The sequence below is a fragment of the Streptosporangium sp. NPDC004379 genome (assembly GCF_042873875.1).
GTDB lineage: Bacteria > Actinomycetota > Actinomycetes > Streptosporangiales > Streptosporangiaceae > Streptosporangium.
In genome coordinates this window covers 1-56,146 of the sequence record NZ_JBIAMC010000022.1, presented here as the reverse complement: position 1 = coordinate 56,146, position 56,146 = coordinate 1, and the positions used below count along the sequence as shown (strand labels likewise).

At 73.7% G+C, this 56,146-nt stretch carries 48 protein-coding genes, 4 tRNA genes and 1 riboswitch (1 of these 53 cut by a window edge); of the genes, 29 read left to right on the top strand and 23 right to left on the bottom strand.

The features are described 5' to 3' along the window. The 5 genes from ACFYSC_RS33145 to ACFYSC_RS33125 form a co-directional block, all read left to right on the top strand. Positions 1–334, top strand: the 3' portion of a protein-coding gene (locus ACFYSC_RS33145) for an ABC transporter permease (protein ID WP_389969471.1). It extends 386 nt beyond the left edge of the window; 334 of the gene's 720 nt are visible here — the last part of the coding sequence; its start codon lies beyond the left edge, outside the window; its stop codon occupies positions 332–334. 192 nt (positions 335–526) lie between these two features. Further along, entirely contained in the window at positions 527–1,663 is a 1,137-nt protein-coding gene (locus ACFYSC_RS33140) for a sensor histidine kinase (protein WP_389969469.1), read from the top strand. Continuing rightward, complete coding sequence (locus tag ACFYSC_RS33135) at positions 1,660–2,265, top strand: response regulator transcription factor (protein WP_389969467.1); 606 nt, start codon at positions 1,660–1,662, stop codon at positions 2,263–2,265. The genes ACFYSC_RS33140 and ACFYSC_RS33135 overlap by 4 nt, the downstream gene beginning before the upstream one ends. Before the next feature lie 235 nt (positions 2,266–2,500). Beyond that, a complete protein-coding gene (locus ACFYSC_RS33130; RefSeq protein ID WP_389969465.1) occupies positions 2,501–2,722 on the top strand; it encodes a hypothetical protein in 222 nt (73 codons plus the stop codon). Positions 2,723–2,771: 49 nt separating this feature from the next. Continuing rightward, positions 2,772–3,581, top strand: coding sequence for an Fpg/Nei family DNA glycosylase (locus ACFYSC_RS33125; RefSeq protein ID WP_389969463.1), 810 nt, complete (start codon positions 2,772–2,774; stop codon positions 3,579–3,581). Positions 3,582–3,615: 34 nt separating this feature from the next. On the opposite strand, the gene ACFYSC_RS33120 is transcribed toward ACFYSC_RS33125, so the two are convergent. Then, entirely contained in the window at positions 3,616–4,482 is an 867-nt protein-coding gene (locus ACFYSC_RS33120; RefSeq protein WP_362946426.1) for a 4-hydroxy-tetrahydrodipicolinate synthase, read from the bottom strand. 71 nt (positions 4,483–4,553) lie between these two features. Between ACFYSC_RS33120 and ACFYSC_RS33115 the strand changes: the two genes are divergently transcribed. Then, complete coding sequence (locus ACFYSC_RS33115) at positions 4,554–5,582, top strand: LysR family transcriptional regulator (RefSeq protein WP_389969461.1); 1,029 nt, start codon at positions 4,554–4,556, stop codon at positions 5,580–5,582. Between the two features lie 92 nt (positions 5,583–5,674). Here ACFYSC_RS33115 and ACFYSC_RS33110 read toward each other — a convergent pair whose 3' ends face one another. Beyond that, complete coding sequence (locus tag ACFYSC_RS33110; RefSeq protein WP_389969459.1) at positions 5,675–6,529, bottom strand: tryptophan 2,3-dioxygenase; 855 nt, start codon at positions 6,527–6,529, stop codon at positions 5,675–5,677. A 157-nt stretch (positions 6,530–6,686) separates the two neighbouring features. On the opposite strand from ACFYSC_RS33110, the gene ACFYSC_RS33105 reads away from it, so the two are divergent. After that, the gene (locus tag ACFYSC_RS33105; protein ID WP_362946458.1) at positions 6,687–7,109 is read left to right on the top strand and encodes an Lrp/AsnC family transcriptional regulator; all 423 of its coding nucleotides are present in this window, start codon (positions 6,687–6,689) and stop codon (positions 7,107–7,109) included. Between the two features lie 9 nt (positions 7,110–7,118). Here the strand turns inward: ACFYSC_RS33105 and ACFYSC_RS33100 are convergent, their stop codons facing one another. Beyond that, positions 7,119–8,246 carry an alpha/beta hydrolase gene (locus ACFYSC_RS33100; protein ID WP_389969457.1) on the bottom strand — a complete coding sequence of 376 codons (1,128 nt, stop codon included), beginning with the start codon at positions 8,244–8,246 and terminating at the stop codon, positions 7,119–7,121. Positions 8,247–8,480: 234 nt separating this feature from the next. Here ACFYSC_RS33100 and ACFYSC_RS33095 point away from each other — a divergent pair, with 234 nt between their 5' ends. Next, positions 8,481–9,038 carry a GNAT family N-acetyltransferase gene (locus ACFYSC_RS33095; protein WP_389969455.1) on the top strand — a complete coding sequence of 186 codons (558 nt, stop codon included), beginning with the start codon at positions 8,481–8,483 and terminating at the stop codon, positions 9,036–9,038. Between the two features lie 323 nt (positions 9,039–9,361). Beyond that, positions 9,362–10,180, top strand: a complete 819-nt coding sequence (locus tag ACFYSC_RS33090; RefSeq protein WP_389969453.1) for a sirohydrochlorin chelatase — start codon at positions 9,362–9,364, stop codon at positions 10,178–10,180. 234 nt (positions 10,181–10,414) lie between these two features. On the opposite strand, the gene ACFYSC_RS33085 is transcribed toward ACFYSC_RS33090, so the two are convergent. Further along, positions 10,415–10,879 carry a hypothetical protein gene (locus ACFYSC_RS33085; RefSeq protein WP_389969451.1) on the bottom strand — a complete coding sequence of 155 codons (465 nt, stop codon included), beginning with the start codon at positions 10,877–10,879 and terminating at the stop codon, positions 10,415–10,417. A 232-nt stretch (positions 10,880–11,111) separates the two neighbouring features. Between ACFYSC_RS33085 and ACFYSC_RS33080 the strand changes: the two genes are divergently transcribed. Continuing rightward, positions 11,112–12,761: an OmpA family protein gene (locus ACFYSC_RS33080; protein WP_389969449.1), complete on the top strand. Its 1,650-nt coding sequence runs from the start codon at positions 11,112–11,114 to the stop codon at positions 12,759–12,761. A gap of 124 nt (positions 12,762–12,885) precedes the next feature. Here ACFYSC_RS33080 and pgeF read toward each other — a convergent pair whose 3' ends face one another. Then, the gene (gene pgeF / locus ACFYSC_RS33075) at positions 12,886–13,575 is read right to left on the bottom strand and encodes a peptidoglycan editing factor PgeF (protein WP_389969582.1); all 690 of its coding nucleotides are present in this window, start codon (positions 13,573–13,575) and stop codon (positions 12,886–12,888) included. Positions 13,576–13,695: 120 nt separating this feature from the next. Between pgeF and ACFYSC_RS33070 the strand changes: the two genes are divergently transcribed. Then, positions 13,696–14,061, top strand: a complete 366-nt coding sequence (locus ACFYSC_RS33070) for a PH domain-containing protein (protein WP_179827625.1) — start codon at positions 13,696–13,698, stop codon at positions 14,059–14,061. Between the two features lie 133 nt (positions 14,062–14,194). Here ACFYSC_RS33070 and glgA read toward each other — a convergent pair whose 3' ends face one another. Next, a complete protein-coding gene (gene glgA / locus ACFYSC_RS33065) occupies positions 14,195–15,379 on the bottom strand; it encodes a glycogen synthase (protein ID WP_389969447.1) in 1,185 nt (394 codons plus the stop codon). 49 nt (positions 15,380–15,428) lie between these two features. On the opposite strand from glgA, the gene glgC reads away from it, so the two are divergent. Then, positions 15,429–16,655 (top strand): glucose-1-phosphate adenylyltransferase, encoded by a 1,227-nt coding sequence (gene glgC, locus ACFYSC_RS33060; RefSeq protein WP_389969445.1) that lies wholly within the window; start codon positions 15,429–15,431, stop codon positions 16,653–16,655. A 119-nt stretch (positions 16,656–16,774) separates the two neighbouring features. Here glgC and ACFYSC_RS33055 read toward each other — a convergent pair whose 3' ends face one another. Continuing rightward, positions 16,775–17,680 carry a hypothetical protein gene (locus tag ACFYSC_RS33055; RefSeq protein ID WP_389969443.1) on the bottom strand — a complete coding sequence of 302 codons (906 nt, stop codon included), beginning with the start codon at positions 17,678–17,680 and terminating at the stop codon, positions 16,775–16,777. 330 nt (positions 17,681–18,010) lie between these two features. On the opposite strand from ACFYSC_RS33055, the gene ACFYSC_RS33050 reads away from it, so the two are divergent. Both ACFYSC_RS33050 and ACFYSC_RS33045 read left to right on the top strand, forming a co-directional pair. Then, complete coding sequence (locus tag ACFYSC_RS33050; RefSeq protein ID WP_389969441.1) at positions 18,011–18,766, top strand: TetR/AcrR family transcriptional regulator; 756 nt, start codon at positions 18,011–18,013, stop codon at positions 18,764–18,766. Positions 18,767–18,809: 43 nt separating this feature from the next. Next, positions 18,810–19,184, top strand: coding sequence for a VOC family protein (locus ACFYSC_RS33045; RefSeq protein WP_389969439.1), 375 nt, complete (start codon positions 18,810–18,812; stop codon positions 19,182–19,184). Here the strand turns inward: ACFYSC_RS33045 and ACFYSC_RS33040 are convergent. From ACFYSC_RS33040 to ACFYSC_RS33010, 7 genes are all read right to left on the bottom strand, one after another. Then, positions 19,160–20,098 carry an enoyl-CoA hydratase/isomerase family protein gene (locus ACFYSC_RS33040; RefSeq protein WP_389969437.1) on the bottom strand — a complete coding sequence of 313 codons (939 nt, stop codon included), beginning with the start codon at positions 20,096–20,098 and terminating at the stop codon, positions 19,160–19,162. The genes ACFYSC_RS33045 and ACFYSC_RS33040 overlap by 25 nt on opposite strands. A 137-nt stretch (positions 20,099–20,235) precedes the next feature. Next, positions 20,236–21,261: a mechanosensitive ion channel family protein gene (locus ACFYSC_RS33035; RefSeq protein ID WP_389969435.1), complete on the bottom strand. Its 1,026-nt coding sequence runs from the start codon at positions 21,259–21,261 to the stop codon at positions 20,236–20,238. 60 nt (positions 21,262–21,321) lie between these two features. Then, on the bottom strand, positions 21,322–22,317 hold the full coding sequence (locus ACFYSC_RS33030) for a ribonucleotide-diphosphate reductase subunit beta (protein ID WP_362936334.1): 996 nt from the start codon (positions 22,315–22,317) through the stop codon (positions 21,322–21,324). A gap of 64 nt (positions 22,318–22,381) precedes the next feature. Next, positions 22,382–24,616, bottom strand: a complete 2,235-nt coding sequence (locus ACFYSC_RS33025) for a ribonucleoside-diphosphate reductase subunit alpha (protein WP_389969433.1) — start codon at positions 24,614–24,616, stop codon at positions 22,382–22,384. Positions 24,617–24,823: 207 nt separating this feature from the next. Next, positions 24,824–25,025: riboswitch (cobalamin riboswitch) on the bottom strand. Further along, positions 25,024–26,142: a Bug family tripartite tricarboxylate transporter substrate binding protein gene (locus ACFYSC_RS33020; protein ID WP_389969431.1), complete on the bottom strand. Its 1,119-nt coding sequence runs from the start codon at positions 26,140–26,142 to the stop codon at positions 25,024–25,026. (Overlaps the previous riboswitch by 2 nt.) 96 nt (positions 26,143–26,238) lie before the next feature. Then, positions 26,239–28,059: a glutamine--fructose-6-phosphate transaminase (isomerizing) gene (glmS, locus tag ACFYSC_RS33015; protein WP_389969429.1), complete on the bottom strand. Its 1,821-nt coding sequence runs from the start codon at positions 28,057–28,059 to the stop codon at positions 26,239–26,241. 12 nt (positions 28,060–28,071) lie between these two features. Next, the gene (locus ACFYSC_RS33010) at positions 28,072–28,347 is read right to left on the bottom strand and encodes a hypothetical protein (protein WP_389969427.1); all 276 of its coding nucleotides are present in this window, start codon (positions 28,345–28,347) and stop codon (positions 28,072–28,074) included. A 151-nt stretch (positions 28,348–28,498) separates the two neighbouring features. On the opposite strand from ACFYSC_RS33010, the gene ACFYSC_RS33005 reads away from it, so the two are divergent. The 9 genes from ACFYSC_RS33005 (at position 28,499) to pcp (ending at position 34,422) form a co-directional block, all read left to right on the top strand. Continuing rightward, positions 28,499–30,526 carry an N-acetylmuramoyl-L-alanine amidase gene (locus ACFYSC_RS33005; RefSeq protein WP_389969425.1) on the top strand — a complete coding sequence of 676 codons (2,028 nt, stop codon included), beginning with the start codon at positions 28,499–28,501 and terminating at the stop codon, positions 30,524–30,526. 217 nt (positions 30,527–30,743) lie between these two features. Continuing rightward, positions 30,744–30,815 (top strand) — tRNA-Gly (locus tag ACFYSC_RS33000). Positions 30,816–30,839: 24 nt separating this feature from the next. After that, a tRNA-Cys gene (locus ACFYSC_RS32995) sits at positions 30,840–30,910 on the top strand. 74 nt (positions 30,911–30,984) lie between these two features. Then, positions 30,985–31,056, top strand: a tRNA-Gly gene (locus tag ACFYSC_RS32990). A 12-nt stretch (positions 31,057–31,068) separates the two neighbouring features. Further along, positions 31,069–31,143: transfer RNA gene (locus ACFYSC_RS32985), tRNA-Val, on the top strand. Between the two features lie 375 nt (positions 31,144–31,518). Beyond that, the gene (locus ACFYSC_RS32980; protein WP_389969423.1) at positions 31,519–32,391 is read left to right on the top strand and encodes a hypothetical protein; all 873 of its coding nucleotides are present in this window, start codon (positions 31,519–31,521) and stop codon (positions 32,389–32,391) included. Between the two features lie 42 nt (positions 32,392–32,433). Further along, positions 32,434–33,363, top strand: a complete 930-nt coding sequence (locus ACFYSC_RS32975) for a hypothetical protein (RefSeq protein ID WP_389969421.1) — start codon at positions 32,434–32,436, stop codon at positions 33,361–33,363. 64 nt (positions 33,364–33,427) lie between these two features. Continuing rightward, positions 33,428–33,805 (top strand): thiol-disulfide oxidoreductase DCC family protein, encoded by a 378-nt coding sequence (locus ACFYSC_RS32970; protein WP_389969419.1) that lies wholly within the window; start codon positions 33,428–33,430, stop codon positions 33,803–33,805. Then, complete coding sequence (pcp, locus tag ACFYSC_RS32965; RefSeq protein ID WP_389969417.1) at positions 33,802–34,422, top strand: pyroglutamyl-peptidase I; 621 nt, start codon at positions 33,802–33,804, stop codon at positions 34,420–34,422. The genes ACFYSC_RS32970 and pcp overlap by 4 nt, the downstream gene beginning before the upstream one ends. A gap of 177 nt (positions 34,423–34,599) precedes the next feature. On the opposite strand, the gene ACFYSC_RS32960 is transcribed toward pcp, so the two are convergent. Both ACFYSC_RS32960 and ACFYSC_RS32955 read right to left on the bottom strand, forming a co-directional pair. Further along, positions 34,600–35,643: a hypothetical protein gene (locus ACFYSC_RS32960; RefSeq protein WP_389969415.1), complete on the bottom strand. Its 1,044-nt coding sequence runs from the start codon at positions 35,641–35,643 to the stop codon at positions 34,600–34,602. A gap of 164 nt (positions 35,644–35,807) precedes the next feature. Further along, positions 35,808–37,241, bottom strand: a complete 1,434-nt coding sequence (locus tag ACFYSC_RS32955; RefSeq protein ID WP_389969413.1) for a glutamate--cysteine ligase — start codon at positions 37,239–37,241, stop codon at positions 35,808–35,810. 347 nt (positions 37,242–37,588) lie between these two features. On the opposite strand from ACFYSC_RS32955, the gene ACFYSC_RS32950 reads away from it, so the two are divergent. Continuing rightward, positions 37,589–38,740 (top strand): zinc-dependent alcohol dehydrogenase family protein, encoded by a 1,152-nt coding sequence (locus tag ACFYSC_RS32950; RefSeq protein WP_389969411.1) that lies wholly within the window; start codon positions 37,589–37,591, stop codon positions 38,738–38,740. Positions 38,741–38,804: 64 nt separating this feature from the next. After that, the gene (locus tag ACFYSC_RS32945; protein ID WP_389969408.1) at positions 38,805–40,700 is read left to right on the top strand and encodes a S9 family peptidase; all 1,896 of its coding nucleotides are present in this window, start codon (positions 38,805–38,807) and stop codon (positions 40,698–40,700) included. A gap of 149 nt (positions 40,701–40,849) precedes the next feature. On the opposite strand, the gene ACFYSC_RS32940 is transcribed toward ACFYSC_RS32945, so the two are convergent. From ACFYSC_RS32940 to ACFYSC_RS32915, 6 genes are all read right to left on the bottom strand, one after another. Further along, positions 40,850–41,788, bottom strand: coding sequence for an MBL fold metallo-hydrolase (locus tag ACFYSC_RS32940; RefSeq protein WP_389969407.1), 939 nt, complete (start codon positions 41,786–41,788; stop codon positions 40,850–40,852). Then, on the bottom strand, positions 41,785–43,014 hold the full coding sequence (locus ACFYSC_RS32935; RefSeq protein WP_389969405.1) for a Cmx/CmrA family chloramphenicol efflux MFS transporter: 1,230 nt from the start codon (positions 43,012–43,014) through the stop codon (positions 41,785–41,787). The genes ACFYSC_RS32940 and ACFYSC_RS32935 overlap by 4 nt, the downstream gene beginning before the upstream one ends. Before the next feature lie 503 nt (positions 43,015–43,517). Continuing rightward, positions 43,518–44,267: a ZIP family metal transporter gene (locus tag ACFYSC_RS32930; RefSeq protein ID WP_389969403.1), complete on the bottom strand. Its 750-nt coding sequence runs from the start codon at positions 44,265–44,267 to the stop codon at positions 43,518–43,520. 126 nt (positions 44,268–44,393) lie between these two features. Further along, a complete protein-coding gene (locus ACFYSC_RS32925) occupies positions 44,394–45,407 on the bottom strand; it encodes an FAD:protein FMN transferase (protein ID WP_389969401.1) in 1,014 nt (337 codons plus the stop codon). Further along, on the bottom strand, positions 45,404–46,018 hold the full coding sequence (locus tag ACFYSC_RS32920) for an FMN-binding protein (RefSeq protein WP_389969399.1): 615 nt from the start codon (positions 46,016–46,018) through the stop codon (positions 45,404–45,406). The genes ACFYSC_RS32925 and ACFYSC_RS32920 overlap by 4 nt, the downstream gene beginning before the upstream one ends. A 139-nt stretch (positions 46,019–46,157) precedes the next feature. Further along, a complete protein-coding gene (locus ACFYSC_RS32915; RefSeq protein WP_389969397.1) occupies positions 46,158–47,537 on the bottom strand; it encodes a ferric reductase-like transmembrane domain-containing protein in 1,380 nt (459 codons plus the stop codon). A gap of 149 nt (positions 47,538–47,686) precedes the next feature. Between ACFYSC_RS32915 and ACFYSC_RS32910 the strand changes: the two genes are divergently transcribed. Together ACFYSC_RS32910 and ACFYSC_RS32905 are read left to right on the top strand one after the other, a co-directional pair. Then, positions 47,687–48,451, top strand: a complete 765-nt coding sequence (locus tag ACFYSC_RS32910; RefSeq protein WP_389969395.1) for a response regulator transcription factor — start codon at positions 47,687–47,689, stop codon at positions 48,449–48,451. A 38-nt stretch (positions 48,452–48,489) separates the two neighbouring features. Continuing rightward, on the top strand, positions 48,490–49,977 hold the full coding sequence (locus tag ACFYSC_RS32905) for a sensor histidine kinase (protein WP_389969394.1): 1,488 nt from the start codon (positions 48,490–48,492) through the stop codon (positions 49,975–49,977). Positions 49,978–50,063: 86 nt separating this feature from the next. Here the strand turns inward: ACFYSC_RS32905 and ACFYSC_RS32900 are convergent, their stop codons facing one another. After that, on the bottom strand, positions 50,064–53,234 hold the full coding sequence (locus ACFYSC_RS32900; protein WP_389969392.1) for a chondroitinase family polysaccharide lyase: 3,171 nt from the start codon (positions 53,232–53,234) through the stop codon (positions 50,064–50,066). Between the two features lie 353 nt (positions 53,235–53,587). Between ACFYSC_RS32900 and ACFYSC_RS32895 the strand changes: the two genes are divergently transcribed. Further along, entirely contained in the window at positions 53,588–54,682 is a 1,095-nt protein-coding gene (locus tag ACFYSC_RS32895; protein ID WP_389969390.1) for a substrate-binding domain-containing protein, read from the top strand. Continuing rightward, positions 54,675–55,889: a Gfo/Idh/MocA family protein gene (locus ACFYSC_RS32890; protein ID WP_389969388.1), complete on the top strand. Its 1,215-nt coding sequence runs from the start codon at positions 54,675–54,677 to the stop codon at positions 55,887–55,889. The genes ACFYSC_RS32895 and ACFYSC_RS32890 overlap by 8 nt, the downstream gene beginning before the upstream one ends. Positions 55,890–56,146 lie beyond the last annotated feature (257 nt).

Below are 56,146 nucleotides of genomic sequence, written 5' to 3'. Positions count from 1 at the left end.
GGTTCTCGGATGCTGGCTGGGAACCGTGCCGTTCGCCCTGCTCGGCCTGCTGGCCGGGCAGCTCGTCACCGCGCGGAACGCGCAGGTCGTCTACGGCGGGCTCGCACTGGTGCTCAGCTTCCTCGGTGGGCTGCTCATCCCGGCCTCCGTGTTCCCCACGGGGCTCGTGGCCGTCGCCCAGGTGCTGCCGAGCTACTGGCTGGCCGAGCTGGGGCACGCGGCGGCGACCGGCGACGCCCGGCTCGGCACGGCGGTCGCGGTGCTGGCGCTCTACACGGTGGTGCTGGGCGCGGCCGTCGTCGCCCGCTACCGGCGGGACAGTGCGCGCACCTGACCGGCGCGGCGGTCCCTTCGGGGACAAGGGCCGTCCCGGGATCGTCTCCGAGGTGACGGCGGCCCCGGGATGACCACGGTCCCGGGTGTGACGGCGGGTCCGTGGCGACGGCGGGCTCAGGGTGCGGCGGCCGGGTGGAGACAGGGCGTCGGGCGGAGGTCCGCCGCCCGACGGGGAACTAGGGTGATCACCATGCGAGATCAGGGCCTGTTCGCCGCCGCGGCGTGGCCGGTCCGGAGCGTCGGCAGCGGGGGCGGCCGGTGGACGGCGGCGCGGGGCGTCGCCGTACTGGTCCTGGCCGCGGCCTGGCCGGTCTGGCATGCCGTCGCGGAGGCCGTCCGGCCGGACGCGGGGCCGGCCAGCGCCGCGGCCGCGGTGCTGGCGGTCTGCTACGCGGCGGTCTGGGTCGCCGGGGTGGCGATGGGCACCGGGTGGCCGCCCCGGGCGCGGATCGCGCTGCTCTGCGGGCTGTTCGCGCTGGGCGGCGGCCTGGTCCTGCTCCAGGACGACCCGTTGGCCGGTCTGGACCGCCTCGTCTACGCGCTCGCCGCGGCCGTGTGGCTGCTGCCCGCCCGCTGGGGCGTCCTGCTGGGCCTGGTGGCCGCGGCGGGGCGGCTGGCCGTGGTCTGGGCGGTGACCGGTTCGGTGGACGCGGACGCCGGGATCGCGGTCATCCCGGGCACCGTCACGCCGGTGGCGATCATGATGCTGGTCCGGCTGATCGTCCAGCTGAGCCAGGCCCGCGACGAGATCGCGACGCTGGCGACCGCGGCGGAGCGGGCCCGGCTGGCCAGGGACCTGCACGACGTCCTCGGGCACACCCTCACGACGATCACCGCGAAGACCGGTCTGGCCCGCCGCCTGCTGGAGAGCGGGGCGGACCGGGAACGGACGGTGGCCGAACTGCGCGACGCCGAACGGCTCTCCCGGGAGGCGCACGCGGAGGTCCGCGCGACCGTCTCCGGCCGCCGCCGGCCGTCGCTGGCCGTCGAGCTGGCCGGGGCCCGCGCGGCGCTGCGGGCGGCGGGCATCCGGGCCACGCTGCCGCACGCCATGGACCACGTCTCCCCCGACCTGCGGGAACCGTTCGCGTACGTGCTGCGCGAGGGGGTCACGAACGTCGTACGGCACAGCGGCGCCGCCCGGTGCGAGGTACGGCTCGGCGAGTCGTCGCTGGAGATCCGCGACGACGGCCGGTCCCCCGCCCGCTCGCACGGGCCCGGGAACGGCCTGGTGGGCCTGGCGGAACGGCTGCGCGCGGCGGGCGGGCGGCTGGAGGCGGGCCCGTTGCCCGAGGGCGGTTTCCGGCTGCTGGCGGGCCGATCGTGATCAGGGTGCTGCTCGCCGACGACCAGGCGCTCGTCCGGGGCGCGCTGGCCGCGATGCTCGCGCTGGAGCCGGACATCGAGGTGGTCGCCCAGGTGGGGTGGGGCGACGAGGTGGTGGAGGCCGCCCGCCGCGCCCGCCCGGACGTGGCGCTGATCGACGTGCAGATGCCGGGGATGGACGGGCTGGCCGCCACCGCCGAACTGCGCGCGGCGCTTCCCTCGTGCCGCGTGGTGATCTGCACGACCTTCGGACGGCCCGGTTACTTCGCCAGGGCGATGGAGAACGGCGCCGCGGGGTTCGTGGTGAAGGACTCCTCCCCCGAGCACCTGGTCGACACGGTGCGGCGGGTGCACTCCGGGCTGCGGGTGGTCGATCCGGCCCTGGCCGCCGAGTCCCTGGCCAGCGGCGCCGGTCCGCTGACCGCCCGGGAACGCGACGTGCTGCGGCAGGCGCGCGGCGGCGGCACGGTGGCCGAGATCGCCAGAGCCCTGTCCCTGTCCAACGGCACGGTGCGCAACCACCTGTCCTCGGCCATCGGCAAGACGGGGGCGAGCACCCGCGCGGAGGCGGCGCTGATCGCCGAGGAGTACGGCTGGCTCTGAGGCGGCAATCCCCCTGCAACAGTCCGCTGCGTCCGCCTGCAACAGTCCGTTGAGCGGACCGGTCCACGATGGGACATGTCTCCGGAAAAGCCACCCGTCGAACGGCCGGGAGGCTTTCCGGAGAGACCGCGAGGCGGGGCGGAGAAGAGCCCGCGTTCACCTGGCGCGTCCCCGATCCGACCGGCAGGACGCGGGCGCCACGTGGCACCCGCGATCGATCCCGATGGAGGAAACAATGCGTTCACGGCGTCTCACCGCGGCGGTTCTCGGCGCGGCCGTCCTCGGAATGTCGATCGGCTTCGTCTCGGGCGCGTTCGCACCCGGCCCCGACCGCGCGGGCTCCCACCCGGCCGCGTGGCTCGGTCCCACCGTCGCCGGCCCCCACCCGCTCGCGTGGCTCGGTCCCACCGTCGCCGGCTCCGCGCGGCCCACCGGCATCGGCCCCGGGCCCGGCTGAACCGGCTCCGTACGGGTGGGCGCCGGACGCGCCGTATCCTGTGCGCATCATGCCTGAGGGACACACCATCCACCGTCTGGCCGCGCGGCACCGCGAGCTGTTCGGCGGCCGGGCGATCCGCGCCGAGAGCCCGCAGGGCCGGTTCGCCGCCGGGGCCGCCCGGATCGACGGGCGGGTGCTGCGCGAGACCGACGCGCACGGCAAGCACCTGCTGCTCGGCTTCGACGACGACACCTGGCTCCACGTGCACCTGGGCATCTACGGCAAGTACGCCTTCGGCCCGGTGCCCGCGCCCGCCCCGGTCGGCGCGGTGCGGCTGCGCCTGACCGGCCCCGACCACCACGCCGACCTGCGCGGACCCAATACCTGCGAGCTGCTCGACCCGGGTGAGAAGAAGGCTCTGCACGCCAGGCTCGGCCCGGACCCGCTGCGCGCGGACGCCGACCCCGAGCTCGCCTGGCGGCGGATCGGCCGCAGCCGCACCTCCATCGGCGTCCTGCTGATGGACCAGTCGGTGGTGGCGGGCGTGGGCAACATCTACCGCGCCGAGGCGCTGTTCCGCCAGGGGGTGGACCCGGCGCGGCCCGGCCGCGACCTCACCCGCGAGCTGTGGGCCGCCATCTGGGACGACCTGGTGTTCCTGATGGCCGAGGGGGTGCGCGTGGGCCGGATCGACACGGTCCGGCCCGAGCACACCCCGGAGGCGATGGGCCGCCCGCCCCGGGTGGACGGCCACGGCGGCGAGGTCTACGTCTACCGGCGCTTCGGCATGCCGTGCCTCCTGTGCGGGGCGGAGGTCCGCACCGGGGTCCTCTCCGGCCGCAACCTGTTCTGGTGCCCTGGCTGCCAGACCTCCTGACCTCCTGGCCTTCCTGACCGCCCCGGCCGCGTGGTCAGAGGAGCCGGAGGACGGCGTCGACCGACGCCTGGGAGGCCGGGATCAGCGGCAGCCGGACGGCCGCGGTCGGGATCCGGCCCTGGGCGTGCAGCACGCCCTTGAGGACCGTGGGGTTGGGTTCGGTGAACAGGCTCGCCGACATGACGGACAGCCGGTGCCCCAGGGTCCGGGCGTGCGCGACGTCGCCCGCGTGCCACGCCCGCGCCAGCTCGGCGAACCGGGCGGTGAGCAGGTGGGCGGAGGCGAGGATTCCGCCGGAGGCGCCGAGCGCGAGCAGCGCGGAGAAGAACGGGTCGTCGCCGGCGAGCACCGCGAACCCCTCGGGCGGGTCGGCCAGCAGGGTGACGGTGTCCTGGTCGACGCCGCCGACGGCGTGCTTGACCCCGGCCACCATGGGCAGCTCCCCCAGCCGCCGCAGGGTGGCGGCGCCGACGGACTGGCCGGTCCGGTAGGGGATGTTGTAGACGACGAGCGGCACCGGGGTCTCCTGCGCCAGCGCGGCGAAGTGGGCGAGCACCCCGGCCTCGGACGGCCGGACGAAGGACGGCACGGTGACCAGCGCGGCGTCGGCGCGGTCCTTGAGGGCGAGCAGGGCGGCGGCCGATCCGCGGGTGTCGCTCGACCCGGCCCCGACGACGAGCGTCGCGCCCCTCTCCCGGCACACCCGGCCGCAGACCTCGACGACCGCCTGCCGTTCGTCGGGGGCCAGGGTGGCGACCTCGGCGGTGGTGCCGAGGGCGACCAGCCCGGTCGCGCCCTCGTCGAGGGCGGCGTACGCCAGGTCTTCGAGCGCCGCGAGGGCGATCTCGCCGTCCTCGGCGAACGGGGTGACGAGCGGGACGAGGACACCGTTCAGGTTCATGCCTCCAGCTTCCCGGCCGCCGACCGTGCAGGTCCAGTTCGCTTTTCTTCCGAGAACGTTAAGCTGAACTGATGCTGGATGTGCGACGTCTCCGCCTGCTGCGCGAACTGGCCCACCGGGGCACGATCGCCGCGGTCGCCGAGGCCCTGGCCTTCACGCCCTCGGCCGTCTCCCAGCAGCTCGCCGTACTGGAACGGGAGGCCGGGACGGCGCTGCTGGAACGGACCGGCCGCCGGGTACGGCTGACCCCCGCCGGGATCGCGCTGGTCGGCCACGCCGAGGCCGTGCTGGAACGGCTGGAGCAGGCCGCGGCCGAGCTGGCCGCGGCGCGGACCGACCTGACCGGCACCGTCCGGATCGGCGCCTTCCCCACCGCCACCCGCGCCATCCTGCCCGCGGCCCTGGCCGCCCTGGGCCGCGACCATCCCGGGCTGGAGCCGATGGTGGACGAGATCGACCCCGCCGAGGTGGCGCCGCGCCTGCGGGCGGGCGACCTGGACGTGGCCCTCGTGCACGAGTACGACTTCGTCCCCGCCGCCCCCGACCTGGCCCTCGACTCCCGGCCGCTGCTGGAGGAGTCGATGTTCCTCGCCTCCCCAGGCCGTGCCGCCTCCCTGGACGGCGCCGGCTTCCCGGACGGCGCCGGCTTCCCGGCGGAGCGGGCGGACGCGTACGGCGACGCGGGCGGGCGCGACGGAACAGGTGGAGGTGCGGGCGGGAACGGAGGCGGCGGGACCGGAGACGGTACCGGCGGTGATCCACTGGCGAGGTGGCGCGACGCCCCCTGGATCACCTCGACCCCCGGCACCCTCTGCCACGCGATGACCGTGCGGGCCTGCCAGGCGGCCGGGTTCGCCCCGCGGATCCGGCACCACGTCGATGACTTCACCACCGTGCTGGCGATGGTCGCGATCGGCCAGGGCGTCGCGCTCGTGCCGGAACTGGGAGCCGCCGACCCGCCCGGCGGCGTCCGGCTCGCGGAGCTGCCGATGCGCCGCCGTACGCTGATCGCCTTCCGCCGCGGGTCAGGCGACCATCCGGCCATCGCCGCCTTCGTCGCCGCGCTGCGCTCCTCGACTCCGGCGGACCCCCGCGCCTGACGCGACGGCACCCGGGGTGGGCACGGCATGGTCCGCGTCCCCGCGCGAACCGCCGGAAAGCGCGAACCGTGCGGGGAGGCGGGCCGTACGGCTCACATGACGGTGCGGGCGGTCCAGAGTTCGGGGAAGATCTGGCGCTGCATGCTGCGCTCCAGCCAGGCCAGGCCGTTGGACCCGCCGGATCCGGGCTTGGCGCCCATCGAGCGGCGCACCGCCATCACGTGGCGGTAGCGCCAGTCGGAGAACTTCTCGGCCAGATCGGTCAGCGCCTCGCCGAGCGGGGCGAGCGGCCCGCCGTACACCTCGACCCAGACGGCCTCGACCTCGGGGCTGGGCTCGTAGTCGGCGGCGTAGTCGCGCTCGACCGCCTCCCGCGGGACCGCGTGGCCCCGCCGGGCGAGGAAGGCGAGCACCGAGTCGTACAGGCTCGGCTCGGAGAGGGCCTTGACCAGCTCCCGGTAGGTCTCGGGGCTGCGGCGGTGCGGGCGGGTCAGGGCCTCGGACTTGTTGCCGAGCAGGAACTCCACGTGCCGGTAGGCCGCCGACTGGAAGCCCGACGCCTCGCCGAGCGCGTCGCGGAACCGGTTGAACTGCGCCGGGGTGAGCCAGCTCAGCGACGCCCAGGCGGCGTTGAGCGCCTCGAAGTGCCGGACGGAACGCCTGATCGTCGCGGTCACGGCGTCGGCGTCGTCCTCGTCGAGCTGGCGCTGGGCGAGCTGCCACTCCGCGCGCAGCAGGCCGAAGTACAGCTCCATCACCTGCGTGGTCACCAGGAACGCCAGTTCCTCGGGGGCGTCGGTGACGGTGCGCTGGAGCCGGTGCAGGATCGCCGTCCCGACGTAGTCGTCGTACGGCGTGGCGCTGTCGAAGGCGAGCGTGGGCAGGCCCTCGTTGGCGATGGACCGCAGTTCGCGGTCATGCTCGCTGAGCTGCCTGGTGGCGGTCATCGTGTACTCCTCGCATGTTTCCGATCCACTTCCATGGTGCTCCGGAGTCGCGTGTTGCGAAATAATCAACCAAAGGCGATGGGCGACTTCCGCCTTCGGAACGGAAGGCGTCCGGCCGGTTCGGTTTGCGACATGACGGAGTGTGACCGTGGACGCCATGGACTGGGCCCTGCTGGGCGAGCTGCAGCGGGACGCGCGGCTGTCCTACAGCGAGCTGGCCCGGCGGGTGCACATGTCGGCCCCGGCGGTGGCCGAGCGGGTGCGGCGGCTGGAGGAGACCGGGGTGATCATCGGCTACCACGCGCGGATCGATCCGGCGCTGGCCGGGCGCGGGGTGGCGGCGCTGATCAGGATGTCCTGCTACGGGCCGCGTTGCGTGCTGCGCGACGAGCAGGCGCTGGCCTGGCCGGAGATCCTGGAGGTGCACCGGGTGACGGGCGACACCTGCTGCCTGCTGCGGGTGGCCGCCTCGTCGATGACGGCGTTCGAGGATCTGATCGACCGGCTCGCGCCGTACGGACACCCGTCGAGCATGATGGTGCTCTCCAGCCCGGTCCCCTGGCGGCCCCTGACGCCGTAGGTCCCGCCCTCACGCCTCCGGGGGGAGGCCGCGGGAGGCGTGGCCGGGAGGGAGGACGCGGCCGGTGACGGCGCCGGCGGTGGCGCGCCAGATCGGGGAGGCGGCGTCGATGACGTCGAAGTGGCCGCCGGACATCTCCAGGTACGTCACGTCGTCCCCGGCGTCCTGGGCGGCGCGGGCGTAGCGGCGGCCCAGATCGAGGAGGTCGAGGTTGTCGCCCCCGCCCTGCACGACGAGCTGGGGGACGCCCAGGGGCAGCCGTTCCATCGGGCTCGCGTCGCGGTAGACCTCGGGTGCCTCGTCGGCCGTCCCGCCGAGGGCGGCCGCCACCGCGCCGTCCCCCAGGTCCCTGCGCTCGCCCTCCACGAGGTCCACGACGCCGGCCAGGGAGACGGCCAGGGTGATCCGGCGGTCGTCGGCGGCGGCGCGCAGGGCGAGCTGGCCGCCCGCCGAGTGGCCGATGACCACGACCGGTCCGGGGGCGTCCCCGGCGGCCAGTGCGACGCCGCGCGCCACGTCCTCGGTGGTCGCGGCCCAGCCGTGCAGGTCGGGGCGGCGGTACTCCAGGTTCCAGGTGGCGAAGCCGCGTCCGGCCAGGTCGACGCAGAGCGCGTCCATCAGGTCGGCGCCCCAGACGGAGCGCCAGTAGCCGCCGTGCATCAGCACCGCCACGGGCGCCCGCCCGGCGTCGCCGCCCTCCGGAAGGCGCACGTCGGCCCACTGGTCGGGGTGCTCACCGTAGGGGACCCGCCGGGCCGGCCACCGCAGCCGGTGTACGGCGTGCCTGATCGCCCAGGTCAGCCCGCCGACCCCGCGCCCGTACAGGTACGTCGCGCCGGGGCCCGAGGCGGGCGGGGGGAGCCGGTCGCCCGGCGCGGCCGGTTTGGTGAGGTCCACCCAGACGGCCCGCGGATGCCCGGCGAACAGGGCTCGCGCCTCGGGGTCGGGGCCGGGGACGGCGACCACCGGGCCGGGCGACTCCAGCGCCTCGCGGAAGGCGGCCAGGTCGGCCGCCGGCGACACCCTGCCCTGGACGCCGAGTGCGGCGAACTCACGGTCGGCCACCTCGGTGAGCAGCCGGAGGTCGGCTACCAGGGCGGGACCGGTGACCACGAGCACCTCGGAAGCGAAGATCATCCGCTTATTGTCCACTATCCACCGAATGGTCGTACGGGGATGCGTCCGGGATCCAGGCCGGAGGCGGGAACCGTCCGGCGTCGTCGGGGCGACCGGGCGAGCGGGCGACCACGAGGGGGATAACAACCCTTTTTTCACCCTGAACCCGGCTCGCGGCGTATTTCATGGTTTTTGGGGTGGTATCGGGGTGTCGGTCCCTAGCTTCTGGGACAGCTGAGGCATTAGCGTCTGCCCATGCGCCACGTTGAGATCTCCGGCAAGAGGCTCCGGCTGAGGGAAGTGACCGCCGCGGACGTGGACGCGTTCCATGCCGTGTACGGCGATCCCACCGCCACCGAGCACCTGCCGTTCGACCCGCGCACCCGCGAGGAGGTCGAGGAGATCGTCGCCGAGGCGACGGACGCCGCCGGCGTCGAGCCCCGGCGGCTGTACGTGCTCGCCGTGACCGAGACCGACCGTGACGACGCCATCGGCGTGGCCCGTCTGCGCATCGACGCCGACCACCCGCACAGCGCGGAGCTGAGCCTCGGTCTGCGGCCCGACCACTGGGGCCGCGGCATCGGCACCGACCTGATCCGGCTGATGCTCGCGTTCGGTTTCCGGGACCTGCGCCTGCACCGCGTCTGGGGCGCGCGCTCCCCCGCCAACACCGCGGCCCAGCTCGCGATGCTGGTCGCCGGGATGGTCGAGGAGGGCCGGATCAGGCACCACGTGCGGGCCCGGGGCGCCTGGCGCGACTCCGTGATCCACTCGGCCCTGGAGGACGAGTGGGAGGGGTACCGCGACGTCTGACCCGTCCCGCGCGGACCCCCGGCACGCACCCGCCGACCCGCGCGGCCCCGGGCACGCGTCCGCCGACCCGACCGAGTCCCCGGACGCGCATCCGCCGACCCGTTCGAGTCCCCCGGCATGCACCCGCCGACCCGTCAGAGTCCCGGGCACGCACCCGCCGACCGCGGCCACGGTCCGTCGCCCACGGTCCGTGACCGTCCGGACCGGCCCCGACAGGAAACCGGATCCGGAGACGTCCGTACGGCCCGCATGCCGGAGGTCGTGACGGAATTGCTGCCATTTTCAATAACAAAGGTGGAGAAATACCCCTAGAGTCCGCCCCTGTGAGTGAGAGTTCCAGCCTCCCCGTACGCGGGCGCGCCGTACGGCCCTCCGGCCGGCACCGCAGACCCGTGCCCTCCCAGCTCCCACCCGAGGCACCCGCGCTGGTGCTCGCCACGCTCGGCGACGCGTCAGGCGTCGCCGCCGAGCTGGCGTCCATGATCCGGGTGGACAACCCACAGATCGAAGTACGCCTCGCCGGTCTCGGCGAGGACGGCAAGGAGCTGACCTCCGAGCTGGAGGCGGCGGCCCGCGAGCGTCCCGCGGACGGCGAGGCCGCCATCGTGGTTCCCCTGCTGACCGGCCCGCACCCGGTCGCCGACGGCGTGATCGCCGCGGCGGTCGCGGCGAGCGGGGCGGCGGTGCGGGTGACCGAGTCGCTCGGGCCGCACCCGCTGCTCGCCGAGGCGCTGCACATCCGCCTGGCCGAGAAGAACCTGGCCCGCGCGGACCGGATGCGGCTGCTCAACGTCGGAAGCCCCATCGACGCGGTCGTCCTCGCCACGGTCGGCGGTTCGAACGGGGCGGCCGAGGCCCAGCCGACGGCCGTCCTGCTGGCCTCACGGCTGACCCTCCCCGTGCTGGTCGCCTCCCTGGACGGCGGCCCGGACGTCGCCGCCGCGGCCGAGCGGCTCCGCGACGTCGGCGCCGGGCGCATCGCCCTCTCCCCCTGTCTCATCGGACCCGAGGCCGGCCCCGGCCTGGCGGGCGACGCGGCGGCGCGGATCGGCGCCGAGTGCGCCGACCCGCTCGGCGCGCACGGCCTCATCGCCGACCTCGCCGCCCGTGCCTACGGAAGCGTCCTGGCCGAGGACGCCTGACGATCGGCGGCCGGGCACGGATACCGGCGATCGAGGACGGCCGGCGGCCGGGAGCCGCCGACGCCTGATGGCTTCACGCACGCGCCCCCTTCCGGCGCGGCCCCGCCGGAAGGGGGCGCACGGGACGGCCGGGAGGGGGCGCGCGCGTGAAGCCGGGGGAGGCACCACGACTCCGGCGTCCCGCGTCCGGAGCCGGAACCCGCCGCCGTGCCGTACCCGCCCGGCCGGTCCCGGTCAGCCCGCGGCGCGTCTCGTCGCCGCCGCGTAGGACCGGAACATCTCCACGGACAGAGCGATGGCGGCGACGCCGAGGACGCCGTGATACCACCGCCAGCCCACGCCGATGCCGACGAACCCGTCCAGGGCCATGATCCCGCCGCCGCCGAGGACGGCCAGCGTCATCGCGGCCAGCACGAGCAGCATCGGCGTTCTGGGCGCCCTGCGTCCCAGCGCCGTGACGGTGACGACGGCGACGCACGCGCCCAGCACGCCGGACGCGCTCGCCGTCCACTGCGCCAGGGCCGGATCGAGGAAGTAGCCCTCGGCCTCGGCCGCTGACACCGGCGGGCCGCCCGGGAACCCGAGCCGGGCCTGCAGGGCGAAGACGGCCTTCCCCGCGGCGTAGCCGAGCATCAGCAGCGCCATCGCGTACGCCGGCCATCGTCGCGGGCGATCGTGGTCAACCTCGGAACCAACCATGATCCGACCGTAGGACCGGCGGGGCGCCCGTCCCTCCCGTGTGCGGGGGAGGCTCCTCCCCCGTCCGGGGGAACGCCGCGGCCGGTGCGCGTCCTGACCGGTACCGGGAACCGGGCGCCCGGCGGGTCGGCCCAGCGTGCCGACGTGCGAGTTCGACCGATCTACAGGCGTGCCACACAGATGATCTATACCCTGAAGTGCTGACTTGTCAGACAGAGAGGGGCTTTTTGGCATGCGCCTGTTGAAAGCGACCGCTCTCCTGGTCACGGCGGCCCTGGCCTGCGCATGCGGGCCGGAGGATCAGCCGGTGCCCGGCACCCCGTCGGCCGCCGCCTCCAGCACCGCTCCCCCGGCGTCGCCCTCCGCCCCGGCTTCCGGCGCCACCTCCTCGGCGCCGCCCTCCGCCCCGGTCGCGGCGGCGGGAAGTCACGTGAGCGAGGGCATGGTCGGCGCCAACGCCACCAACCCGTTCAGGATCGAGGTGCGGGCCATCGAGCGGCACGCCGGGCTGACCGTGTTACGCATGGAGATCATGACCACCGCGACCTCCAACGCCATCGGCGACTTCGGCTACGGCATCCTGCCGGCCTCCTTCGCCAGGTTCAGGCTGCTCGACCCGGTCGGCAGGAAGGTGTACTTCACCCTGCGCGAGAACGACGGCGACGGCGAGGCCTTCGGCACCAGGCACCTCCCGCCCGCCGGCGCCTACCCCGATGACTTCGTGCCGAGCGTGCGCTACCCGGTCGAGGTCTACTTCCCGCCGCTTCCCGCCACCGCCGAGGCGGTGTCGATCGTGCCCGACATGCCGATGGGCCCGATGACCGGCATCCCGGTCACCGACGGAGGCGCCGAACCGGCCGCCCGTGAACGCGATTCCTCCGAGCCGAAGGCCGGCGACACGTTCCAGTGGCCCGTCGTCGTACCGAACGGGAAGATCTGGTCGGGCGTCTCCGACCTGAACGAACTGGTGGAGACGCCGGTGAGGAGCACCACGCAGGAGGGGGACAAGGAGACGATCGGCCTGCGCACCGACGTGCTGTTCGCCTTCGACGAAGCGCGTCTGAGCGCGAAGGCGGCGGCCGTACTCGATGACGTGGCCGAGGAGACCAGACGACGGGCCGACCCCGCCAAACCGCCCATCACGATCATCGGCCACACCGACGACAAGGGCGACGACGGCTACAACCAGACACTGTCGGTCAAGCGGGCCCGGGCCGTGCAGGAGTACCTGGCCGCCAGGCTCGGCACCGACTATCAGTACAAACCGGAAGGCAAGGGCGAGAGCGAGCCGATCGCCAAGAACCAGAAGAAGGACGGGAGCGACAATCCCGCGGGGCGGGCCAGAAACCGCCGCGTGGAGATCTCCTACTCCATCAAGCGGCAGGGCCCGGACGTGACCACCACCACGGGCCCGTCCACCGACCTGGTACGCGGCTCCACCGTGGCGCTGGCCCCCTTCCGCGCCGATCCGGGAGCGCGGGCGGCCGGTTTCACCTGGTCATTCCACAACCAGACGGACCAGCTCAAGGTGGACGTGCTGCCGCTCTATCGCGACGGCGCCTACGTGGTGGCCTCCTTCGACATCACCAAGGTCAACAAGGGCACGTTCATCCCGGTCCCCGCCCCCTTCTCCGGGTGGGACCACGAGTTCTCCTCCGGCTCCGATTTCGGCGCGTTCATCCTCGTCGATCCGGCCACCAAGGCGCGCTACCACCCGCTCAAGATGTACACGGAGTTCGTCGAGAACTACGTGCCCGCCCTGGAGGAGGGCGAGACCGGCAGAGCCTACGTCTACTACCCGGCCCCGCCCGACGACCGCACGAGCATCACGCTGGAGGTGCTGAACGGAGGCGCCTACCCGGGGATCCCCATCGGACGCTGACCGGCCGGCGGCCCCCCGCAGGCCGGTACGACGCCGGCCCCGGCTCCTTTGACGAGAGCGGCGGCGCATGGAGCCGCCATGCCGCCGCGAAGGCAGGACAACCGGCCCGGTGAACGACCGCCGGCTAGTCCTCCTCCAGCCAGACGTAGCCGGCGAAGCGGCCGGTCACGGCGTCGCGGCGGTGGGAGAACAGTTCGGGGCTCTCGATGGTGCAGCGCGTGTCGTGGGTGATCTCGCCGACGCCCGCCTTGGCGAGCTGCGAGTTGATCGCGGCCCGCAGGTCGAGGGCGGGGGTGTCGCGGCGGGTGATCGACCACGCCTCCGGGACGACCGCCGTGACCTCGGCGCGCATCTCCTCCGGCACCTCGTAGCAGCTCCCGCAGGCCATCGGGCCGATCAGGGCGGTCATCCGGCCCGGCTCGGCACCGTGCGCCGCCATCTCCGCCACCAGCGCCGGGACCACGCCCGAGACGGTGCCGGCCCGCCCGGAGTGCGCCGCGCCCACCAGGCCCGCCTCCGCATCGGCCAGCAGGACGGGCGCGCAGTCGGCGCACAGCGCGGTCAGGCCCAGGCCGGGGACGTCGGTGCAGACGCCGTCCAGCGGCGGCGGGTCGTCACCGAAGGGCTCGGTGACGTAGCGGACGTCGGCGCTGTGGACCTGCCGCATGAACACGACCCGCTCCAGCCCGAACTCCGCCGCCGTACGGGCCCGGTTGGCCGCGACCGACGCGGGGTCGTCCCCGCACGCGCCGCCGAGGTTGCGGGTGTCGTACGGCGCGGCGCTCACGCCTCCGTGACGGTCCGTGATCCTCATCTGAACGTTCACGGCCCCGACCTTACCTACCCGGCGGAACCCCTCCCCCTCCGCGTTCGTTTCACAGGCGGCGCGGACCTTCCGTTCCGCCGGTTCCCCCGACAGATCGCGAGGAAGCTCATGACGCAGATCGCGTACGACCGCAAGGAGCAGCTCCGCCAGATCGAGAGCGGCCTGATGCCCGGCGAGCAGATCATCGCCGTCTACGACGCCATCGGCACCGGCACCGGGTTCCTCGGCCTCACCGACAGGCGGGTGATCGTCCAGGACAAGTCGTTCGTGGGCAAGAAGATCGCCATCACGAGCATCCCCTACAGCAAGATCTCGGCCGTCAGCGTGGTGAGCAACAAGTCCCTCGCGGGCGGGTTCTTCTCCTCCGGCGCCATCGCGGTCCACGTGGGCACCCACACCTACGAGGTGGAGTTCCGCGGCGACGAGAAGGCCCACCACGCCCACAACGTCATCCTGAGCTTCATCAGCCGCTGAAGCCGCTGACCCGGCGGCGGCCCGGCGGCGGCCCGGCGGCGGCGACCGGCCGGCGCGGGTCCGTCGTCCGCTCGGCCGTCCCGGCCGTCCGCCCGGACCGCGCGGCGGCGCGGTCCGGGCCGGGACGACGTCGTCAGGGGGCGGCGACCGACCGGTACAGGTCCATCGTCCGCTCGGCGATCCTGGACCAGGAGAAGTGCTCCACGGCCCGCGCGCGCCCGGCCGCGCCCAGCTCGGCGGCCAGCTTCGGGTCGTCCAGCAGGCGGTTGACCCGCTCGGCGAGGTCGGCGGCGAACCGCTCGGGATCGTCGGGCGAGCCGTCGGCGGTGGACTGCGCGATCGGCACGAGCAGGCCCGTCGACCCGTCGGCCACGACCTCGGGGATGCCGCCGGTGGCGGTGGCCACCACGGCGGTCTCGCAGGCCATGGCCTCGAGGTTCACGATGCCCATCGGCTCGTAGACCGAGGGGCAGACGAACACCGTGGCGTGGGTCAGGATCTGGATCACCTCGGGGCGCGGGAGCATCTCCGAGATCCACACCACGCCCTCGCGCTCGCGTTCCAGCCCCCGGACCAGCCCGGTCACCTCCTCGGCGATCTCCGGGGTGTCCGGCGCGCCCGCGCAGAGCACGAGCTGGGCGTCGCGCCGCAGGCTCCGGGCCGCGTGCAGCAGGTGGACCAGCCCCTTCTGCCGGGTGATCCGGCCCACGAACACCACGTACGGCCGGGCCGGGTCGATGCCGTGCCTGGACAGGAAGCCGGTGTCGGCGTCGGGGGCGTACTGGGCGGTGTCGATCCCGTTGTGGATCACCCTGACCCTCTCCGGCGCCACCTCCGGATAGGCGGCCAGCACGTCGCGGCGCATCCCCTCCGAGACCGCGACGACCGCGTCGGCGCTCGCCAGCGCGCCGCGCTCGGCCCAGGACGACAGGGTGTAACCGCCGCCGAGCTGCTCGGCCTTCCACGGCCGCAGCGGCTCCAGGCTGTGGGTGGTCACCACGTGCGGGACGCCGTACAGCATCTTGGCGACATGACCGGCGAAGTTGGCGTACCAGGTGTGGCTGTGCACCAGGTCCGCGCCCTGGCAGGCCGCCGCCATCTCCAGATCGACGCCGAGGACCTGGAGGGCGGCGTTGGCCTCCTCCAGCCCGGCCGGCGTCCGGTAGGCCGCCACCCCCTCCTCGGTCCGGGGCGCCCCGAAGCAGCGCACCCGGACCTCGGCCAGCCTCCGCAGTTCGCGGGCGAGGTACTCGACATGGACACCGGCGCCGCCGTACACCTCTGGGGGATACTCGCGGCTCAGCAGATCAACGCGCATATGATCAGCGTAGTGTTTCATCCCTGTTCATCAGGTTAGGGTCGGGTGCATGAGAGTCCTCGCGATCGTCCTCGCCGGCGGCGAAGGCAAGCGGCTGATGCCGCTCACGGCTGACCGGGCCAAGCCGGCGGTGCCGTTCGGGGGGATATACCGGCTCGTCGACTTCGTGCTGTCGAACCTCGCCAACGGCCAGTATCTGAAGATCGTGGTGCTGACGCAGTACAAGAGCCACAGCCTCGACCGGCACATCTCCCGTACCTGGCGGCTGTCGACCATGCTGGGCAACTACGTCACGCCCGTGCCCGCGCAGCAGCGGCTGGGCCCGCACTGGTTCTCCGGGTCCGCCGACGCGCTGTTCCAGAACCTGAACCTCATCTACGACGAGATGCCGGAGCACGTCATCGTGTTCGGCGCCGACCACATCTACCGGATGGACCCCCGGCAGATGGTGGAGCAGCACATCGACTCCGGCGCCGACGTGACGGTGGCGGCCATCCGGCAGCCGCTGTCGCTCGCCGACCAGTTCGGGGTGATCGAGGCCGACCCGGCCGGGCGGCGGATCGTCGCGTTCCGCGAGAAGCCCAAGGACGCGGTGGGGCTGCCCGACGCCCCCGACCAGGTGTACGCGTCGATGGGCAACTACGTCTTCAAGACCCAGGCGATGCTCGACGCGCTCCGCGAGGACGCGCTCGACCCCACCAGCAAGCACGACCTCGGCGGGAACATCATCCCGATGATGGTGAAGTCCGGCAGCGCCCAGGTGTACGACTTCGCCGACAACGTGGTGCCCGGCTCCACCGAGCGCGACCGGGGCTACTGGCGGGACGTCGGAACGCTCGACGCCTTCTACGAGGCCCACATGGACCTCATCTCGCCGCACCCGGTCTTCAACCTGTACAACCAGCAGTGGCCGATCTACACCTGGCACGACCCGCTCCCGCCGGCCAAGTTCGTCCACAACGAGGGCGACCGGGTCGGGCGGGCGATCGACTCCCTGGTGTCCGCCGGTGTGATCGTCTCCGGCGGCCTGGCGGACCACTCGATCCTCTCCCCCGGCGTGGTGCTGCACTCGCACTCGCGGGTGGAGGACTCGGTGCTGATGGACAACGTGAAGATCGGCCGGGGCGCCGTCGTCCGCAAGGCGATCATCGACAAGAACGTGGTCATCCCCGACGGAGCGCGGATCGGCTTCGACCCCGAGTACGACCGCAGCCGGTTCGCGGTCACCAGGAACGGGATCGTGGTCATCGGCAAGAACGAGATCATCGACCGCTGACGGGCGGCCTGGGAGCCGGGCCGCTGAACGGCGTCCGGACCGGACCCCGGCCGCGTCGGCTGACCGGCGTCCCGGGTGCCGGGCCGCGCGCGGAGCGGCCCGGTGCCCGGAGGGGCGGATCAGTTGACGGAGGGCTTCTCCGGAAGCCGGTCGAGGATCGCCTGGAACATGGTCGCGTTGAACGCGGCCATCTCACCCATCCGCGTCTCCAGCCCGTTCATGCGCTCGTCGACGGCGGCGAACTTGGCGTTCATCTCCTCGCGGAGGAGATCGACCTTGGTGTCCAGCTTGGAGACCCTGGTGTCCAGCACGGAGACCCGATCGTCGAGCTTGGAGACGCGATCATCCAGCTTGGAGACGCGATCGTCGAGCTTGGAGACCCGATCATCCAGCTTGGAGACCCTGGTGTCCAGCACGGAGACCCGCTTGTCGAGCTTGGAGACCTGCTCACCGAGTTCGGAGACGCGGTCGCCCAGCATGGAGACCCTGGTGTCCAGCACGGAGACGCGCTTGTCCACTTTGGAGACCTTGTCGTCCAGCGTGGAGACCCGGTCGTCGAGCATGGTGACCCTGATGTCCAACCTGGCGATCTTGCCGTCCAGCTTGGACACGTGCGTGCCGAGATCGGAGACCTGCGTGCCGAGATCGGAGACACGCTTGTCGAGCGTGACGACCTGCGTGCCGAGATCGGAGACACGCTTGTCCAGCGTGACGACCTGCGTGCCGAGCGTGGAGACCTTGGTACCGAGCTCGCCGACCCTGCGGTCGAGGCCCGTGACCCTGGTGTCGAGGCCGGTCACCACGGCCTTCAGCTCCCCGGTCTGGACACCTAGGTCGACGACCTTGTCGTCCAGGCCCTTGAACCAGTCGTCCACCCGCTTGATCCGCTCATCCGCCGTGTTCAGCTGGGCGTAGACGGGGTCCAGTGCCTCGTAGGCGCGCTGTGAGGCCGTGCGTCCGCACTCGGTGCTGAGCCTCCTGAAGTCGTTCTCCAGTCGGGTCACGCGGTCCTCCAACTTGCTCATGGTTCTTCTCCTCGGGGGATGGGTTCAGCGTAGGCGCGTCGCGCCGTCGAGGATCGGAGGCAGGGGACGAGTCCTCGTGGGGAACATCATGGAGGGTGATCAGCCGTCACGGGGCGTGTTCGGGGAACCGTTTCCGCAGGAAATCGGGGCAGGATGAGGAATCTCTCCCGGGGGCGGCGACACGCGGAACCAGGGATGCGAAAGGTTCTCCGAAACACCGATGTCGCTGAACATCCTCCGCGTCATCCGGCATCCTCGTGCCTTCCCCGCGAAAGTTCGTTCATGATTTTCCATTGACGGAGTGAGTACTCACTCCATAGATTGAGAGGCATGGAAACCACATCCCCCCGGCGCAGAGCGCCGGGAATGAGCCCCGAGCGGCGACGGGAGATGATCGTGCTCGCCGCCCTCCCGCTGGTCGCCGAGTACGGCACCGCCGTCACCACCAGCCAGATCGCCAGGACCGCCGGGATCGGCGAGGCCACGATCTTCCGGGTGTTCGCCGACAAGGACGAGCTGCTGGACGCCTGCGTGGCCGAGGCGCTCCGCCCCGACCACGTGCTGGAACAGCTCGCCGCCGTCCCGCTCGACCAGCCGCTCGCCGTCCGCCTGACCGAGGCGGCCGAGGCCATGCGGGCCCACATGACGCGGATCGGCACGGTCCTCGGCGCCCTGCACGCCTCGGGCCACCGGTCGTCCCACGACCGGCGCCCCTCCCCCGCCGGGGACCGTACGAATGCACCGGCCGACGACACGGGCGGGGACCGTACGGACGCACCGGCCGGTGCCGCGAGCCGGGAACCCGCCGACGGGACGGCCGCCGGCCGGCCGGGCGGGCCGCACGCCCCGGGCGGCCGGGAGGCGTCCCTCCGGCGGACCCGCGAGGCGCTGACCGAGCTGTTCGAGCCGGACCGCGAGGCGCTGCGCCTTCCCCCGGAACGGCTGGCCGCGCTGTTCATGGACCTGACGTTCGCCGGGAGCAGGCGACCGGCCGGCGACACCGCGCCGGACGTCGCCGAACTCGTGGACGTGTTCGTGCACGGCGCGCTGGCCCGCCCGGACTCCACCGAGAGGACCGCGAGATGACCGCCGCCCCGAACCGTCGAGGCTCCGCCGAGGAGGGCCCGAAGTGACCGTCACGTTGAACCACACCATCGTCCCCGCCTGCGACAACGAGCGTGCGGCCCGGTTCTTCGCCGACGTCATGGGCCTTGCGTGCCTGCCCCCGGCCGGGATGCGCGGCCACTTCGCGCCCGTCCGGGTCAACGACTCCCTCACCCTCGACTACATGACCGTCGAGGACCCCGAGGGACACCACCTGGCCTTCGATGTGGACCCGGCCACGTTCGACGCGGTCCTGTCCCGGCTCCGGGAGCGCGGCGTGCCGTACGGCAGCCACCCCGCCGACCCCGCCAACGGCCGTGTCGATCATCCGCTGTGCCCGCGCGGCCTGTTCTTCCGCGACGACTCCGGCAACCTCTACGAGGTCATGTCCCCCGAGTAGGCGTCGCCGGAGAAGCCGTCCGAGACGCCGTCGGGGACTTCCTCCGAGGCTCCGTTCGAGAGGCCGCCGGGGACATCACCGGAGACACCCTCCGAGGCTCGGTCCGGGCCGCCGCCGGAGACGCCGTCCCGGGCGTCGCCGGGGACGGCGCCGGGTCCCGGCGGGGTCCAGGTGAAGCGGGGCGGGCGGCGTTCCAGGAAGGCGGCGATCCCTTCCGCGGACTCCTCGCGCGCGGCCCGCTGCCATTCGCGGACCCGCGCCTCACCGGCCCGGCCCTCCACGATCTCCTTGGCGGCGGCCAGGGTCAGCCGGGAGTTGGCGGCCAGGGTCCTGGCCAGGCCGTACACCCGTCCGGCCAGCTCGCCGGGGGCGACGACCTCGTCCACCAGGCCGGTGCGCAGCGCCCGGCCTGCGTCGATGAGCTCGGCGGAGTAGAGCAGGAACTTGGCGGCGGACGGTCCGACGAGGTCCACCAGGCGGCGGGTGGAACTGACCGGGTAGACGATCCCGAGCCTGGCCGGGGTGACGCCGAAGCGGCTGCCCTCGGCGGCCACCCGCAGGTCGCAGGCGACGGCGAGCTGGCAGCCGCCGCCGACGCAGAACCCCTCGATCATCGCGATCACCGGCTTGGGGAAGGCGGTCAGCGCCCGTTCGGCGGCGACGGTGAGCCCGGTGTCGTCGTCGCCGTCGGCCAGACCGGCGATCTCGGAGATGTCCGCCCCCGAGCAGAAGGTGCCGCCCGCGCCGGTCAGCACGAGGACCCGCACGCCGGGGTCGGCGGCCAGCGGCGCGAGCAGGTCCGGCAGCGCCCGCCACATGGCCGCGCTCATCGCGTTGCGCCTCTCGGGCCGGTCGATCCGGAGGGTGGCGACATGGTCGCCGGTGGTCAGCTGGAAACCATCGGATATCCGCACGTGTGAATTCTCCCGGGACGTTCCCCGGTCATGACGGTGCGGGGCCGCGCCGGGCCGCCAGGCCGCGTAGGGGCCCACCGTACGGCCAGGCCCGCCGTGCCGGGAGGCCGCCGTACGGGGCCCGGGGCCGCGGCCGGTCAGGCGGCGCGGTCGTCCACCCGGAAGCGGGGCAGCGAGTCAGGGTACTTCTCCTGGATGAACCTGACCATGTGCTCGCGGATGTCGCACTTGAGGTCCCAGGCGCTGGGCGAGTCGGCGGCGCTCATCAGCGCCCGCAGTTCCACCAGGCCGTTGGGCAGGGTGTCGACGACCTGGAGGACCCAGTCCTTCTGGTCCCACAACGGATGCTCGCGCAGGACGTGGTACAGCTCGGTGCGCAGTTCGTCCACCGGGACCGACCAGTCGACGCGGAGCATCACCGCGCCGATCACCCGGCTGCTGTGGCGGGTCCAGTTCTCGAAGGGGTTGGTGGTGAAGTAGGAGACCGGCAGCACCAGCCTGCGCTCGTCCCACAGGTGCAGCACCACGTAGGTGAGGCTGAGCTCCTCGATGCGGCCCCACTCGTCCTCGACCACCACGACGTCGTCGAGCCGGAGCGCGTCGCTGAAGGCGAGCTGCAGCCCGGCGAGCATGTTGCCCAGGGTCGACTGGGCGGCGACGCCGACGATCACACCGGCGATTCCGGCGGAGGCCAGCAGACCGGCGCCGAGCGCGCGCACCTGGGGGAAGGTGAAGAGCATCGCGCCCAGCGCCACCACGATGATCACCGCGGAGGCCACCCGGCGGACCAGGGTGATCTGGGTGCGGATGCGGCGGGCCCGCCGGTTGCGCTCGCCCTGGACGGTCACCAGCCGGTCCAGCACCACGTCGGTGACCGCGTAGGCGGCCTCGATGACCAGCCAGGAGACGACGCCGATCATGGCCAGGCTGAGCACCTGCTCGATGCCGTCGGCGAACGATCCCTCGGCCATGCTCGGAACGTAGACCGTCTTGGCGGCCGCCACGATCGCCGTGGTCAGGGCGGGCCAGGCGCAGCGGTGCACGAGCGGACCGGCGAGGACCCATCTCTCGCCGATCAGCCGTGACCGCAGCACGCGGCGCACCACCTCCACCGCGGCGGCGGCGGCGAGCACCGTGATGAGCATGATGATCCATCTGGACAAGATCGGCTTTCCTCCCGTCGTCGGTCCCCCATGGGGGTTGCCCGCGGGCCCGCCGCGTATTCAGAAGGCTTCGTCGAATGTGACGTTCCCCTCAACGGCTATCTGGTAGGCCGAAACCCGCCGCTCGAAGAAGTTGGCGAGTTCCTGTACGTCCTGCAGTTCCATGAAGGCGAAGGGGTTGGCGGTGCCGTACCGGACGGGCAACCCGAGCCGGACCAGGCGCTGGTCGGCCACGTACTCAAGGTACTGCCGCATCCGCTCCGCCTCCATTCCGGGCAGCCCGTCGCCGCACAGGTCGGCGGCGAAGGCCAGCTCGGCGGCCACCGCCTCCTCCAGCATCCGGGTGACCTGCTCACCCAGCTCGTCGTCGAACAGTCCGGGCTCCTCGGCCCGTACGGTGTCCACCACGGAGAAGGCGAACTCCATGTGCATGGACTCGTCGCGGAACACCCAGTTGGTGCCGGTGGCCAGGCCGCCCAGCAGGCCGCGGGAGCGGAACCAGTAGACGTAGGCGAAGGCGCCGTAGAAGAACAGCCCCTCGATGCACGCCGCGAAGCAGATCAGGTTGAGCAGGAACGCCCGCCGGTCCTCGCGCGTCTCCAGGCGGTCCAGCCCGCCGAGAGAGTCGATCCACCGGAAGCAGAACTCGGCCTTGTCCCGGATCGAGGGGATGTGCTCGACCGCGGCGAAGGCGCGGACCCGCTCGTCGTGGTCGGGCAGGTAGGTGTCCAGCAGGGTCAGGTAGAACTGGACGTGCACCGCCTCCTCGAAGAGCTGCCTGCTGAGGTACAGCCGCGCCTCGGGGGCGTTGACGTGCCGGTAGAGGTTGAGGACCAGGTTGTTGGCCACGATCGAGTCGCCGGTGGCGAAGAAGGCGACGAGCCGGTTGATCAGGTGGCGTTCCTCGGCCGTCATCCTGGCGAGGTCGGGCAGGTCAGAGGAGAGGTCCACCTCCTCGACGGTCCAGGTGTTGCGGATCGCGGCGCGATAGCGCTCGTAGAAGTCCGGGTAGCGCATGGGGCGCAGCGTGAGGTCCATTCCGGGGTCGAGCAGCATCGGGAGAGCCCTCCGTGGGTTCCGGGTGAAGAGGTTCGGGTGGGACGAGGAGCCGGGGCGGTCCCTACTGGCAGGCCTCGCAGTACTCGGGGTTCTCCAGCGAGCAGGCGACGGCCTCCGGAACGGAGGCGTCGGAGGCGTCGGAGGCGTCAGCGCGGGCCACGGTGGTCTGCGCGATCCGGGTCGCCGGGCGGGACCGCAGGTAGTAGGTCGTCTTCAGACCGGACTTCCAGGCGTAGGCGTACATCGAGGAGAGCTTGCCGATGGTCGGCGTGGCCATGAAGAGGTTCAGCGACTGCGACTGGTCGATGTACGGCATGCGCGCGGCGGCCAGGTCGATCAGCGCCTTCTGCGGCAGTTCCCAGGCGGTGCGGTAGAGCGCCTTCAGGTCGCCGGGGACGCCGGGGACGTCCTGGACCGAGCCGTCGGCCCGCTTGATCGCGTCGCGGACCTGCGGGGTCCACAGGCCGCGCTCGGTGAGGTCGCGGACCAGGTAGCGGTTGACCTGGAGGAACTCCCCCGAGAGGGTCTCGCGCTTGAAGACGTTGGAGACCTGTGGCTCGATGCACTCGTAGCAGCCGGCGATGGAGGCGATGGTCGCGGTGGGCGCGATCGCGACCATGAGCGAGTTGCGCAGGCCCGTCCCGGCGATCCTGGCTCGCAGCGCCGCCCACTCCGCCGACCGTCCGGCGCCGTAGTGGTCGGGGTGCAGCACGCCGCGGGCGGCGCGGGTCTCGTCGTAGGAGGGGTGGCGGCCCCGTTCGACGGCCAGGTCGGAGGAGGTGGCGTAGGCGGCGAGCGCGATCTCCTCGGAGATCCGGGTGGACAGCTCCAGCGCCTCCGGGGAGTCGAACGGCAGCCGCAGCGTGAAGAACACGTCGGCCAGGCCCATCACGCCCAGCCCGATCGGCCGCCACCTGCGGTTGGCGGCCTCGGCCTCGGGGGTCGGGTAGAAGCCCAGGTCGATCGTGCGGTCCAGGAACCGTACGGCGGTGCGGACGGTGGAGCGCAGCCGCTCCCAGTCCATCCGCCCGCCGTCGAGGTGGGCGGCGAGGTTGATCGACCCGAGGTTGCACACGGCGGTCTCGGCGTCGCCGGTGACCTCCAGGATCTCGGTGCAGAGGTTCGACAGGTGGATGACGTTCCCGGGGAGGGCCGTCTGGTTGGAGGTGCGGTTGGCGGCGTCCTTGAAGGTCATCCAGCCGTTGCCGGTCTGGGCGAGGGTGCGCATCATCCGGCCGTACAGGGCGCGGGCCGGGACCTGGCGGACGTACCGGCCTTCGGCCTCGGCGGCGCGGTAGGCGGCGTCGAACGCCTCGCCGTACAGGTCGGTGAGGTACGGGACCTCCTTGGGGTCGAACAGCGACCAGGTGCCGTCGGCCTCGACGCGGCGCATGAACTCGTCGGGGATCCAGTTGGCGAGGTTGAGGTTGTGCGTGCGGCGTGACTCCTCACCGGTGTTGTCGCGCAGCTCCAGGAAGTCCTCGATGTCGGCGTGCCAGGTCTCCAGGTAGACGCAGGCCGCGCCCTTGCGGCGGCCGCCCTGGTTGACCGCGGCGACGCTCGAGTCCAGGGTGCGCAGCCACGGCACGACGCCGTTGGAGTGGCCGTTGGTGCCGCGGATCAGCGAGCCGCGCGAGCGGATCCGGGTCCAGGAGACGCCGATGCCCCCGGCGTACTTCGACAGCCGCGCGATCTGCCCGTACCGCTCGTAGATCGCCTCCAGCTCGTCGCGGGGCGAGTCGAGCAGGAAGCAGGAGGACAGCTGGGGGCGGCGGGAGCCGGAGTTGAACAGGGTGGGCGAGCTGGGCAGGTAGGACAGGGTGGACATGAGGCGGTACAGCTCGGCGGCCTCCTCCACCGTCTCCGACAGGCCGCACGCCACCCGCAGGAAGAAGTGCTGCGGGCGCTCCAGCACGCCGCGGGTCTCGGGGTGGCGCAGCAGGTAGCGGTCGTAGACCGTGCGCAGGCCGAAGTACTCGAACCGGGCGTCGGCGGCGTCGTCGACGAGGGCGTCCAGCTCGGCGGCGTGCGCCGCGACGAAGGCGGCCAGGCCGTCCTGCAGCAGCCCGGCGGCGTGGGCGGCGGCGACGGACCCGGCGAAGGTCCGCACGCCGTGGGCGGCGGCCTCGTCGGCGATCAGCCCGGCCAGCAGGCCGGCGGCGACCCTGGAGTTCTCCGGATCGGCGACCACCCGGGCGGCGGCCTCCTCGATGGCCAGCCGGCGGCCGGCCAGATCCTCGCGTGCCTGCCCGGTCCCCTCGGCCGTCTCGGCTGCCTCGGTCACGATCGGTGCCACGTGCTTCCTCCTGGCGTGCTCGGTGCTCTTCCCGTAGGGCTCCCGCCGGGTCAAGGGCACGCGTCGGAGAACGGTTCGCGGGCATGCCGGACCGCCTCGTCCGCGGGCCCACCCTCGAGGCCCTGGACATCTGTGCCGGGAGAGGCGGCCGCGCCGCGCGCCCCGGGCCGCCTCACGCGGCCCCGGCGCCCGGCCCGGTCCCCTTCTCCCGTCTTTCCCGTCACCGGCAGGTCTTCGGACTCACGGGCGCCTGGCGCATGCCTACTGGCCGTCGCTTCCCGGGCGCATGGCCCAGTGCTCCTGACGGCGGTCGTTCCCGTTCACCGCTGCGGGGCAGCCCCGGATTCGCACCGGGTTCCCTCTTGCCTCGCCTCCACGCGGAAGGCGAGCCGGCAACGACGAGGATCCTACATGTAGTGGCTTCGGACGCAACTACCCCAACAGGTTGTGGCGAAGGCTTTGAGCAAACCGAGATCACGGAGCACGTCACGGGCCCGGCCGGTCTCGCCGGACAGCCACTGGCGGAAGTCGTCGCCGCTGAGGTAGATCCGGCTCCAGCCCCCGGCCTCGCACAGGGACCGCCAGCGCGGCGAGGCGTCGAGGGCGTCGCACAGGGCCACGGCCCGGTCCCGGTCGTCCGGGCTCATGCCCCGCGGGCCGAACACCCCGCACCAGTCGGTGTACTCCAGCCGGACGTCCATCTCCATCAGCGTCGGCGCGTCGATCCCGGGGAGCCGCTCGGCGGAGGAGACCACCAGCGGCCGCAGGCGACCGGCGGCGATCTCGCGTGTGAAGGAGCGCGCCGAGCCCAGGATCGCGCCCACCCGGCCGTCGCGGAGCGCCTCGACGGCGTCGGCGGCGGCGGGGTATCCCGCGTACTGCAGCAGCCTGGCGTCCGCCCCGAGGCATTTGGCGATCATGCCGTAGAGCACGTGGTCGGAGCCGCCCTCCAGGCGCCCGCCCATCACCAGCCCGCCCGGGTCGCGGCGCAGCAGCGCGGCGAGGTCCTCGAAGGAGCGCAGGCGGGAGCCGGGCAGAACGATCAGGGCCGCCCAGTCGCCGGCCAGCCGGGCCAGCGGGGTGGTGGAGTCGACCACGGCGGCGGTGTCGGCGATCTCCGCCCCGGCCACCGCGGGCATCCCGGCGAGGAGCAGCCTCCCATCTCGGGAGAACGGCTCGCGGGAGAGCGGGTCGCGGGCGGACCGCTCACGGGACGCCGTCCCGGACGGCGCCCCGGACCGCGACCCGTACGGTGTCCCGTAGGGCGCCCCATGGGAGGCGAGCGCCTCCAGGGCGGCGCCCGCCGCGCCACCCGGACGGTTCTCCACCCCGGCCGCCCGCACCAGCCCCTCGGCGCCCGCGACGGCCGCCATGCCGCGGGCGAGGGGATCCCAGTCGTGCCCGCGGGCGGCGGGCACGATGAGGGTCAGCATGGCGGTGAACGGCCTGTCCGGACCGCCGCAGCCGCCGCAGCAGCCGAGGACGGCGAGCCCGGCGGCGAACGAGAAGAACCGCCTGCGGTGCACGACGCGCCCTCCCCCCGAGACCCCCGATACCTCAGGTTACACCTATGTCACTTTCTGTGACATATGGCGGCCTCGCCGGGAGGAGGGACGGCAGGCTCACTCCACGGTGACGCTCTTGGCGAGGTTACGGGGCTTGTCGACGTCGCGGCCCAGCGCCACGGCGGCGTGGTAGGCCAGCAGCTGGAGCGGGATCGTCAGCAGGATCGGGTCCAGCTCGATCTCGTTCTTCGGCACCACCACGCAGTCGTCGGCCAACTTCGGGTCCGCCGTACGGTGCCCGACCATGAGCACCCGGCCGCCGCGCGCCCGGATCTCGCCCAGGGTGGTGAGGTTCTTGTCCAGCAGCTCGTCGTCGGGGACGATCGCCACGGTCGGCGTCTCCGGGCCGATCAGCGCCAGCGGCCCGTGCTTGAGCTCGCTGGCCGGGTAGGCCTCGGCGTGCACGTAGGAGATCTCCTTGAGCTTCTGCGCGCCCTCGCGGGCCACCGGGTAGCCGCGGACCCGGCCCACGAACATCATGCTCGCCGTGTCGGCGTACTTGGCCGCCAGCTCCTTGATCTGCGGCTCCAGCGCGAGGATCTCCTCGATCTGGCCGGGCAGCCGCCGCAGGCCCTCGCAGACGCGGCGGCCGTCGGCCGGGGACAGGTCGCGCACCCGGCCCAGGTGCAGCGCGAGCAGCGCGAACGCCACCGCGGTCGAGGTGAACGCCTTGGTGCTGGCCACCGACACCTCGGGACCCGCGTGCAGGTACAGGCCGCCGTCGCACTCGCGGGCGATCGCGCTGCCCACGGTGTTGACGATGCCGAGCACCCGCCCGCCCTTGCGCTTGAGCTCCTGGACGGCGGCGAGGGTGTCGTAGGTCTCCCCCGACTGGCTGATCGCCACGTACAGGGTGTCGGGCTCCACCACGGGGCTGCGGTAGCGGAACTCGCTGGCCGGCTCGGCGTCGGCCGGGATGCGCGCCAGCTCCTCGATGAGCTGGGCGCCGATCTGGCCGGAGTAGTAGGCGGACCCGCAGCCGATGATCTTCACGCGGCGGAACGACCGGCTCTCCCGCGCGTCCATGTTGAGGCCGCCCAGGTGGGCGATGTGGAAGCGGTCGTCGAGGCGGCCGCGCAGCGTGCGGGCCACCGTCTCGGGCTGCTCGGAGATCTCCTTGAGCAGGTAGTGCTCGTAGCCGCCGGTGTCGTAGTGCCCGGCCTCCCAGTCGACGGTCAGCGGCTCCTTGGCGGTCTCCCGCGCGTCGCCGCCGAAGGTGGTGAAGCCGTCGGCCCGCAGCACAGCGAGCTCGCCGTCCTCCAGGTGGACCACCTGGCGGGTGTAGCGGACCAGGGCCGCGACGTCGGAGGCGGCGAACATCTCCTTCTCGCCGATGCCCAGCACGATCGGGCTGCCGTTGCGGGCCACGACCACCTCACCGGGCCGCCGGGCGTCGATCACCGCGATGCCGTAGGTGCCGACGATCCGCTTGAGCGCGGTGCGGACCGCCTCCTCCAGCGAGTCGGACTCCTCGACGGTGCGGGCGATCAGATGCGCCAGCACCTCGGTGTCGGTCTCGGAGACGAAGACCGCGCCGTCGGCCTCCAGTTTGGCGCGCAGCTCGTCGGCGTTCTCGATGACGCCGTTGTGCACGACCGCGACGCGCTCGTCGGTGGAAAGGTGGGGGTGGGCGTTGGCGTCGCTGGGCGCGCCATGGGTGGCCCAGCGGGTGTGCCCGATGCCCAGGGTGCCCTTGAAACGCGCGGGCACCACGGCGGCCAGGTCGCCCACCCGGCCCTTGACCTTGCGCGTCTTCAGACCCCTGTTGGAGACCACCAGCCCCGCCGAGTCGTAGCCGCGATACTCCAGCCGCGCGAGGCCCTCCAGAAGAATCGGCGCCGCGTCCTTCGGCCCCACATAGGCCACGATCCCGCACATGTGTCGCACTCCTTACCCGTAGACGATCCGGCGCAGCTGGCGCAGGGTGAGCCGAGGTGCCGCGACACGGCGGGCGGGCAGCTCTGCGGCGATCCGGGGGAAGATCTGGTCGTTGACCATCCCCTTGGCCTTGAGCTCGGCGTGACGACGCCGGACGAACTCCTCGACGGGCTCGGAGAAGTAGGCCAGCACGTCCGCCACGACCCGCGCCGCCTCGCCCGGACCGAGGGAGTTCGTCCGGACCAGATGGGTAATCAGCTCCTCATGGTGCTGCCATGCCGTGGCCACAGGGCAGGACCATACGCATAACCAACGTCAATTACCAATTTTCCTGCCCGCTTCCGGGCAGAGATCCCCCCTTATGCCGTACGACGCCCGCACCCTGGGACGGTGAGTAGTCTCTCATAACGCTGGGTAGTCAACTGGCCGGAGGAACACCATGCGCCGTCTGACGGGCCCCACCGTCTTTGCCGCCCTGACCCTGCTGGCCCCGCCCCCTCCCGCGGGAGCCTCGTCCCCGGCCGGCCGCCAGGCGGCCTTCGCCCAGGCCGCGCTGAGGTACGGCGTGCCGGAGAGCGTGCTGCTGGCGGTCTCCTACCTGGAGTCCCGGTGGGACACCCACAACGGCCTGCCCAGCGTGTCGGCGGGGTACGGCCCGATGCACCTGGTCGACCCCTCCGCGGGCGTCCCGGCCGGCGCGCGCCCCGCACGTCCGTCCGGCGGCGCGGGCCCCTCGGGAGACACGGGAGACGCGGGAGACACTGTCCGGAACACCACCGGACCCTCCGGCGGCGCGGCCCGGGACACCGCGCGGCCCTCCGGGGGCACGGTCCGGGAGGCCGCCGGGGGCGAGCGGACCGCCGTGCCGCCGGCCGTACCGCCCGCCGACACCCTGCACCGGGCCGCGGAGCTGACCGGTCTCGCCCCCGCCGAGCTCCGGCGTGACCCCTCCGCCAACATCCTGGGCGGCGCCGCGCTGCTGGCCGACCACCAGCGGCGCGCCGGCGCGCGGCCCGGGGCGGACCCGGCGGGCTGGTACGGCGCGGTCGCCCGCTACTCCGGCGCCACGGACGCCGGGACCGCGGCGATGTTCGCCGACGAGGTGTACGCGACGATCCGCTCCGGCGCCGCACGGGTGACCGACGACGGTGAGCGGGTGGTCCTGCCCGCCGACCCCTCCGCCGCGCCGGAACGGGGGCCCGGGGAGACCGGGCTGCCCGCCGCGACGGCGGCCGCCGCCCCCGACTGCCCGCCCGCCCTGGCCTGCGAGTGGATCCCGGCCGCCTACCGGCGGCTGAAGAAGGGCGGACACGGCAACCACGACCGCTACCCGGGGACCCGCCCGATCGACTACATCGTCATCCACGACGGGGAGTCGCCCTACGACGTCATGACCCGGCTGGTCAAGGACCCCACGTACGTGAGCTGGCACTTCACCCTGCGATCGAGCGACGGCCACATCGCCCAGCACCTGCGGGCCGGAGACGTCGGCTGGCACGCGGGCAACTGGTACTTCAACTCCCGCTCCATCGGCCTGGAGCACGAGGGCTACCTCGCCAGGGGGGGCGCCTGGTACACCGAGGCGATGTACCGGGCCTCGGCCCGCCTGGTCCGCTACCTCGCCCGCAAGTACGACGTCCCCTTAGACCGGGCGCACATCCTCGGCCACGACAACGTGCCCGGAGCCACCCCGGCGACCGTGCAGGGCATGCACGAGGACCCCGGCCCCTACTGGGACTGGGACCACTACTTCACGCTGCTCGGCAGCCCGCTGACCGGCGTACGCGGCCGGGAGGTCTCCCTCGTCTCGGCGGCGGCCGCGTCACGCCCGGCGCACGCGGCACGCTCGGTGATGATCAAGCCCGACTACGCCGCCAACACGTCCTTCTTCAGCGGCTGCACCAAGTCGGGCCGGTGCCGCCGCGGGTCCGGCACGGTCTGGCTGCACGTCCGCCCCTCCCCCGCCTCACCGCTGGTCCGCGACGCCGGCAAGCACCCCACCGGGGAGTCCACCTACAGCGTGTACGACCACGCGGGGCGGGCCTCCACCGGCCAGCGCTACGCCTTCGCCGGCCGCCGGGGCGACTGGACCGCTATCTGGTACCTCGGGCAGCGGGCCTGGTTCTACGACCCGGCGGGCGCCCGCAGGTCCGTGCCCGCCTCCGGCCCCCTGGTGACGCCCCGCCCGGGCCTCGCCTCCGTCAAGGTGTACGGCAGGGCCTACCCGGAGGCCTCGGCCTACCCGCCGGGCATACCGGTGCAGCAGCCGGCCCCCCTGCAGTACACCCTCCCGGCCGGGCAGTTCTACAGCCTCGGCCTGACCTGCCGCGCGTCCTATTTCCACACGGGCGGATTCTCCCCGGCGTCCCACCGCGTCGTCACGGGCCGGACGCGCTACCACCAGATCCAGTTCGGCCACCGGGTCATGTTCGTCAGGGCGGCGGACGTCACGGTGGTTCCCGGCTGAGGAGCCGCACCCGGCCGGGAGATCATGCTCAGCCGGGAGCCACGCCCGGCCGAGGAGCCGTACCCGATGCGCGGGGAGGCCGGTGACGCCCGGCCGAGGGCCGCCCGGACCCCCTTCCCGTCCCCCGATCGACCCCTGGTTGTCCCCGGGTTGCGCGCGAGCACGCTCCGGAGGCGCTAGAGTTTTCTCGTGCCCCGGTCGACAGGCCGGGGAGCACGCGGAAGTGGCTCAGTGGTAGAGCATCACCTTGCCAAGGTGAGGGTCGCGGGTTCGAATCCCGTCTTCCGCTCGGCGGACCCCCCGGGGTCCGGCTGGTGGAGTGGCCGAGAGGCGAGGCAACGGCCTGCAAAGCCGTGTACACGGGTTCAAATCCCGTCTCCACCTCGGCGCACGGACGCCGGACCCGTGAGGATCCGGTAAAGTGGCGCACGTGCCCCGGTCGACAGGCCGGGGAGCACGCGGAAGTGGCTCAGTGGTAGAGCATCACCTTGCCAAGGTGAGGGTCGCGGGTTCGAATCCCGTCTTCCGCTCTGATCCTCCAAGGACGATTAGCTCAGCGGGAGAGCGCTTCCCTGACACGGAAGAGGTCACTGGTTCAATCCCAGTATCGTCCACCAACAGAGATCCCCGGGTCCAGAACCCGGGGATCTCTTCGTTTCCGGGCCGCTCCAGCCGCCGGTCGCCCGTCCCTGGGCACGCCGTTCCGGGCGCGTCCCGGCATCCCCCTCTCCGGAACCCGTTCCGGGAACCGGTTCCGGCGGGCCCGCCCGCGGCGCCGCCTCCGGAGCACCGCTTCCGGCCGCCCCACCTCGGGTGTTCCGCTCCGTCCGCCCTCGCGGCCTCCCCCTCCCGCCGCTCTTTCCCCGCCTCCCGTTTCCGGGCTTCCCGCGTTTCCGGTACGCGCCGGGCGGCGACAGGAGGCAGCATCGGGGCATAACCCGGAATCTATTCATCGCTTATGCTCTTTTGACCATCGCGAAAGGGGCGAGCCTGTGCTGCGTGTGGTGGTCGACCCGGAGGTGCCCGCGAACGTCGCCGACCTCATGCGACGGAACGGCCCGCTGCTCTCCCGCTACCGGGCCGGCTGGAACCCCGAACCGAGCGGTCCCCACTTCCCGGCCCCCGTCCTGGTGTCCCTCGGGGTGCTGACGTTCCTGACGGTCCTCGTCACGCTGCTCGTCGGCGCTCCGGGGGTGTTCCTGGGCACCCTCGGCACCGTCTACCTGATCGTCCTCGCCTGCGTCTACCTCGCCAGGAAGCCCCTGCCGGCCGACTCGACGGAGCGCGTGCTGTACCGGCACTCGCGGTTCCACCAGGGCCGCTTCCTGGTCCTGGAGGACTTCGACCTCCCCTCGCGGGCCCTGCTCGGCCGGGTGCAGAAGGCGATCGACCGCATCATGGGCGCGCGGGTCAACGCCCTGGGCATGCTCGACAGCGTGCGCAACTCGGTGATGCTGCCCGCCGAGGAATGGGAGATCGCCCGGCTGCTGACCAAGCTGTCGGCCCTGCGGGCCAGGCACCGGCACCTGGCCCGCGGCGGCCGGACGCCGGAGGTGGCCGCCGCCATGGCGCCGCTGGAGCGGGCCCTGGCCGCCAGCGAGGCCGCCGTCGTCGCCCGCGTCGAGGCCCTGGAGCGCTACGCCCGCCACGTGGCGCGGGCCGACCACGCGCTGGCGTCGCGGGGGCAGATCGAGGCCCTGCTCGCCTACCTGCCGGAATACGAGCAGCTCGTCGCGGAGACGGGCGCCTCCCGCTTCTCCGCACCGGAGATCGGCACGCTGAGCGAGGACGCCGCCCGGCTGCAGCAGGCGCTGCGCGACAGCGTCCGCTCCGCCCACGAGGCGTTCCGGTACCTCGAAGGCTGAGAAGGAGGAGACGATTCCCAACCGTGCGAAGGGGGTGAGCCCGTGCAGCGGGTGGTAGTCGACCCGGAGGTGCCGGCGGAGGTCGCGGAACTGTTCCGCCGGAACGCCCGGCTGCTCTCCAGGGTCAGGGCCGGCTGGCAGCCCGCCCCCGTGCCGGTCCGCGAGGACCGCAGGGGCATAGCGCCCAAGGTCCGCATCGTCATCCTGTCGGGCGTCCTGCTGGGCCTGCTCGCCATGAACATCGGGCGGATCCCCTTCTTCCTGATCGGGATGCTCGCCTTCGTGGCGCTGATCGGCACGATCGCCGCCCAGCAGTTCCCCGATGCCGGCGAGGGTGACGAGGACGGCGACGCCGGCGACTACGAGATCTCCCGGCACGCCCACTGGTACGAGGGCCGCTACCTCCTGCCGGAGGACTTCGACGACACCGCCGGACCGCTGCTGGAGCGGGCCGGGCGGGCCGTCGACACCGTCATGCGCTCGCGGATCAACGCCCTGGGCATGCTCGACGACGTGCGCAACTCGGTGATGCTGCCCGCCGAGGAGTGGCAGATCGCCCGGCTGCTGGCCAAGCTGTCGGCGCTGCGCGGCGAGCACCGCGACCTGCTGTACGGCGGCAGCACCCCGGAGGTGACCGCCGCCATGGCGCCGCTGGAGCGGGCCCTGGCCGCCAGCGAGGCCGCCGTCGTCGCCCGCGTCGAGGCCCTGGAACGTTACGCCCGCCACGTGACCGAGGCCGAGCGGGCGCTGCGCGCCCACGAGCAGATCGAGCAGCTGCGGGAGCGGCTCCCCCGCTACGAGGAGCTCCTGGCCGAGACCGGCGCCGACTCGGCGGCCGTTCCGGAGATCGACCGGCTGGCCGGGGACGCCGGGCGGCTGGAGCGGGCGCTGCGCGACAGCGTCCGTTCGGCCCATGAGGCGTTCCGGCATCTCGACGGCCCGACCGGGGACGGGCCGTCCGTTCTCGGGTGACTCCACGGCCCACCCGGGAACCTCCCGCCCGTTCTTGGGTGATTCGTATGGGTATGGTCACCGCATGACGGAACAACCGATACTGGTCTACGACGGCGACTGCGGCTTCTGCACCTCCTGCGTCCGGTTCGCCGAGCGCCGGATCGGTCTCCGGGCCCGCGCCGTACCCCTGCAGACGGCCGACCTGGCCGTGCTCGGCGCCACCCGGGAGCGCGCCGAGCACGAGGTGCTGTGGGCGGAGGACGGCAGGCTGTACGGCGGGGCGCAGGCCGTCGCCAGGCTGCTGATCTGCGCGGGACCGCCCTGGAGCGTCGCGGGGTCCCTGATGCGGCTCCCCCTGCTGCGGCGGGCGGCGGGGTGGGGCTACCGGCTCGTGTCCGCCAACCGGGGGCGCCTGCCCGGCGGCACCCCCGCCTGCTCCGTGCCGGAGGCCCGCCGATGACCGTTCTGCTCACCGGTTTCGAGCCGTTCGACGGCGACACCGTCAACCCCTCGTGGGAGGCGGTCAGTCTCGTCCCCGGGGTGCGGGCCGTACAGGTGCCGTGCGTGTTCGGCGCGGCGGTGGATCGGCTGCGGGAGGCCGTCGCCGAGCACGACCCCCGGGTGGTCGTCTGCGTCGGGCAGGCCGGCGGCCGGGCCGACGTGACGGTCGAACGGGTGGCCGTCAACCTCGACGACGCCCGCATCCCCGACAACGCCGGGCGGCAACCGATCGACGAGCCGGTGGTGCGCGGCGGGCCCGCCGCCTACTTCGCCACGCTGCCGGTGAAGGCGTGCGTGGCCGCGGCCCGGGCGGTCGGGGTCCCGGCGAGCGTGTCGCAGAGCGCCGGGACGTTCGTCTGCAACCACCTCTTCTACGGCCTGATGCACCTGATCGCCACGGAGCGGCCCGACATCCGCGGCGGGTTCGTGCACGTGCCGTTCGCCCCCGGGCAGGTCCTCGACCGGGCCGCGCCGTCCATGCCGCCCGCGCTGGTCGCCGAGGCACTGGCCGCGGTCGTGACGGCCGCCTCGTTCATGGAGGGCGACCTGCGCCTGGTCGGCGGCTCCCTGCACTGATCGGCGGCTCCCCGCCCGGGGCCGGAATCGGGCGTCCGGCGCCGTGGCCGGGGTCTGGGTCTGGGTCCGGAGCCCGGGTCCGGAGCCTGGCGGAGGTCCGGGGAGCCGAGGGACCGGAAACCGAGGGGTCGAGAGGTCGAAGGGGGCAGACGGGGACCGGGGAGCGGAGGCCGGGAGTCACAGCGGCACGCCGTACACCGCGCGGCGGCGTGCGAACTCGGTCACGCTCCACAGCGTCCCGCGCTCGCGGACGCAGGTGAGGTCCTCCGGGCCCACCGGGTAGGGCCGCCTGGTGACCGTGTCGCCGACCACGATCAGGACGCCGTTGCGCGTCGAGCCGGCCGCCTGGCTGAGATACCAGGTGCCGCCGTGGGAGAGCGCGCCCTGGATCCTGGGCTCGGGCAGCACGTAGGCGTCCTGGGCCGCGGCGACGCCGCCCGCGTCGGCGCGCAGCGGGCCGCCGGGCTCCAGCGGCCAGCGGGCCACCCTGCCGGGCGTGCCGGGGGCGTCGACGTACTCGCCGCCGATCAGGGTGTGCACCGGGCCCGTCCGGTCGACGGAGGCGAAGGAGAACCGGGCGTCGCCCGTCGCGGCCCAGGCGCCGGTCTGCGGCATCACGTAGCGGTAGCCGAAGGCGTTGTAGGTCGCTCCCTTCCTGCCGATGGTGGTCTTGGAGTCGCCGTTCACCTCGTAGATGTGCCGGGTGTCGAAGACGCGCAGGCCGCGGCCGGTGTCGGCGACGTACAGCAGGTCCCCGTACCAGGCGACGCCGCCGGCGTGGATGTCGATGGGGGCGATCCCGCCGTCGGGCCTGGCCGTCACGAGCAGGACGTGCCGGTAGCGCAGCGTCGCGGCGTCGAGGAAGGACAGCCGGATGCCGCGCTCGGGCGCGTTCTGCGGCTTGAAGTACCAGCTCACCACGAACACGTCACCGCGGGCCCCGGCGTCGGAGGAGCTGGTCAGGCCCTGCGGGTACCAGTCGGTGACGGCGTTGTCGGCGTCGTCGAAGCAGTACCAGTCCACCGGCCGGGGCTTCATGCCGGAGAACGCCCCGGCGCCGGACGCCCCCTTCCTGACGGCGACCCGGTTGGCCTTGGCCAGGACGGTGGCGAGGGGCACACGGCCGAGCCGCTCGCCCAGCGCGCGGGCGCCGGCCGGCAGGTCGCCGTCGTTGCGCCTCAGCTCGAACGGCTTCACGGCCGTGGTCTTCATCGCACTCATCGGGGTCGCTCCTCCTCCGGTCGCCGCCGGGCCCGGCGGGTCGAGACGTGGAGTTCACGAGTATGCCGATATATGGATCATTCAGGAGCCCGATGAGGCGGTGAATCAGTCCAGGTCTGACATGTCGAGCACGGAACGGAGGTCCGCACGGTTCGCGGAGGTCCTCAAAGCGGCCAGGTGTGCACCGGCTCCCCGGTCAGCGCCAGCTCCTGGTAGCGGGTCACCAGGCGCGCCCGCGCCGCCGGGTCGGTGCCCAGCTCGGCGAGCTTCTCGCGCTGCCAGACCGCACCGGTACGGCGCCGCCCGGCGCGTTCCCGGATGACGTCGAGCGCCCGCTCCGCCTCCTGCGCGTCCACGCCGGCCCGCACCAGACCGTCCGCCGCCATGGGCAGCAGGTCCTCGACGAGCCGGTGCGCGGGGACCTCTCCGTCCCGGCCCGGCCAGGCCATCGGGGCGTCCAGTCCGCTGATCGCGCCGCGGTAGAAGTTGCGGTAGGCGTCGGCGAAGGGCGTCTCGTGCACCGGTTCCTCGGCCATCGCCAGGGTGAGGCCGAGCATGAAGGCGGTGTTGGCCACCATGTCGGCGGGGGTCGGCCCGGCGGGCAGGGCCCGCATCTCCACCCGCAGGTGGCCGCCGTCGGCCGGGTCGTAGACGGGCCGGTTCCACAGCCACACCATGCCCTGGTGCAGCCGCAGCTCGGCCAGTTCCGGGGCCTCGCCCGCCGCGTCCCGGGCGTCGGTGAGCACCGGCACCACCGGCTCGTACTCGCGGACGCACGCCTCGAACAGCTCCTCGGCGCCGCCGACCCACCCCGAGCCGAAGGCCACCCGCCGGTCCCTGCGGTCGAGCCGCTCGACGTCGCGGTCGTCGGCCGCCTCCTCGAACAGGGCGATCCTGGTCTCCTCCCACAGCCGCCTGCCCAGGAAACCGGGCGAGTTGCCGCTGACCGCGAGGACCGGGCCGATGGCGAGCTGGGCGGCGTTGTAGACACGGGCGAAGTCGGCCGGGGCCGTACGCAGGTGGACCTGCCAGGAGGTGTTGGCGCTCTCCAGGATGACGCCCTCGACCTCCAGCTCCAGCTCCTCGGCGCCGCTGATGCGCACCCGGAACGGCTCGGCGCGCAGCCGGCGCATGCCCCGGGTCATCGCCCGGTAGCGGGCCTCGTCGCTGAGCGCCTCGTGGGTGAAGTCGAACTCGCTGAGAGAGGGCAGGATCCCGATCGCCACGGACCGGCCGCCCTGCGTCGCCGCGGCCTTGTCCACCATGTCCATGGTCTCGCGCAGCTCGGCGGCCATCGCGGTGAAGGGCCGCCCGGCGAGCGGCAGCGGGGTCAGGTTGACCTCCAGGTTGAACCGGCCCAGCTCCGACACCAGCCGGTCGTCGGACGCGGCCTCGCGCACCTCCCGGTTGCGCTGGAGCGGCCTGCCGTCGGGGGTGGTGAGGAACAGCTCCAGCTCGGCGCCGACGGTCAGCGGGCCCTCCCCGAAGCCGGGCCGGGCCAGGGTCTCACGCAGCGTGGCCATCTGTTCCGCCAGCCGCTCGCCGAAGCGGATGAACTCCACCTCGGAGAACCGGTCCTTGTCGAGTTGCCGGCCCATCGCACCATCCGATCAGTTGGTCCTCGTGACCCCCTCCTACTCTCCCAGGTGGGGGCTTCTAATCAGGCGAGCGGGTGGGGGATGGATCACAGTCCGCGACGGGAGGGGCAGGAGGCCCGGTGACGTGGACGGTCCGGGAGCCGGATCACGGGCCGGGGACAGGCGGGGCGGGGACGGCCGGACCGGAGTCGCGGCCCGCGGCGGGGGCGGGTGGGACGCGCGGCCGACCGCGTGGCATCCTGCGAGTGCCGCGGACGCGGCGCGGGAACCGCAGGCCGGGAGGCGGCGCGGAACCCGCCGGCCGGAAGGCCGGGAAAGCCGGGGAAGCCGGGAAAGAGGTGTGCCGGGTGCGAGCCGTGGTCTTCGACGCCTTCGGAGCCGATCTCGAGGTCAGGGAGGTGCCCGATCCGGCGCCGCCGTCCGGCGGGGTGGTGGTGCGGGTGGCGGCGACCGGGCTGTGCCGCAGCGACTGGCACGGCTGGCAGGGCCACGACGACGACATCCGGGTCCTGCCGCACGTCCCCGGGCACGAACTGGCCGGGGTCGTGGAGGCGGTGGGTGACGGCGTGCGCTCCTGGCGGCCCGGTGACCGGGTCACGGTCCCGTTCGTCTGCGCCTGCGGCTCCTGCGCGGCGTGCGCCGCCGGGGACCAGCAGGTGTGCGAGCGGCAGACCCAGCCGGGGTTCACCCACTGGGGCTCCTTCGCCGAGTACGTCGCGCTGGAGAACGCGGACGTCAACCTCGTCGGGCTGCCGGAGACGGTGTCCTTCCCCGCCGCCGCGAGCCTGGGCTGCCGGTTCGCCACGGCCTTCCGCGCGGTGGTCTCCGTGGGCCGGGTACGGCCCGGCGAGTGGGTGGCGGTGCACGGCTGCGGCGGCGTCGGCCTGTCCGCCGTCATGATCGCCGCCTCGGCCGGGGCCCGGGTGGTCGCCGTGGACGTCTCGCCCCGGGCGCTGGAGCTGGCCGCCCGGTTCGGCGCCGCCGCCTGCGTCACCGCCGCCCCGGGAGGCGGGGCTCCGTCCGCCGGCCCGGGGCTCGTGTCCCCGGCCGCCGATCGGGAGGCCGCCTCTCCGGCCGTCACCGTCCCGGAGGACGGCGGCCCGGAGGACGGCGGCCCGGAGGACGGCGGCGTGGCCGAGCGCGTCCGGGAGGTGACCGGCGGCGGGGCGCACGTCTCGATCGACGCTCTCGGCAGCCCCGGGACGTGCGCCTCCTCGATCGGGAGCCTGCGGCGGCGGGGCCGGCACGTCCAGGTCGGCCTGCTCCCGGGCCTGACCGCCCTGCCGATGGGCCGGGTGATCGCCCACGAGCTGGAGGTGCTGGGCAGCCACGGCATGGCCGCCCACGCCTACCCGGCGATGCTGGAGACGGTCACCGCGGGGCTGCTCCGCCCCGACCTGCTGATCACCCGCACGATCGGCCTGGAGGAGGCGGGGCCGGCGCTGGCCGCGATCGGCTCGGTGCCCGGTGTCACCATGATCGACCCGTTCGCTCCCTAACGACACCGACAAACCACCTCAGCGTTCTCCAAACGCGACGATGGCGGTGATAACGTCCCAGGTCATGCGCCTTGACGACCTCGCCCTGCTGCACGTCCCCGGAAGCATCACCCTGCACGACGACCTCCTCCTGGTCGACGTCGCCCGCCCCGACCTGGAGGCCAACGCCTACCGCGGAGGCCTGTGGCGGGTGCCTCAGGACGGCCCGCCCGTCCCCTTCACCCACGGTGACCTCGACATCGCCCCCCGCATCTCCCCCGACGGCGCCTGGGTGGCCTTCCTGCGGGCGAAGGAGGGCGGCCGGCCGCAGCTGTACGTGATGCCCGCCCGCGGCGGCGAGCCGCGCCCGGTCACCGACCTGCCGCTCGGCGCCGGCGCGCCGGTCTGGGCCCCCGACTCCCGCCGGATCGCGTTCGTCGCGCGGGCCCCGGAGGAGGGCCGCTACGGCACCGAGGAGGGCGTGGACGCCCCCGCCGAGGCGCCGCGCCGCATCACCGGCCTGAACTACCGGCGCGACGGCGTGGGCTTCACCTTCGACCGGCGCTCGTCGCTGTTCGTGGTCAACGCCCTCGCCGACATCCCCCAGCCGGTGCGCCTGACCGACGGCCCGTACGACGTCGACACCCCCGCCTGGACCCCCGACGGCGAGCACGTGCTGGTCTCCGCGCCCCGCGACCTCGACGGCGACAGCCTGCACACCGACCTGTACGCGGTCCCGGCGGCGGGCGGCGCGCCCGCCCTCGTGGTGCGCAGCGAGGGCGGCGCGGACCACCCCGTGGCGCTGCCCGGCGGGGAGGTGCTCTACCTCGGCACCGCCTTCTCCGGCATCCACGCCGTCGCCCGCAACACCGGCCTCCACCGCGCCCCACTGCGGATCGGCGGCGAACCGGCCACCGGGACGCGCATGACCGAGGAGGAGTCCGTCGACTGCGAGGCGCTGGAGCCCGTACCGGTCGAGGACGGCGTCCTGGTGGCGGTGCGCACGCGCGGCGCCACCGAGCTGCTGCTCGTCCCGGCGACCGCCGAGGACATGCCGCTGGAGAAGCTCGGCCGGGTGCTCGGCGATCGGGCGGCCGTCAAGGCGTTCACCGCGCACGGCGGGCGGATCGTCGCGGTGGTCTCCACGCCCGAGTGCCCCGGCGAGGTGGTCACCCCCGAGGGCAGGCTCGCCGAGTTCTCCGGGCCGCTGGCCGGGGTGCGCCCGCTCCAGGAGATCACCGCGGTGGCACCCGACGGCTACCCGGTGCACGGCTGGCTCGTCCTGCCCGAGGGCGAGGGGCCGCACCCGGTCCTGCTGAACGTGCACGGCGGCCCCTTCCACCACCACGGCTGGGGTTTCTTCGACGAGACCCAGGTCTACGCGGGCGCCGGGTACGCGGTGGTCCTGCCCAACCCGCGCGGCTCGGGCGGGTACGGCCAGGCCCACGGCCAGGCGGTCGTCGGCGCCTTCGGCACCGTGGACGTCGACGACGTCCTCGCCCTGCTGGACGCGGCGCTGGAGCGGCCCGAGTGCGACGCCGACCGGGTGGGCGTGATGGGCGGCTCCTACGGCGGGTTCATGACGAGCTGGCTGGCCGCCCACCACGGGGAGCGGTTCAGGGCCGCCTGGAGCGAGCGGGCGGTCAACGCCTGGGACTCCTTCACCGGCTCCTCCGACATCGGCTGGTTCTTCGCCGACGCCTACTGCGGCCCCGACCCCGAGGTCCAGCGCGCGATGAGCCCGCTCCACCACGCCGACAAGATCAGCATCCCGTTCGCCGTGGTCCACTCCGAGGAGGACTGGCGCTGCCCCGTCGAGCAGGCCCAGCGGATGTACGTCGCCCTGCGCCGCAACGGCGTCCCGGCGGAGTTCCTGCTCTTCCCCGGCGAGGGCCACGAGCTCACCCGCAGCGGCCGCCCCCGGCACCGCCTGCAGCGGTTCGAAGCCGTCCTCGAATGGTGGTCGCGTCACCTGGCGTAGGCCGTCGCGGGGCGACCCCGCGTCCCCGGGGCGGGTCCGCCCGTCTTGGGGACGCGGGGCTGGCCCACCGGCCCGGGGACGCGGGGCGGGTCGCGGCCCGGTGTCAACGGAGAGGACACCGGGCTCCGCGGCCCCGGGGACGCGGACGGTCAGGCCAGGCAGGTCAGCGGCCGGCCGCCGTTGTAGGTGAGCATGTCCGTCATCGCGGCGGTGAGGTCGATCGGCTCGCCCCGGGGCAGGCCGTCCAGCTCGGCGTAGGCCCGGTGCAGGTTGCCGACGATCCGCTCGGGGTCGAGCAGCCCGCCGTACTCGCCGAGGTCGGTCTCACGCGCCGCCTCCAGCGGCGTCAGGCCCGCCGAACGGCCCAGCTCGGCGGTGGCCATCACGAACCGCAGGTAGTCCCGCACCCGGCCGATCACCTCCGGGCCGCACACGTCGCCGTGCCCCGGCACGATCGTCCGCGCGCCCAGCTTCTCCAGCTCGTCCAGCGTCTCGATGGCCCCCGTCACCGACCCCATCATCACGAACGGCGTGCCCCCGTTGAACACCAGGTCGCCGGCGAACAGCAGCGACCGCTCGGGGATCCACACGATCGAGTCGTTGGTGGTGTGCGCGGGACGGCCGACGTGGCGGACCTCGCAGCGCAGCTCGTCGGAGTACAGGGTGACGCCGTCGGCGTAGGTGAGGAAGGGCGGGCTGACCTCCGACCGGCCCCAGTCGACCGCCGTCCAGGCCATCGTCCGGTACGCGGGGACGCCCTCGGCGAGGATCATCTCCCGGGTCCGTTCGTGCCCGACGATCGTCGCCTCGGGGAAGGCGAAGTTGCCGAAGGTGTGGTCGCCGTGGTGGTGGGTGTTGACCAGCGTCGTCACCGGCAGGGCGGTGACCGACCTGATCGCCTCGCGGTAGGCCAGGGTGCGCCGCTCGGTGGCGCAGGAGTCCACGCAGATCACCCCGTGCCGCCCGACGAGGAAGCCGGTGTTGTTGATCCACCAGCTTCCGTCGGGCTGGATGTAGGCGTGGACGCCGTCGGAGACCTCCTCGACGCGGGCGGAGGGCAGCGGATGGTCGTGGCGCGATGAGCTCATGACGGGGATTCTCCGCCTCCACGCGCCCGGAGGTCACGAAGATCGCCGGATTCGGCCGTCGCCGGCGACCGGCCCGCCGTACGGAGGCCCCGTACGGCCCAGGCCGCGCCCGCCGTGACGAACGCCAGAGCCACCAGCAGCGCGCTCGCCACCAGCGGGGACCGGTAGCCGAGGCCCGCGCCGATGGCGGCACCGCCCAGCACGGGACCCGCGGCCGCGCCCACGTTGAGGGCGGCGGTCGCGAACGCGCCGCCCAGGGAGGGCGCCTCGACGGCCTCGTAGAGCACCCGGGTGATCAGTGTGGAGCCGACGGCGAAGGACAGCGCGCCCTGGACGAAGACGAGCGCGAACACCCAGGCCGCCTCGTCCGCGTTCGCCATGAGCAGCGACCAGCCGCCCAGCAGGGCCACGCCGCCGGGCACCAGCAGCCGCGCCGGCCGCTCGTCCGACATGCGGCCTCCGGCGGTCACCCCGGCGAACGACCCCAGGCCGAACAGCGCCAGGAAGACCGGGACCCACCCCGGCCCGAACCCGCCGACGTCGGTGACCAGCGGCGCCAGATAGGTGAAGGCGCAGAAGGTCGCGCCGTTCACGAGCGCGGCCAGCGACAGGGTCACCAGCAGCCGGGGACGGCGCAGCGCCCGCAGTTCCCGCCGCGCGCCGGGCGCGGCCGCGTCCGGCGGCGCCGCCGGGACCGAGCGCAGGATCGCGAAGACGGCCGGCACCGAGACGGCGGCCACCGCCCAGAACGCCGAGCGCCAGCCCCACGCCTGGCCGAGCACCGCGCCGGCGGGCACCCCCGCGACGCACGCGAGGGTGACGCCGCCCAGCAGGACCGCGGTGGCGCGGCCCTTGGCGGCGGGCCCGGCCAGGCCCGCCGCCGTCGCGAGGCCCACGGCCAGGAACCCGGCGTTGGCCAGCGCCGCGACGACCCGGGTGGCCAGCAGGACGCCGAAGTCGGTGGTGACCGCTCCGGCGACGTGCACGAGCGTGAAGGCGACCAGGAAGACGAGCAGCGCCCGCCGTCTCGGCCACCGCAGGCTGAGGACGGCCGTCAGCGGCGCGCCGACGATCATCCCTGCGGCGAAGGCCGAGGTCAGCGTTCCGGCGGCCGGGACGGAGACCCCGAGGTCACCGGCGATCTCGGGGATGAGCCCCGACAACATGAACTCGGACGTCCCCTGGGCGAAGACCGCCAGCCCGAGCATGTAGATGACGATTGGCATACGAGAACTCACAACCGTTTCGTGGTTGGAATGTCCGGGGTCACTCGGGGCGGCTTCGGAGCCGTTCCGGAGTGGTTCCGGAACGGCTCCGAGGCGGTTTCGAGACGACCCCGGGGCGATGAGGGCGCGGAGAGCCGCCGCGACGGCCACGGCCGGACGCCGCTCGGAGCGGCGAGGCGGCCGGGCGCGCGGGGACACCGCGTGGAGGAACCCGGAAGGTTCCGGAAGGACGCTCGGGCAGGGGGCATCACCGCGCGTGACCGCGACGGTGGTTACGGCGATGCGGAACCCGGAGGGTAAAGCCCGTACGGCGGAGGCTCAGCGGCGGATACGGCGGGGAAGCGCGGCGTCTCGGACGCGACGGCGCTTCGGCACGGGATCACGGTCGGCCACCGAACAACCGGTGGCTAGCGTCTTGACGCCTCGGGGCTTGACATGGACCGCATCCTAACCATGCCGTGGACGCCCCGTCCACCGCGTCGATCACCCCCCGGGGCCCGGTGTCAGAGGCGTTCGATGACGAAGGCGGTGAGGAAGCCGACGGTGGTGATGAGCCCGGTGAGGACGTGGGTGCGCTCGAACGCCTCGGGGATCATGGTGTCGGCGATCATGGCGAGGATGGCTCCGGCGGCGACGGCGGTGATGACCGCGATGAGGGCCGGGGAGGCGCTCTGCAGGGTGAGGTTGCCGACGCAGGCCGCCGCGGCGCTGGCCAGCGCGATGCCGCCCCAGACGCCGAAGACGTACCGCGCGCCGCGGCCGGCCCGCTTCATGCCCGCGGCGCTGGAGAGTCCCTCGGGGACGTTGGAGATGAAGATCGCGGCCAGCACCGCGACGCCGACCTCGCCGCCGTGCAGCAGCGACAGGCCGAGGACGACGGACTCGGGGATCCCGTCGAGCAGCGCTCCGATCGCGATGGCGGCGCCGCTGCCCGGCGACCCGCTCTCACCCGCCTGCTGGTCCCCGGAGCGCTTGCGGTGCCGGGCGCCGTGCCGGGACAGCAGGGCGTTGGCCGCGACGTAGGCCACCGCCCCGGCGAGGAACCCGCTCATGGCCGGGACCAGCCCCCCGGAGCGTTCGGCCTCGTCGACGAGGTCGAACGCGAGCGCGGAGATCAGCACTCCCGCCCCGAAGGCCATGATCGAGGCGATCACCTTGGGCGGCACCCGTACCGTCCAGGCGATCGCCGCCCCGATGACCAGGGCGCCTCCGGCGACCAGCCCCCACAGTCCCGCCTCGGCCCACTGCGGCACGGTGTCCCCTCCGTCCCCGCACCGGCCGGGTGCCGGCGCGTCCTCGCCTCGGGGTCGCTACCCGGCCGCCGGCGGAGATACCACCCTGCCGGCGAACCCCCCCGCCCGGTGACGCGGGCCCGTGGGTCACCGTACGGCGGGCGGCGCGGCGCCCGGGAAGCCCGGGGTGCGCCAGGTGCCGCCGGAGGCGGTGACCGCGAACGCCTCCACCCCGTCGAGGCCCTCCACCCATTCGCGGGCCGCACCGCCCATGGCGAAGGCGGCCGTGGCGTAGGCGTCGACCGGGGTCAGGCTCTCGCCCACCAGGGTGACGGAGACCAGCCCTGCGGCGGGGCGGCCGGTGTGCGGGTCGACGATGTGCGTGCCGCGTTCGGCCGTGCCGGAGGTCGCCACGGCGAGCCCGCTCACCGTGACGTCCGTGAGGCCGTTCCCCACGGAACCCGTGAGACCGCTCGCCGGGGCGCCCATGACACCGGCCGGGGAGCCGCTGCCGGTGACGACGGTGGCGAGTTCGCCGGGGCGCAGCGGGTGGGCGACGCCGACCCGCCACGGGCGGCCGGGCGCGGCCGTACCGGCGAGCTGGACGTCGCCGCCGCCGTTCACGCAGTGGTTCACCGCGCCCGCCCGGGTGAGGATGCGCGACGCCCGCTCGATCGCCCAGCCCTTCACCAGGCCGGAGGGGTCGAGGCGGCCCCCGGGCCGGGCCGTGAAGTATCCACGGGAGGTCTCGGCCACCGCCTCGCACAGGCCGAGGACCTCGGCGACCTCCGGCGGGCAGTCGGCCGGGCCGATCTCCCCGCGGTCCAGGCGGCTGACGAAGCTGCCGGGCCGGTAGGTCGAGAAGACCTCGTCGACCCGGCGCAGCCACGCCACGGCCTCGGCGACGGCTTCCCCGGCGGTTCCCGCGTCCCCGGCGTCGTACGGGGGCCGTACGTCGAAGGAGAAGACCGTGCCCATCATGTGCTCGACGTGCCGGACCGCCGCCGGGCGCTCCCCGGCGGAGGAGCCATGGAGGTTCCCGGGGATGACGTGCGGACCCCCGGCGGAGGCGGCGCGCGGGCCGCCGGGGAGGAAGGCGCGCCGGTCCCCCGCGCGGGGAGCCGCGGCCGGGACGCCGGGACGGCGCGGGCCGGTCGTCACAGGCCCGCCTTGTCCAGGGCGCTCTGCAGCGAGCGGATGTAGCCGTCGCTGGTGTAGGTGGCGCCCGAGACGGTGTCGATGTCGGCGGACTGCGCCGAGAGCGCCGCCTCGTTGAGGATCGGCAGCGCCTCGTCGTTGATCGCGATGTCGCGGTGGTTGCCCATCGGCGCCTGGAGCACCTTGATCCCGGCCATCTTCCCGCCGGAGAGCACCAGTTCCACCTGCACCGGGCCCCAGCGGGTGTCGGCCGCGTCGCCGGCCACCGTCCTGTCGCCGGCGGCGGCCCCGGCGGTGGCGCCCGGCCCGGTCCAGGAGCCCTGGTCCGCCGAGGTCCGGCCGTTCCCGCCGCCCTCTCCGCCCCGGTCGCCGCCGAAACCGTCATCGTCGTCGTCATCGCCGCCGAACCGGCCGAAGCCGCCCCGCGACCGGCGGGACCCGCCGTCCGTGTCGCCACCGTTTCCGGAGCCGGAGGAGCCGGCGCCGGTTCCGGAGCCGTCGCGCGACACCGCGGCGGGCCGCTGGGCGGTCGTCGCCACCTCGTGGGGTTTGAACGACAGGAGGAGGACCAGGCCGACGGCGGTGGCGAGGACCGCCGCGATCGCTCTGCGCATATGTGTTCCTTAGGGGTGTGACGTGCTTCGGGACGGCTTCGGGATATGCCGGGTGCTTCGGGCGGCTTCGGCGACCCGGTGCTCGGAAGCGGCTTCGGGACGCGCCGGGTGCTTCGGATCCGCTTCGGCGGCCCGGCGCTCAGAACTCGAACGCCTCGTGGTGGATGTGCCGCTTCGGCACCCCGGCGGCGCGCAGCGCCGACACCACCTCGGCGGTCAGGCCGGCGGGCCCGCAGACGTAGACCTCGTGGCCGGGGAGGTCCGGGACGAGCCCGCGGAGCCTGGCGGGCGCGAACGCGTCGCCGATCCCGCTCCGGGGACCGAGGCAGGAGTGCATCACCGCGCCGCGGCGGGCGGCGATCTCCTCCAGCTCCGCGCGGAACACCAGGTCGTCGGCGGTCCGGGCACGGTAGAGGAGGGTCAGGTCGCCGGGGGCCGCCGGGATCGACTCGAACAGCGCGCGCACCGGGGTGATGCCCACTCCCCCGGCGACGAGCAGCACCTTGCGCCTGCGGCGGCGGGACGCGGTGAACGCCCCGTAGGGTCCCTCGGCCACCACGCGGGTGCCGGGACGCAGCCGGGCGATCCGGCGGCTCTGGTCGCCGAGGTCCTTGACGGTGATCCGCAGCCCGTCGCCGGTGGGCGGGGCCGACAGCGAGTAGGGGTTGGGCGACCACCACAGGTCCCGGGTCAGGAACCGCCATCGGAAGAACTGGCCGGGTTCGGCCCGCAACCGGTCCAGGTTCCGCCCGGTGACGTGGACGGAGACGACCCCGGGGGCCTCGGGCGTGATCCGGGCGACCCGAAGGCGGTGCCGGAACGCCTGCCGTACCGGGGTGAGGAAGCGGTACCACAGGAGCAGCGCGGCGACGGAGAGGTACAGGGCGTACCAGGCGGCCCGGACAGGGGCCGACCCGATGAACTCCTCTCCGGTGGCGAGCTGGTGCCCGAACGCCAGCCAGGCCGCGAGGTAGGTGTAGAAGTGCAGGTGGAACCAGGTCTCGTAGCGCATCCTGGGCCGGACGGCGCGGGCGGAGACGACGCCGACGCCGACCAGGAGCAGCAGCGCCACGGTGGCCTTGAGCATGTCCGGGTAGGTGAGGTTCAGCGTCACCGTCTCGCTGACCACGTCGGTGCCCTCGGTCACCGCGTAGCCCCAGGTGATCAGCAGCGCGTGCGCGACCGCCAGCCCGACGACGTAGCGGCCGCCCATGGAGTGCCAGCGGGCCAGCTTGTCGGACCCGACGCCCCGCTCCAGGGCGGGGACGCGGGCCATCAGCGCCAGCAGCACCGCGATCGCGTACCCGGCGAGCAGGCCGGTGACGCGGCCCGCCTCGGTCAGCCAGCCGTCCAGGCCGGCGACTGCGGGCGTGTTCACCCACCACAGGACCAGTACGGCGAGCGTCCCGGCGGCGATGGCCGCCAGGACGGCCTCCGGACGCGCGCGGACGCCTCCGGCGGGGACCGCCCGGGGCGGCCCGGCGGCGGTCCGGCCCGTTCCGGCGAAGGTGGTGGCCACGGATGTGTCTCCTCTCGTCGAGCGTGATCCACCGTGCCCCCGGAACCTCTCGTTTTCCTCTGAACCCGTCCATAAGCTGACGATTCATAGGATTCTCATAGGCGGGTCAGAGGATCCGCACGGACGACGGGGAGGACCCTGGTACCACCATGCACGCGACCTCCCATGACCCCGTCCCCGGCGGTCTCCCCTCGTCCGGCGGCCCTCCCGCGCTCCTGAGACCCGACGGCGCCCCCGTCCGCGTCCTCGTCGTCGATGACGAGCCCGACCTGGTCGAGGTGCTCTGCGCCGTCCTGCGCCGCGAGGGCTGGGAGGTGCGCGGCGCCACCGGCGGCGCGGCCGCGGTGGCCGCCGCCCGCGGGTTCCGTCCCGACGCGGTGCTGCTCGACGTCATGCTGCCCGACATCGACGGCCTGGAGGTGCTGCGCCGGCTGCGCGCGGAGTCGCCGCACGTGTGCGTGCTGTTCCTGACCGCCAGGGACGCCGTGGAGGACCGGGTGGCCGGGATCACCGCGGGCGGGGACGACTACGTGACCAAGCCGTTCAGCCTGGAGGAGGTCCTGGCCCGGCTGCGCGGCCTGCTGCGCCGCGCCGGCATGGCGCGGGTCTCAGCCGAGGGCGACCGGCTGGCCGTGGGAGACCTGGTGATGGACGAGGACGCGCGCGAGGTGACCCGGGGCGGGGAACTGGTCGAGCTGACGCCGACCGAGTTCGAGCTGCTGCGCCTCCTCATGCTGAACCCGCGCCGGGTGCTCAGCAAGGCGCGGATCCTCGACGAGGTCTGGTCCTACGACTTCGGCGGCCAGGCGCACGTCGTGGAGCTGTACATCAGCTACCTGCGCAAGAAGATCGACGCGGGCCGCCCACCGCTGATCCACACTGTGCGGGGCGTGGGATACGTGCTGCGGCCATGAGACTCCGGCCATCGCGCGCCGCGGCCGTGAGGCTCCCCGTGCCGCACACCATCCGGGCCCGGCTGGTCGCCGGGGTGCTGGTGCTGATCACGCTGGTCTGCGCCGGGGTCGGCGCGGTGACCTCCCTGGCGATGGAGCGGTTCATGGTGAACCGCCTCGACCAGCAGCTGTCGGTGACGGTCGGCAGGTTCGCCGCCACCCTGGAGCACCGCAGGGAGCGCAGCGGGTACGGCGGGTACGGCGACAGCCGCGGGCAGCCCCCCGGCACGCTGGGCGTCCGCCTGGTGGACGGCCGGATGACAGACGCCGCCGTGGTCGTGCCGGGCCAGGACGACCCGCGGCCCGGCCGGGGCCTGTCGGCCGACGACGCGACCGTCCTGGCGTCGGTGCCCAGGGACGGCCACGGCCACAGCGTGGAACTGTCGGCGCTGGACGACTACCGCGTCATGGCCGTCGACGGCGAGGACGGCGACGTCCTGGTCAACGGCCTGCCGATGGAGGACGTCAACGCCATGGTGCACCGCCTGCAGTTCATCGAGATCGTGATGTTCGCCGCCGCCGTGGTCTTCGCCGGGGTGGCGGGAACGGTCTGGGTACGGCTGTCGCTGCGCCCGCTGGAGCGGGTGGCGGCCACGGCCCGGCGGGTCAGCACGCTCCCGCTGTCCAGTGGCGAGGTGGCGCTGCCCGACCGGGTTCCGGACGAGGACCCGCGGACCGAGGTGGGCCAGGTGGGGGCGGCGTTCAACCGCATGCTGGGCCACGTCGGCGAGGCCCTCGCCCGGCGGCACGCCAGCGAGCAGCGGATGCGGACGTTCGCCGCGGACGCCAGCCACGAGCTGCGCACCCCCCTGGCGACCGTACGGGCCCACGCCGAGCTGGCCCGGCGCGACCCGGGCGAGGTGTCGCCGGAGGTGCGGCACTCGCTGGAGCGGATCGACGCCGAGTCCTCCCGGATGGGCAAGCTCGTCGACGACCTGCTGCTGCTGGCCAGACTCGACGCGGGCAGGCCGCTGGCCCGCGACCCGGTGGACCTGACGCGCGTGGTGATCGACGCGACCGGCGACGCGCGGGTCTCCGCGCCGGGTCACCGCTGGCGGCTGGAGCTGCCGGAGGAGCCGGTCACGATCGTCGGCGACGCCGACCGGATCCACCAGGTCGTCGCCAACCTGCTGGGCAACGCGCGCTCGCACACCCCGCCGGGCACCACGGTCACCGTGTCGGTCCGCGCCGTCCCGTCCGCGCCCGGCTCGGAAGGCCCCGGCGGCCCCGGCGGCCCCGATCCCGGGCGGGTCGAGCTGACCGTGGCCGACGACGGGCCGGGCATCCCGGAGGAGATCCGGGACGACCTGTTCGAACGGTTCGTCCGGGCCGACAAGGCGCGCTCCCGCGCCTCGGGCGGCACGGGCCTGGGCCTGGCCATCGTCAGGGCCGTGGTCACCGCGCACGGCGGGACCGCCGGCGTGGACAGCCGGCCGGGCCGTACGGTCTTCCGCGTCCTGCTGCCCGCCGGGACCGACCCCGCCTGACCCTCCGTCCGTGATCCCCCTCCCCGCGTCCGGCCCGGGTGACCGGCGAACGCCGTCGCGCTCCGTGCGGCCCTGCCCGGCCCCGGTCAGGCCCGGCGCAGACGCACCTGCACCGGCCGGCCGTCGACGGTCTCGAACCGCACGGCGGTCGCCTCGCCCCGCACCCGCGCCTCGCACGGCTGGTCGCCGTCGGCGCGCCAGCGTCCCCGCAGCGTCACCCGCATCAGGTGCGGGTGGCTCGGGCTGGTCAGCCAGGGCCGCGACCAGGGGCTGTAGTGGCCGACGTACCGGCCGCGCTCGTACTGGCCGGGGTCGATCCCGCCGTAGAGCCGCAGGTCGGGGTCGCACACCGCCAGTGCCAGCCCGTCGTCCCCGTCGGCCCTGACGAGCACCATGGAGGGCGTGTCCACCTCGCGCACGGGCCCCTCGCCGTCCCCCAGCGGTCTGAAGACCGCGTAGCCGGTGATCCCGGTGGCCCGGTCGCGCACCACGTGCGCGGTCGTGTCGGCGCGCAGCACGGTGTACGGCGCTGCCTCCGGGTCGTCCATCGCGGCGGCGAAGGCGGCCATCCGCTCGGGGGTGGCGCCGACGACCATCGCGTACTCGTACCTCGCGTCGCGGGGTGAGACGCCGTGCCTGATCCAGGCGGTGGCGAAGTCGCCGGTGGTCGGGGCCTCGGTCGCGTTGTCGCGGGAGGTCTGGGCCGAGCGGGTCAGGCCGATCCGCTGCCCGGGGGCCAGGTAGTAGCCGATGCCCTTGTCGTCCAGCAGCCAGCGCGGCGCGGCGTCCGGGGCCGCCGTGTGGGGGAAGGCCGTGACGGGTTCGGCGGCGCCGACGTGGGTGGGGTCCGTGCGGGCGGCCAGGTGGGTCTGGAAGAGCGTGGTCTCGGTCTCGTGCCGGGAGTCGTTGCCGATGCCGGTGCCGACGGCCACGATCCGGTCGTCGAACAGGAAGACCGACTTCAGCGCGCGGTGCGAGCCCTCGTACTTGGGGTGCTCGCGCAGTTCCATGGCGAACATGCCGTCGCGGCCGTCGATGGTGTGCGCCCCGCCGAACCGCGAGTCGGTGAGCAGCATCTCCTCGATGGCCCCGGTGAGGTCGCCCTTCAGCTCGTCCAGCGGCAGGTGCACGGTCGTGGCGCCGGGACGGCGGTTCCAGTCCCAGCCCTGCTGGACGTAGCCGCTGGCGGCGTTGCCGACGGGGTCGCCCCGGTGCAGCACCTGGATCTGCCCGTACGTGTTGTAGCGGCCGTACCAGTTGGCGCCCTCGTAGATCTCGGTGCTCCACAGGTACCGGTTGTGCCCGCGCACCGTGACCTGCCACTCGTCGCGCCGGTGGACGGCCAGGGCCGCGTAGTTGATCGCCCAGTTGCCGGTGGGGGCGGCCTCGGCGGTGACGCCGCGGGCGGCGAGCCGTTCGGCGACCCTCCGCTGCGCCGCGGTCGGCGCGGCGGGCAGCAGCCGCAGGAAGGCGGCGCCGAGTTCGGGGTCCACGTCGCCGGTCCCGCCGGGGGTGCCGGAGATCGCCATCCACTGGTACGGCGTCGGCGACAGGGCGGTCAGCCCGCTGGGGTTGCGCCCGCTGATGGAGATGGGCCAGTGGTTCCTGTTGGCGTAGACGCGCATGGCCAGCAGCGCCCGTTTCAGCCAGGCGTGCGGCTCGTCGGCGAGGCGGAAGGATCCGCCGCTGAGCACGTAGACCAGCGGGGCCAGCCCGGTGAAGCCGTCGCGGACGTAATCGGGGAAGAAGCCGACGTGGTGGAAGACGGCCCCGTCCACCTTGAGGCCGTCCTGGATGCCCGCGGTGGGGAGCAGCGCCCAGTCCAGCCAGTCGAGCAGCGCCCGCAGCCAGGCGATCCGCTCGGCCTCGGTGTCGCGCAGCAGCGCGGCGGCGAGCATGCCGCGCAGGGTGGTGTTGAGGATGTCCATGACGCTGCAGTGGGCCTGGCGGTGCCTCCGGTCGCGGAAGACCCGGCCGAACCCGCACAGCCACGTCAGGTCCGCGCGGACCCCCTCGAACAGCCCGGCCTCCCGCAGGACGTCCCCCATCAGGTACACGGAGTCGTAGTAGCCCCGGACGTTGTAGCCGAGGTGGTGGACGGTGCCCTGGCAGCTCCCCCGCGTCCAGCCCTGGTCCCTCAGGTGGGCGGCCATGCGGACGTAGAGGGCCGCGAGCGCCGTGCGGTGCGCCGGTCCGGCCGAGGCGTGGGCCAGCGCCAGGCTCCGCATGAGGTCGGTGTAGGAGCCCAGCGCGACCGGGTCGATGAACGCCTTCAGCTCGGCGGCGATCCCGGCGGGGTGGATCTGCGTCTGGTAGGAGAAGACCGGGCGGCCCTTCCCGGTCGCGGTCGCCTCGGGCACGCCGTACGCGGTGACCTGGGCGGTGAGCGCGGCGACCGAGGCGTCGTCCACCTTCACCGGCGTCAGGAGGTACTCGTCCCGGTAGCGGGCGGTGAGGGCGCGCAGGGAGGCGGTCTCCCGCTCCGACGGCGGGGAGGTGTCCATCGGGGCGCGGGCCAGCAACCGGTCGAACAGGTACAGCGCCTGCCAGTGCTGGGCGTCGTAGTCGTCGCCCTCGGCGGCGATGTCCGGCACCTGGGCGTCGCGGCAGGGGGCGTCGGGCCGCAGCGGCGCGTTCGGGATGAGCAGGTCGAGGTGGAGGACCCCGGCGCGGCGGGGCGCGATGATCCGCAGGGTGTCCATGCCGGGGCGCGGCCGGCCGCGCATGTCGTAGTCATAGCGCACCCAGGCCGTCCGCCAGCCGGTGAAGCCGAGCCGGAACTCGAACCAGGCGTCGGTGCGGTCGCCGCGGCCGAACTCGAAGCGGACCACGTCGTCCACCGGCGTCTCGTTGAAGATCCAGACGGAGAAGGCGTCCACGGTGCCCTGCCACGCCTGGTCGTCCAGCGGCCGGTAGGGGTCGGGGGCGAAACGCAGGGGCGCCCGGACGGTGATCGTGGAGCGGCCGCCGTGCTCCCAGCGGAGCGAGTGGTCCCCGCAGATCGAGGCCCGGTCGCTGATCGTGAGGGCCGAGCCCGGCCCGGCCGTGAACTGCGGCGGGACGGCGGTCTCCAGCAGGAAGACCGGCGGGTCCATGGCCAGGGCGCGCCGTTCCAGGTCCCCGGGGTCTCCGGAGACCCCGGGTGCGGCGTCGCGGGCGGCCGCCCGGCCGGGCGTCGCGCCGGCGAGCGGGAGCACGGTTCCGGCCACGCCCGCCGCGCCGGCCTGGAGCGCGGTCCTGCGAGTGATCTCCACCACGGGTTCCTCCCTGGGATCGGACTGGCCGTATCCAATGGGAGGAAAAACAGATGAATAAAGAACTAATCGCCGACTTTTCCGGATTTGGCGTGGACCGCAGCCCGGTCACCCGGGATTTACCGGATTCCTCTTTGAATCATCCGTTGACTGCGACATGACTCCATGATCAAGATGCCGTCATCCCCTCTCCCCCTCCGAGAGGGCCCATGTCCTCCCCCTCTCCTCCGCGGAAGGGGGCCGGATCCCGCAGGAGTACCCGTTGGAGCACCCTCTCCCCCACCGCCGGACGCCCGGCGGCCCCCCGTTCCGAAGACCGTCCGGTCCCGGCACCGCACCGGGCGGCGGGTGACGCCGTGCCCGACTCACGGGAGCTGAAGTTCCGTAAACTCGCCACCGACCTGCGCACCGCGATCCGCTCGGGCGTCTGGGCGGGCGGCGCGAAACTGCCCACCGAACAGGAGCTCGCCAGGGCGCACCGGGTCAGCCTCACCACCGTCCGCCGCGCGGTGGACGAACTCGTCGCCGAGGGGCTGGTGATCCGGCGGCAGGGCGCGGGCACCTTCGCGGTCCCCCGGACCATGACCGTCCACGGCGGGGCCGCGATGATCGGCGTGGTCGTGCCGGACACCGCCCTGTACTACCCCAAGGTGCTGGAGGGCGTCGAGGAGGTGCTGACCGCCGCCGGGGCGCGGCTGCTGCTGGCCTGCTCCCGCTACCGTCCCGAGGAGGAGGCCGCCGCGCTGCGGCGCATGCTCGACTCCGGGGTGGACGGCCTCCTCGTCGTCCCCACCCTGCTGGGCAGCGCCGACCCCGCCGCGCTCGTCCGCCGCCTCGCCGCCCTGCCGGTGCCCACCGTGCTGATCGAGCGCGGCCTGGACGACGGCGACGACCCCAGCGAGCACGTCCGCACCGACCACGTGGCCGGGGCGTTCGCGGCCGTACGCCACCTGGCCTCGCTCGGCCACACCCGCCTCGCCCTGCTGTCACGCTCGGGGAACCCCACCAGCGCCCCGGTCCGCCGGGGCTTCGCCGCCGCCGTGGCGGATCTCCGTCTGCGGGCCGCCGAGCCGTTCTCCGTCCCGTACGACGAGTGGAACCCCGGCGTCGCCGACACGCAGGTGCGCCGAGTCATGGCCGAGGGCGCCACGGCCGTCGTCTGCTTCGGCGACCGCGAGGCCATCATGGTGGTGTCCGCCGCCCGGCGGGCGGGCCTGGCCGTACCGGGCGACCTGGCCGTCGTCTCCTACGACGACGAGATCGCCGAACTGGCGGAGGTGCCGCTCACCGCCGTCTCCCCGCCCAAGCGGCATCTCGGCCGCCAGGCGGCCGAGCTCCTGCTCCGCCGCCTGGGCGAGCCCGACCTGCCCCGCCACCAGATACGGTTGCGCCCCGGCGTCGTCGTGCGCCGGTCGTGCGGCGCCTACCCGAGGGAGACCACCGATGACTGACCTCCGGCTGGGACTGGTCGGCGCGGGCGCCGTCGGTGTGCTGCACGCCGAGGCGGCGCCGCGGGTGCCCGGCGTGCGGGTGGGCGCGGTGTGCGACGTGGACCCGGAGGCCGCGCGCCGCGTCGCCGCGCCCCACGGCGCGCCGGTGTACGCCGGCCACCGCGAGCTGATCTCCTCGGGCGAGGTGGACGCGGTGGTCGTCGCCACCCCGCACGCGCTGCACACCGAGATCGTGTGCGACGCGGCCGCCGCCGGGTTGCACGTCCTGGTGGAGAAGCCGATGGCCACCTCGCTCGCCGACTGCGACCTGATGATCGCCGCCTGCGCCGCCGCCGGGGTACGGCTGGCCGTCGGGCACGTCCAGCGCTTCCTGCCCGACAAGGCCGCGGCGATGGCGGCCCTGGGGGCCGGGGAGATCGGCGAGCCGCTGATGGTGTCCGACCGGCGCGGCTCCGACTACCGGCCCGGTTCGCGGCCCGGCTGGTTCCTCGACCCGGAGCTGTCCGGCGGAGGGGTGCTCATCAACATCGGCGCGCACAGCGTGGACCGGCTGGTGTGGCTGTCCGGCCGGCGGGTCGAACGGGTGGAGGCCTCGCTGAGCAGCTCCCTGCCCACCGTCCGCCCGGCCGCCACCGGCTCCGCGAACGGCGCCGGTACGGCGCGCGGCATGGGCGCGGCGGACGGCACGGGCACGGCGGGCGGCACGGGCACGGCGGGCGGGCCGCCGGCCGGCCTCGCGGGCGGCGCGCCGGGGTGTCCACCGGGCGTCTCCCCCGTGGAGACCGACGCGCTGGTCAGGCTGGCGCTGTCGGGCGGGCTGGCCGCACAGATCACGGTGACCTCCACCGGCCCGCCCGCCCCGCACGACGAGGTCGTCGTCGTCGGCGAGCGCGGCACGCTGTCGATCTCCCCCCACACCGGTACGGCTTTGCACCGCGACGGCGTGACGACCTGGCTGCACCGGCCCGGCCCCGACGACGTGCCCGCGGCCTTCGCCGCCCAGCTCGCCGACTTCGCCGGGGCGGTGCGGACCGGCCGGGAGCCGGCGGTCACCGGGACGCACGGGCGGCACGTCCTCGCGGTCGTGCTGGCGGCCTACGCCTCGGCGGCCCGCCGTACGCCGGTCCCGGTCCTGGTACCGGTGCCGGTCCCGGGGAGCACGGCCGGTGGACCCGGCGACGCGGTCCTCCGGGAGGGCGCGCGGTGAGGCTGTCCGTCAGCACGCTGGGCATGCCCGGCGCGAGCCTGCCCGAGGCGATCGAGACGGCGGCGGCGCACGGCTGCGCCGGGCTGGAACTGCGGCTCCACCCCGACACCGGCGTCCACGCCGGCCTGCCCCGGAGGGCGGAGCGGAGCGGTGGGGGGGGGGGGGGGGCCGGGGGGGCGCGGGGGGGGGGGGCCGCCGGGGGGGGGGGGGGGCGGGCCCCCGCCGCCGGGGGGGGGGGGGCCCCGGCGCGCCCCCCC

What these genes read in the sequence shown, in the direction of transcription:
- ACFYSC_RS33140 (WP_389969469.1), top strand. Translation starts at nt 527, where the DNA reads ATGCGAGATCAGGGCCTGTTCGCCGCCGCGGCGTGGCCGGTCCGGAGC.
- ACFYSC_RS33130 (WP_389969465.1), top strand. Translation starts at nt 2,501, where the DNA reads ATGCGTTCACGGCGTCTCACCGCGGCGGTTCTCGGCGCGGCCGTCCTC.
- ACFYSC_RS33125 (WP_389969463.1), top strand. Translation starts at nt 2,772, where the DNA reads ATGCCTGAGGGACACACCATCCACCGTCTGGCCGCGCGGCACCGCGAG.
- ACFYSC_RS33120 (WP_362946426.1), bottom strand. Translation starts at nt 4,482, where the DNA reads ATGAACCTGAACGGTGTCCTCGTCCCGCTCGTCACCCCGTTCGCCGAG.
- ACFYSC_RS33115 (WP_389969461.1), top strand. Translation starts at nt 4,554, where the DNA reads ATGCTGGATGTGCGACGTCTCCGCCTGCTGCGCGAACTGGCCCACCGG.
- ACFYSC_RS33110 (WP_389969459.1), bottom strand. Translation starts at nt 6,529, where the DNA reads ATGACCGCCACCAGGCAGCTCAGCGAGCATGACCGCGAACTGCGGTCC.
- ACFYSC_RS33105 (WP_362946458.1), top strand. Translation starts at nt 6,687, where the DNA reads ATGGACTGGGCCCTGCTGGGCGAGCTGCAGCGGGACGCGCGGCTGTCC.
- ACFYSC_RS33100 (WP_389969457.1), bottom strand. Translation starts at nt 8,246, where the DNA reads ATGATCTTCGCTTCCGAGGTGCTCGTGGTCACCGGTCCCGCCCTGGTA.
- ACFYSC_RS33095 (WP_389969455.1), top strand. Translation starts at nt 8,481, where the DNA reads ATGCGCCACGTTGAGATCTCCGGCAAGAGGCTCCGGCTGAGGGAAGTG.
- ACFYSC_RS33085 (WP_389969451.1), bottom strand. Translation starts at nt 10,879, where the DNA reads ATGGTTGGTTCCGAGGTTGACCACGATCGCCCGCGACGATGGCCGGCG.
- ACFYSC_RS33080 (WP_389969449.1), top strand. Translation starts at nt 11,112, where the DNA reads ATGCGCCTGTTGAAAGCGACCGCTCTCCTGGTCACGGCGGCCCTGGCC.
- pgeF (WP_389969582.1), bottom strand. Translation starts at nt 13,575, where the DNA reads ATGAGGATCACGGACCGTCACGGAGGCGTGAGCGCCGCGCCGTACGAC.
- ACFYSC_RS33070 (WP_179827625.1), top strand. Translation starts at nt 13,696, where the DNA reads ATGACGCAGATCGCGTACGACCGCAAGGAGCAGCTCCGCCAGATCGAG.
- glgA (WP_389969447.1), bottom strand. Translation starts at nt 15,379, where the DNA reads ATGCGCGTTGATCTGCTGAGCCGCGAGTATCCCCCAGAGGTGTACGGC.
- glgC (WP_389969445.1), top strand. Translation starts at nt 15,429, where the DNA reads ATGAGAGTCCTCGCGATCGTCCTCGCCGGCGGCGAAGGCAAGCGGCTG.
- ACFYSC_RS33055 (WP_389969443.1), bottom strand. Translation starts at nt 17,680, where the DNA reads ATGAGCAAGTTGGAGGACCGCGTGACCCGACTGGAGAACGACTTCAGG.
- ACFYSC_RS33050 (WP_389969441.1), top strand. Translation starts at nt 18,011, where the DNA reads ATGGAAACCACATCCCCCCGGCGCAGAGCGCCGGGAATGAGCCCCGAG.
- ACFYSC_RS33030 (WP_362936334.1), bottom strand. Translation starts at nt 22,317, where the DNA reads ATGCTGCTCGACCCCGGAATGGACCTCACGCTGCGCCCCATGCGCTAC.
- glmS (WP_389969429.1), bottom strand. Translation starts at nt 28,059, where the DNA reads ATGTGCGGGATCGTGGCCTATGTGGGGCCGAAGGACGCGGCGCCGATT.
- ACFYSC_RS33005 (WP_389969425.1), top strand. Translation starts at nt 28,499, where the DNA reads ATGCGCCGTCTGACGGGCCCCACCGTCTTTGCCGCCCTGACCCTGCTG.
- ACFYSC_RS32970 (WP_389969419.1), top strand. Translation starts at nt 33,428, where the DNA reads ATGACGGAACAACCGATACTGGTCTACGACGGCGACTGCGGCTTCTGC.
- pcp (WP_389969417.1), top strand. Translation starts at nt 33,802, where the DNA reads ATGACCGTTCTGCTCACCGGTTTCGAGCCGTTCGACGGCGACACCGTC.
- ACFYSC_RS32960 (WP_389969415.1), bottom strand. Translation starts at nt 35,643, where the DNA reads ATGAGTGCGATGAAGACCACGGCCGTGAAGCCGTTCGAGCTGAGGCGC.
- ACFYSC_RS32955 (WP_389969413.1), bottom strand. Translation starts at nt 37,241, where the DNA reads ATGGGCCGGCAACTCGACAAGGACCGGTTCTCCGAGGTGGAGTTCATC.
- ACFYSC_RS32945 (WP_389969408.1), top strand. Translation starts at nt 38,805, where the DNA reads ATGCGCCTTGACGACCTCGCCCTGCTGCACGTCCCCGGAAGCATCACC.
- ACFYSC_RS32940 (WP_389969407.1), bottom strand. Translation starts at nt 41,788, where the DNA reads ATGAGCTCATCGCGCCACGACCATCCGCTGCCCTCCGCCCGCGTCGAG.
- ACFYSC_RS32935 (WP_389969405.1), bottom strand. Translation starts at nt 43,014, where the DNA reads ATGCCAATCGTCATCTACATGCTCGGGCTGGCGGTCTTCGCCCAGGGG.
- ACFYSC_RS32920 (WP_389969399.1), bottom strand. Translation starts at nt 46,018, where the DNA reads ATGCGCAGAGCGATCGCGGCGGTCCTCGCCACCGCCGTCGGCCTGGTC.
- ACFYSC_RS32910 (WP_389969395.1), top strand. Translation starts at nt 47,687, where the DNA reads ATGCACGCGACCTCCCATGACCCCGTCCCCGGCGGTCTCCCCTCGTCC.
- ACFYSC_RS32890 (WP_389969388.1), top strand. Translation starts at nt 54,675, where the DNA reads ATGACTGACCTCCGGCTGGGACTGGTCGGCGCGGGCGCCGTCGGTGTG.